The 57,355-nt window shown below is 73.7% G+C and carries 46 protein-coding genes and 3 pseudogenes (1 of these 49 cut by a window edge); 19 read left to right on the forward strand and 30 right to left on the reverse strand.

What is annotated here, in order from left to right; translation table 11 throughout:
• Positions 1-746: 746 nt before the first annotated feature.
• Positions 747-1,466: a TetR/AcrR family transcriptional regulator gene (locus ACFFHU_RS24740; protein WP_377342631.1), complete on the reverse strand. Its 720-nt coding sequence runs from the start codon at positions 1,464-1,466 to the stop codon at positions 747-749.
• Between the two features lie 55 nt (positions 1,467-1,521).
• Between ACFFHU_RS24740 and ACFFHU_RS24745 the strand changes: the two genes are divergently transcribed.
• The 5 genes from ACFFHU_RS24745 to ACFFHU_RS24765 all read left to right on the forward strand — a co-directional run bounded on the left by ACFFHU_RS24745 (position 1,522) and on the right by ACFFHU_RS24765 (position 6,546).
• Positions 1,522-2,346 (forward strand): alpha/beta fold hydrolase, encoded by an 825-nt coding sequence (locus tag ACFFHU_RS24745; protein ID WP_377342632.1) that lies wholly within the window; start codon positions 1,522-1,524, stop codon positions 2,344-2,346.
• A 102-nt stretch (positions 2,347-2,448) separates the two neighbouring features.
• Positions 2,449-3,354: an HAD family hydrolase gene (locus tag ACFFHU_RS24750; protein ID WP_377342633.1), complete on the forward strand. Its 906-nt coding sequence runs from the start codon at positions 2,449-2,451 to the stop codon at positions 3,352-3,354.
• 263 nt (positions 3,355-3,617) lie between these two features.
• Entirely contained in the window at positions 3,618-4,622 is a 1,005-nt protein-coding gene (locus tag ACFFHU_RS24755; protein ID WP_377342634.1) for a CPBP family intramembrane glutamic endopeptidase, read from the forward strand.
• A complete protein-coding gene (locus ACFFHU_RS24760) occupies positions 4,619-5,896 on the forward strand; it encodes a sensor histidine kinase (RefSeq protein WP_377342635.1) in 1,278 nt (425 codons plus the stop codon). The genes ACFFHU_RS24755 and ACFFHU_RS24760 overlap by 4 nt, the downstream gene beginning before the upstream one ends.
• Positions 5,884-6,546: a response regulator transcription factor gene (locus tag ACFFHU_RS24765; RefSeq protein WP_377342636.1), complete on the forward strand. Its 663-nt coding sequence runs from the start codon at positions 5,884-5,886 to the stop codon at positions 6,544-6,546. Before ACFFHU_RS24760 ends, ACFFHU_RS24765 begins: the two co-directional genes overlap by 13 nt.
• Positions 6,547-6,603: 57 nt before the next feature.
• Here the strand turns inward: ACFFHU_RS24765 and ACFFHU_RS24770 are convergent, their stop codons facing one another.
• The 6 genes from ACFFHU_RS24770 to ACFFHU_RS24795 all read right to left on the reverse strand — a co-directional run bounded on the left by ACFFHU_RS24770 (position 6,604) and on the right by ACFFHU_RS24795 (position 13,422).
• Complete coding sequence (locus ACFFHU_RS24770) at positions 6,604-7,410, reverse strand: hypothetical protein (RefSeq protein ID WP_377342637.1); 807 nt, start codon at positions 7,408-7,410, stop codon at positions 6,604-6,606.
• 253 nt (positions 7,411-7,663) lie between these two features.
• Positions 7,664-8,659 (reverse strand): cytochrome d ubiquinol oxidase subunit II, encoded by a 996-nt coding sequence (locus tag ACFFHU_RS24775; RefSeq protein ID WP_377342639.1) that lies wholly within the window; start codon positions 8,657-8,659, stop codon positions 7,664-7,666.
• A complete protein-coding gene (locus ACFFHU_RS24780; protein WP_377342640.1) occupies positions 8,656-10,098 on the reverse strand; it encodes a cytochrome ubiquinol oxidase subunit I in 1,443 nt (480 codons plus the stop codon). The genes ACFFHU_RS24775 and ACFFHU_RS24780 overlap by 4 nt, the downstream gene beginning before the upstream one ends.
• 40 nt (positions 10,099-10,138) lie before the next feature.
• Positions 10,139-11,332 (reverse strand): glycoside hydrolase family 3 N-terminal domain-containing protein, encoded by a 1,194-nt coding sequence (locus tag ACFFHU_RS24785; protein ID WP_377342641.1) that lies wholly within the window; start codon positions 11,330-11,332, stop codon positions 10,139-10,141.
• 78 nt (positions 11,333-11,410) lie between these two features.
• Positions 11,411-12,628 carry an LCP family protein gene (locus tag ACFFHU_RS24790; RefSeq protein ID WP_377342642.1) on the reverse strand — a complete coding sequence of 406 codons (1,218 nt, stop codon included), beginning with the start codon at positions 12,626-12,628 and terminating at the stop codon, positions 11,411-11,413.
• A gap of 203 nt (positions 12,629-12,831) precedes the next feature.
• Positions 12,832-13,422 carry a TetR/AcrR family transcriptional regulator gene (locus tag ACFFHU_RS24795; RefSeq protein WP_377342643.1) on the reverse strand — a complete coding sequence of 197 codons (591 nt, stop codon included), beginning with the start codon at positions 13,420-13,422 and terminating at the stop codon, positions 12,832-12,834.
• Between the two features lie 155 nt (positions 13,423-13,577).
• Between ACFFHU_RS24795 and ACFFHU_RS24800 the strand changes: the two genes are divergently transcribed.
• Complete coding sequence (locus ACFFHU_RS24800; RefSeq protein ID WP_377342644.1) at positions 13,578-14,165, forward strand: class I SAM-dependent methyltransferase; 588 nt, start codon at positions 13,578-13,580, stop codon at positions 14,163-14,165.
• A gap of 42 nt (positions 14,166-14,207) precedes the next feature.
• Here the strand turns inward: ACFFHU_RS24800 and ACFFHU_RS24805 are convergent, their stop codons facing one another.
• The 4 genes from ACFFHU_RS24805 to ACFFHU_RS24820 all read right to left on the reverse strand — a co-directional run bounded on the left by ACFFHU_RS24805 (position 14,208) and on the right by ACFFHU_RS24820 (position 17,861).
• A complete protein-coding gene (locus ACFFHU_RS24805; RefSeq protein WP_377342646.1) occupies positions 14,208-15,278 on the reverse strand; it encodes an NYN domain-containing protein in 1,071 nt (356 codons plus the stop codon).
• Positions 15,279-15,287: 9 nt separating this feature from the next.
• On the reverse strand, positions 15,288-15,824 hold the full coding sequence (locus tag ACFFHU_RS24810) for a GNAT family N-acetyltransferase (RefSeq protein ID WP_377342695.1): 537 nt from the start codon (positions 15,822-15,824) through the stop codon (positions 15,288-15,290).
• A 190-nt stretch (positions 15,825-16,014) separates the two neighbouring features.
• Positions 16,015-16,692 (reverse strand): alpha/beta fold hydrolase, encoded by a 678-nt coding sequence (locus ACFFHU_RS24815; protein WP_377342647.1) that lies wholly within the window; start codon positions 16,690-16,692, stop codon positions 16,015-16,017.
• Positions 16,689-17,861 carry a YbfB/YjiJ family MFS transporter gene (locus tag ACFFHU_RS24820; protein WP_377342648.1) on the reverse strand — a complete coding sequence of 391 codons (1,173 nt, stop codon included), beginning with the start codon at positions 17,859-17,861 and terminating at the stop codon, positions 16,689-16,691. Before ACFFHU_RS24820 ends, ACFFHU_RS24815 begins: the two co-directional genes overlap by 4 nt.
• A 79-nt stretch (positions 17,862-17,940) precedes the next feature.
• On the opposite strand from ACFFHU_RS24820, the gene ACFFHU_RS24825 reads away from it, so the two are divergent.
• From ACFFHU_RS24825 to gabT, 4 genes are all read left to right on the forward strand, one after another.
• On the forward strand, positions 17,941-18,543 hold the full coding sequence (locus ACFFHU_RS24825; protein ID WP_377342649.1) for a TetR/AcrR family transcriptional regulator: 603 nt from the start codon (positions 17,941-17,943) through the stop codon (positions 18,541-18,543).
• A gap of 113 nt (positions 18,544-18,656) precedes the next feature.
• A complete protein-coding gene (locus tag ACFFHU_RS24830; RefSeq protein ID WP_377342650.1) occupies positions 18,657-19,481 on the forward strand; it encodes a hypothetical protein in 825 nt (274 codons plus the stop codon).
• Positions 19,482-19,824: 343 nt separating this feature from the next.
• Complete coding sequence (locus ACFFHU_RS24835) at positions 19,825-21,261, forward strand: gamma-aminobutyraldehyde dehydrogenase (RefSeq protein ID WP_377342696.1); 1,437 nt, start codon at positions 19,825-19,827, stop codon at positions 21,259-21,261.
• A 3-nt stretch (positions 21,262-21,264) separates the two neighbouring features.
• Positions 21,265-22,539: a 4-aminobutyrate--2-oxoglutarate transaminase gene (gene gabT, locus ACFFHU_RS24840; protein WP_377342651.1), complete on the forward strand. Its 1,275-nt coding sequence runs from the start codon at positions 21,265-21,267 to the stop codon at positions 22,537-22,539.
• Between the two features lie 41 nt (positions 22,540-22,580).
• On the opposite strand, the gene ACFFHU_RS24845 is transcribed toward gabT, so the two are convergent.
• From ACFFHU_RS24845 to ACFFHU_RS24865, 5 genes are read right to left on the reverse strand one after another with little or no spacing between them, the layout of a single operon-like run.
• Complete coding sequence (locus ACFFHU_RS24845; protein ID WP_377342652.1) at positions 22,581-23,909, reverse strand: saccharopine dehydrogenase family protein; 1,329 nt, start codon at positions 23,907-23,909, stop codon at positions 22,581-22,583.
• 28 nt (positions 23,910-23,937) lie between these two features.
• On the reverse strand, positions 23,938-24,849 hold the full coding sequence (locus tag ACFFHU_RS24850; RefSeq protein ID WP_377342653.1) for an ABC transporter permease: 912 nt from the start codon (positions 24,847-24,849) through the stop codon (positions 23,938-23,940).
• Positions 24,849-25,760, reverse strand: coding sequence for an ABC transporter permease (locus ACFFHU_RS24855; protein ID WP_377342654.1), 912 nt, complete (start codon positions 25,758-25,760; stop codon positions 24,849-24,851). Before ACFFHU_RS24855 ends, ACFFHU_RS24850 begins: the two co-directional genes overlap by 1 nt.
• Before the next feature lie 13 nt (positions 25,761-25,773).
• Positions 25,774-26,922, reverse strand: a complete 1,149-nt coding sequence (locus tag ACFFHU_RS24860) for an ABC transporter ATP-binding protein (protein WP_377342655.1) — start codon at positions 26,920-26,922, stop codon at positions 25,774-25,776.
• A 2-nt stretch (positions 26,923-26,924) separates the two neighbouring features.
• A complete protein-coding gene (locus tag ACFFHU_RS24865) occupies positions 26,925-28,145 on the reverse strand; it encodes a polyamine ABC transporter substrate-binding protein (protein WP_377342656.1) in 1,221 nt (406 codons plus the stop codon).
• A 192-nt stretch (positions 28,146-28,337) separates the two neighbouring features.
• Between ACFFHU_RS24865 and ACFFHU_RS24870 the strand changes: the two genes are divergently transcribed.
• Both ACFFHU_RS24870 and ACFFHU_RS24875 read left to right on the forward strand, forming a co-directional pair.
• Positions 28,338-28,874, forward strand: a complete 537-nt coding sequence (locus ACFFHU_RS24870) for an Lrp/AsnC family transcriptional regulator (RefSeq protein ID WP_377342657.1) — start codon at positions 28,338-28,340, stop codon at positions 28,872-28,874.
• A 169-nt stretch (positions 28,875-29,043) separates the two neighbouring features.
• Complete coding sequence (locus ACFFHU_RS24875) at positions 29,044-30,390, forward strand: aspartate aminotransferase family protein (RefSeq protein WP_377342658.1); 1,347 nt, start codon at positions 29,044-29,046, stop codon at positions 30,388-30,390.
• A gap of 25 nt (positions 30,391-30,415) precedes the next feature.
• Here ACFFHU_RS24875 and ACFFHU_RS24880 read toward each other — a convergent pair whose 3' ends face one another.
• The 7 genes from ACFFHU_RS24880 to ACFFHU_RS24910 form a co-directional block, all read right to left on the reverse strand.
• Positions 30,416-32,173: a hypothetical protein gene (locus ACFFHU_RS24880; RefSeq protein WP_377342659.1), complete on the reverse strand. Its 1,758-nt coding sequence runs from the start codon at positions 32,171-32,173 to the stop codon at positions 30,416-30,418.
• A complete protein-coding gene (locus ACFFHU_RS24885; protein WP_377342660.1) occupies positions 32,170-37,389 on the reverse strand; it encodes a hypothetical protein in 5,220 nt (1,739 codons plus the stop codon). Before ACFFHU_RS24885 ends, ACFFHU_RS24880 begins: the two co-directional genes overlap by 4 nt.
• Complete coding sequence (locus tag ACFFHU_RS24890) at positions 37,386-40,583, reverse strand: hypothetical protein (RefSeq protein ID WP_377342662.1); 3,198 nt, start codon at positions 40,581-40,583, stop codon at positions 37,386-37,388. Before ACFFHU_RS24890 ends, ACFFHU_RS24885 begins: the two co-directional genes overlap by 4 nt.
• Complete coding sequence (locus tag ACFFHU_RS24895; protein ID WP_377342663.1) at positions 40,580-41,743, reverse strand: Kelch repeat-containing protein; 1,164 nt, start codon at positions 41,741-41,743, stop codon at positions 40,580-40,582. The genes ACFFHU_RS24890 and ACFFHU_RS24895 overlap by 4 nt, the downstream gene beginning before the upstream one ends.
• 97 nt (positions 41,744-41,840) lie before the next feature.
• Positions 41,841-46,361, reverse strand: a complete 4,521-nt coding sequence (locus ACFFHU_RS24900; protein WP_377342664.1) for a DUF6603 domain-containing protein — start codon at positions 46,359-46,361, stop codon at positions 41,841-41,843.
• The gene (locus ACFFHU_RS24905; protein WP_377342665.1) at positions 46,354-48,177 is read right to left on the reverse strand and encodes a trypsin-like peptidase domain-containing protein; all 1,824 of its coding nucleotides are present in this window, start codon (positions 48,175-48,177) and stop codon (positions 46,354-46,356) included. Before ACFFHU_RS24905 ends, ACFFHU_RS24900 begins: the two co-directional genes overlap by 8 nt.
• Complete coding sequence (locus ACFFHU_RS24910) at positions 48,174-49,817, reverse strand: hypothetical protein (RefSeq protein WP_377342666.1); 1,644 nt, start codon at positions 49,815-49,817, stop codon at positions 48,174-48,176. Before ACFFHU_RS24910 ends, ACFFHU_RS24905 begins: the two co-directional genes overlap by 4 nt.
• 325 nt (positions 49,818-50,142) lie before the next feature.
• On the opposite strand from ACFFHU_RS24910, the gene ACFFHU_RS24915 reads away from it, so the two are divergent.
• Together ACFFHU_RS24915 and ACFFHU_RS24920 are read left to right on the forward strand one after the other, a co-directional pair.
• Positions 50,143-50,586: a hypothetical protein gene (locus ACFFHU_RS24915; RefSeq protein ID WP_377342697.1), complete on the forward strand. Its 444-nt coding sequence runs from the start codon at positions 50,143-50,145 to the stop codon at positions 50,584-50,586.
• A 494-nt stretch (positions 50,587-51,080) separates the two neighbouring features.
• Positions 51,081-51,461 (forward strand): hypothetical protein, encoded by a 381-nt coding sequence (locus ACFFHU_RS24920; protein ID WP_377342667.1) that lies wholly within the window; start codon positions 51,081-51,083, stop codon positions 51,459-51,461.
• Positions 51,462-51,610: 149 nt separating this feature from the next.
• Here ACFFHU_RS24920 and ACFFHU_RS24925 read toward each other — a convergent pair whose 3' ends face one another.
• The gene (locus tag ACFFHU_RS24925; protein WP_377342668.1) at positions 51,611-51,943 is read right to left on the reverse strand and encodes a cupin domain-containing protein; all 333 of its coding nucleotides are present in this window, start codon (positions 51,941-51,943) and stop codon (positions 51,611-51,613) included.
• Positions 51,944-51,967: 24 nt separating this feature from the next.
• A pseudogene (locus ACFFHU_RS24930) lies at positions 51,968-52,183 on the reverse strand (response regulator transcription factor); the annotation flags it as partial.
• A 133-nt stretch (positions 52,184-52,316) separates the two neighbouring features.
• Here ACFFHU_RS24930 and ACFFHU_RS24935 point away from each other — a divergent pair.
• The 3 genes and pseudogenes from ACFFHU_RS24935 (at position 52,317) to istB (ending at position 53,535) form a co-directional block, all read left to right on the forward strand.
• A complete protein-coding gene (locus ACFFHU_RS24935) occupies positions 52,317-52,571 on the forward strand; it encodes a helix-turn-helix domain-containing protein (protein ID WP_377342669.1) in 255 nt (84 codons plus the stop codon).
• Positions 52,568-52,768 (forward strand): hypothetical protein, encoded by a 201-nt coding sequence (locus tag ACFFHU_RS24940; protein ID WP_377342670.1) that lies wholly within the window; start codon positions 52,568-52,570, stop codon positions 52,766-52,768. Before ACFFHU_RS24935 ends, ACFFHU_RS24940 begins: the two co-directional genes overlap by 4 nt.
• Positions 52,769-53,535, forward strand: a pseudogene (gene istB, locus ACFFHU_RS24945) (IS21-like element helper ATPase IstB).
• Between the two features lie 30 nt (positions 53,536-53,565).
• Here the strand turns inward: istB and ACFFHU_RS24950 are convergent.
• Positions 53,566-53,901 carry a nucleoside triphosphate pyrophosphohydrolase family protein gene (locus ACFFHU_RS24950; protein WP_377342671.1) on the reverse strand — a complete coding sequence of 112 codons (336 nt, stop codon included), beginning with the start codon at positions 53,899-53,901 and terminating at the stop codon, positions 53,566-53,568.
• A gap of 113 nt (positions 53,902-54,014) precedes the next feature.
• Positions 54,015-54,150, reverse strand: a pseudogene (locus ACFFHU_RS24955) (DNA-binding response regulator); the annotation flags it as partial.
• A 94-nt stretch (positions 54,151-54,244) separates the two neighbouring features.
• On the opposite strand from ACFFHU_RS24955, the gene ACFFHU_RS24960 reads away from it, so the two are divergent.
• Together ACFFHU_RS24960 and ACFFHU_RS24965 are read left to right on the forward strand one after the other, a co-directional pair.
• On the forward strand, positions 54,245-54,649 hold the full coding sequence (locus tag ACFFHU_RS24960) for a DedA family protein (protein WP_377342672.1): 405 nt from the start codon (positions 54,245-54,247) through the stop codon (positions 54,647-54,649).
• A 52-nt stretch (positions 54,650-54,701) separates the two neighbouring features.
• A complete protein-coding gene (locus ACFFHU_RS24965; protein WP_377342673.1) occupies positions 54,702-55,178 on the forward strand; it encodes a GNAT family N-acetyltransferase in 477 nt (158 codons plus the stop codon).
• A gap of 13 nt (positions 55,179-55,191) precedes the next feature.
• Here ACFFHU_RS24965 and ACFFHU_RS24970 read toward each other — a convergent pair whose 3' ends face one another.
• From ACFFHU_RS24970 to ACFFHU_RS24980, 3 genes are all read right to left on the reverse strand, one after another.
• Positions 55,192-56,127 carry a MerR family transcriptional regulator gene (locus tag ACFFHU_RS24970; RefSeq protein WP_377342674.1) on the reverse strand — a complete coding sequence of 312 codons (936 nt, stop codon included), beginning with the start codon at positions 56,125-56,127 and terminating at the stop codon, positions 55,192-55,194.
• Between the two features lie 94 nt (positions 56,128-56,221).
• Positions 56,222-56,848, reverse strand: coding sequence for a response regulator (locus ACFFHU_RS24975; protein ID WP_377342675.1), 627 nt, complete (start codon positions 56,846-56,848; stop codon positions 56,222-56,224).
• Positions 56,845-57,355, reverse strand: partial view of a sensor histidine kinase gene (locus ACFFHU_RS24980; RefSeq protein WP_377342676.1) — the 3' portion only. It continues 785 nt past the right edge of the window; the window shows 511 of its 1,296 coding nt (coding positions 786-1,296); the start codon falls outside the window, past its right edge; the stop codon is at positions 56,845-56,847. Before ACFFHU_RS24980 ends, ACFFHU_RS24975 begins: the two co-directional genes overlap by 4 nt.

Consider the following 57,355-nt stretch of genomic DNA (forward strand, 5'->3'; position numbering starts at 1 on the left):
ACTTGCCCGCGTCGGGCTTGTCGGCCGAGACCGTCTGCACCGCCGCGGCGGCGGGCTTGGCGCTGTGAGTGTCGGCGGCCATCGCGCCCGTGACCGGGCCGGCGACCAGACCACCGGCGAACGCCATACCAGCAACCGACAGGACCGTCTTACGCATCAGCGTCGTCTTCATGTGAGAACTCCTTGGGGGGTTGGGCCGGCACGCACGCATGGGGGGACCGCGCGCGACGACACGAAAAGAACAAGAGGGGGAAGAACCAGCCCGCACACCCGGGGGGTGGGCGCGGGCGGAAAAATCAAGAACAAGATCCGCACGATGACCGGGGCCCAGCGGGGGGCGCTCCTACGGTCATCCGGACCGGGTGTAACCACGACCCGCCCGCCACCATTCCCCGACCCTGGGGGTCTCGGGGGTGGCTCTCGGACCAGGCCCACCGCGCCGGGCGGGCAGGTACTGCGGCCGTGGACCCGGTACAACGTCCGGGCCCCCACACCGATTCCAGCCAACCCGACAAACCGGGCAACCCCCCGAGTGCCGGTCACCACAGGCCACCACCCAACCAACCCCAAACCCGACACCCAGCCCGCCCGCACCCAAACCGGGAACGATCCGAACCCCTTGATCAACACAAGATCGCGTGGCAGAGGGTCCCGACCCGAACCACAACCCCCAGATCCGCCGATCTCGTGTCGATCAAGGCCGGAGCGCCCAACCTCGCCCGTCGTTTCCGGTCGGGGCCGGCGCGTCAGCGTTGACCGGTACCGAGCAGCCCGGAGAGCAGGCCGCGAAGCGTGCGCTCGAAGAGGTCCTGCCGGGGCACGGGACCGGCCGGCTCGGCGAACGCGGCCACCAGGTGCGGGTACGCGGCGAGGTCCAGGCCGGCGAAGGTGACGGACCCGGCGGACGCCCCGGCGCGGGCGAACAGGGACACCACGCCGGTCACCATCGCCATGGCCTCGAACTTGGCCGTCGCCGAGCAGCGCACGGGCCGCAGGATGTCCAGGCAGTGGTCGAGGTAGCCGAGGGTGTTGGGGCCGGGCGACACGCCGCGCCGGACCAGCTCGACCAGCCAGGGATGCGCCTGAAACAGCATGAGCTGCCGGCGGGCGAGCGCCAGCATCCGATCGAGCCAGCCGGCGGCGGCCGCGCCGCCGGCCGGGGACGCGTTCGCGACACCGGGGTCCGGGACGGCCGGAAACGGCATCAGCTCCCCCACCACCCGATCGGCCATCAGATCCAGCAGGTCGTCCCGGCCGGACAGGTACCGGTACAGGGTGCCGGCGCCGGTGCCCAGCTCGGTGGCGACGGCCCGCATCGACACCGCGGCGAGCCCGTGGGAGTCGGCGAGGGCGACGGCCGCCGCCACGATGGCCTCCCGGCTGTGCCCCGGCGCCGGGCCCCGGGCGCCCCGCTCCGGCCGCGCCCAGATCGACTCCCGGCCCGGATTCGTGGCTGCGTCGCTCACCGTTCCACTGTAAACTGCAAACGTCGTTCGCGGTTATTCGGGGAGGAAGGCGCACATGGAACGGATCACCTCATCCGACGGCGCACCGATCGTCGTTCACTCCACCGGGCAGGGGCCCGGCATTGTCCTGGTCCATGGCGGCGGGGTCACCATCGACGCGTACCGGCGGCTCGCCGCGACGCTCGCCGACCGGTTCACGGTGCACCTGTACAACCGGCGCGGGCGGGCGGACGCGGCGCCGAAGCGTGAGCCGTACACCGTCGAGCAGGAGGTCGAGGACCTCGCCGCCGTGCTCGAGCACACCGGGGCCGACAACGTGCTCGGGCACAGCTACGGCGGCATGGTGGTGATGGAGACCGCGCTTCGCCGGCCGGGGCGGCGGATCGCGCTGTACGACGGCGCCGTGCAGGTGGACGGCATCTTCCCGACCGGCTACCTCGATGCGGCCGAGGCCGCCCTGCGGGCCGGGGACACGGCGCGGTCCCTGTGCATCGTGGGCGCCGGCGTCAACGACAACTCCGCGGCGGCGCGGCTCCCGCTGGGCGTACAGCTGGCCATGACGCGCCTGCTGCTGCGCACCCCGATCGGACGGACGATGGGTGAGTTGCTGCCGACGACGCTGCCGGAGAGCCGGCAGGTGGCGGCCCACGACGGACCCGCCGACCGGTACGCCGGGATCGAGGCCGAGGTGCTGCTGGTCTCCGGCGCCGCCGGCCCGCCCGCGTTCGCCGCCCTGAACGAGGCGCTGGCCCGGGCGCTGCCCCGGGCCCGGACCCTGCTGATCCCCCGCTGCCGGCACGATGCCATCAACCGGGCCTTTCCCCGGGTCGTCGAGCCGATCGCCGCGTTCTTCGCGGCCCCGGTGACCCAGCAACGGTGAGTGGGATAGGAAGTGCCGCCCGGCCGTCGGTTACGGTCGGTGCATGACCCGCGCCACGCCCCCTCCCCCGCCGCCCGGCGCGAGCATCGCCGGCGGGTCGTCGTGAGCCGCCCGCGACTGGTGGCGTCCGACCTCGACGGCACGCTGCTGGACACCGCGTCGATGCTCACCGATCGCACCCGGGCGGCGCTGCGGTTGGCGCGCTCGGCCGGCGCCCGAGTGGTGGCGGCCACCGCCCGGCCGCCGCGCATCGTGGCACTGCTGTTCGGCGGCCACGAGGGCGGGGAGGACGGCGACATCCGCGAGGCCGTCGCCGGCAGCCGGGACGCCGACAGCCGGGACGGCCGCCGGGCGGGTGCGGACGGCGGCACCGAACGGTCCGCCGGGCCGCTGATCGACGCCGCGGTCTGCGTCAACGGCGCCGTGCGGTACGACCTGGCCAGCGGCCGGGTCGACATCCGGCACCCGCTCGATCGGGACCTGGCGGCGCGGGTGATCGACGAGGTGCACCGGCGGATCCCGGGTTCCGGAATCGCCGTGGAGACCGGCGAGCGGGTGTTCTTCGACCGGGGCTATCGGTACCGGCCGACGCTGGACCGGAACCGGATCCTGGTCGACTCGACCGCGGAGTTGCTGGCCGAGCCGCTGGTGAAGCTCATGGTGTCGCTGCCGGACCGCAACCCCGAGGCGGCCTGGGCGCTGCTGCGCCCGATCCTGGGCGGCCGCGTGGCCTGCACGTGGGCCGAACTGACCGCGCCGCTGGAGATCGCCGCGCCCGCCGTGTCGAAGGCGGGTGGCCTCGCCGAGCTGTGCGCCGACTGGCACATCGACCCGGCCGAGGTGCTCGCGTTCGGCGACGGGCCCAACGACCTGTCGATGCTCGACTGGGCCGGCACGGCGTACGCGGTGGCCAACGCCCACCCGGCGGTGCTGGCGGCGACGGTCAACCACACCGCCGGCAACGGCGATGACGGGGTGGCCCGGATCCTGGAGAAGCTGTACGGCTGACCGCATGCCCGGTCGGGACGGCGGGGCAGGGATGCCGCGCCCGCTGCGCGAGCATTCCGGGCCCGGCGCCGTCCCGGCCGAGGCCGGCCGGGACGGGGGGCAGCATCCTGACAGCACCCACTCGGGCCCGGACCCCAGCCGACGAAGCCGGCTCCGCCGGGCGGGGGCTGTCCCCCAGCGGTGTCGGAGGACAACCGCGTTCTGCCCGGCCGGTGGCGTTCCTAGCGTGATGTGCGAACGCGGACCGGCGAGAGGGGACGGGCATGGCCTCCACATCGGAGAGCGCACCGACGGGTGACGGGGGGCTGTTCCGGGAACCGTCCGGGCGGCCCCGCAAGGGGTGGCGGCTCGCCTGCTACCTGGTTCTGGTGCTGGGCGCCACCGGGGTCGCGGCCGCGCTGGCCGGGGATCGCCTGCCCGCGAATCTGCTCGCGCACGCCGTCATCGCGGTGACCGCGGTGGGCCTCGCGTACCTGTTCCGCCGGTTCGTCGACCGCCGGCCGTGGGCGGACATCGGCCTGTCCCGGTGGCGCCCGCGCGACGCCCTGGTCGGCTTCGGGGCCGGGACGGCGTCGCTGGCGGCGGTGTTCGTCGCCGCCCGGGCGCTCGGCTGGGTCCGGGTGACCGGCACGGAACTGGGCGAACGGGCTCCGGCCGCCGTGCTCGCGCTGCTTGCCGCCGGCCATTTCATGTACGCCGCCAGCGCCGTCATGCAGGAGGTCGCCTTCCGTGGGTACGCGTTGCAGACGCTGGCCGAGGGTTGGCCGTTGCGGCGGGCCGCGGTGGTGTCCAGCCTGATCTTCGTGCTGCCGCACTTCTCCGGCGTGCCGGCGGCGCCGCTGCTGGCGCCGATCCTGACCGCCGACCTGATGCTGATGGCGGGCTTCTTCGTGCTGACCCGCCTCGGCACCGGCTCGCTGTGGCTGGCCGTTGGCTTCCACACCGCCTGGAACTGGACAATGGACACCGTGCTGTCGATGGACACCGACGCGGCGACCGACTACGGCAACGCGCTGATCCACGTACGCGACCAGGCGCCGGCGCTCGGCCTCGGGCCCGGCCAGGCGACCGAGTGGCTGTACCTGGCCAACAGCGCGGTCCTGTTCACCGGCGCCTGGCTGGTGGTCCGGCGGCGGCGCGCGCCGCACGGGCCAGCGCGTCCGTCGGCGGACGGCCCGGCGTCGCACGGTGCCGCGCCGCACAGCAACTCGCCGGACGGGCCGGGACCGCACGGCTCGGCGTGGGTTGGCGCGGGGAGCGACCGATGACCGTGCTGCTGCGCGTGCTGACCGAGCCGTTCCGGGCCCGCACCTGGCGCGAGACGGCGCACCTGCTGCTCGGAGCCCTGGTCTCGGTGGTTTGCCTGGCCTTCGTGGCCCTGCTCGGCTACGCCCTGATCGCCAGCGTCACCGTCGCGGGGCTGGCCCTGTTGGCCGCCGTGGTCGCGTCCGCCCGGGCGGTGAGCGTCGTCGAGCGTGCCCGCGCCCGCCTGTTGGCCGGCACCGGCCCGCCGCGGCCGGCGCCGCTGGCGCATACCCGGTCCGGGCCGGTCGGCTGGACCCGGGACGCGCTCGGCGACCGCACGGGCTGGCGGTGCCTGCTGTACGCGCTGCTGGCCGCGCCGCTGGGGGTCGCGCAGGCCTACCTGGTGGCGCTCTGCTGGGTGGAGTCGGTGGCCGCACTCAGCTATCCGCTCTGGCGCGGCTGGCTGCCGTCGCCGGGTCAGCAGCCGGCCGGCCGGATCGCGGTGGTCGACTGGCGTTGGCATCCCGGCGACTGGCCACCGCACCCGGTGCTGGTCAGCGCCGCCGGACTGGTCGGTCTGCTGGCCACGCCCTGGCTGGTGCACGGGCTCACCGCGGCGGACCGGCTCCGGTGGCGACTGCTGCCGGGGCAGCCGGCCGACGACCGGCTGCGGGTGATGACCCGTCGCCGCGATCAGGCCGTGGAGCAGTCCCGGGCGCACCTGCGACGGCTGGAGCGCGACCTGCACGACGGCGCCCAGGTGCGCATCGTTGCGCTGGCCATGGAGCTCGGGCGGGCCCGGGAGGAACTCGAGGCCGGCCCGCCACATCCGGCCGCCGCGCGGGTCGCGGCCGCGCACGCCGAGGCCAAACAGGCGCTGGTCGAGCTCCGGGACCTGGCCCGTGGCATCTATCCGGCAGTGCTCACCGACCTGGGGCTGGACGGCGCGGTGCCCATGGTGGCCGCCCGTTGTCCCGTGCCGGTGAGCACCGAGCTCGAGCTGGCGGCCCGGCCCACGCCGGTGGTGGAGGGCACGGCGTACTTCTGTGTCGGGGAGCTGCTGGCCAACCTGGCCAAGCACAGCCGGGCCCGGGACGGCTGGGTGCGTATCCGCCGCCGCGGGGACCATCTCGTCGTGCAGGTCGGTGACGACGGCGCCGGCGGGGCGGTCGTGCGCCCCGGCGGTGGCCTCGCGGGGCTGGTCGAGCGGGTCGACAGCGTCGGCGGAACGCTGACCGTCACCAGCCCGGCCGGTGGGCCTACGGTGGTCACCGTGGAGCTGCCGTGCGTCTCGTGATCGCCGAGGACGCCGTCCTGCTCCGCGACGGGCTCGCCCGGCTGCTGGCGGAGAAGGGCCACGAGGTCGTGGCGACCGTGGCCGATCCCGACTCGCTGCTTCGCGCGGTGGCCGAGCACCGGCCCGGGCTGGCCGTCGTCGACATCCGGATGCCTCCCTCGTTCACCGATGAGGGGCTGCGCGCCGCCCTCGCCATTCGGCGGGACCACCCCGGGACCGCCGTGCTGGTCCTGTCGCAGTACGTCGTGGACCGCTACGCGACGGAGTTGCTCGCCGGCGACATCCGCGGCGTCGGCTATCTGCTCAAGGACCGGGTGGCCGACACTGGGGACTTCCTGGATGCGGTGGCGCAGGTGGGCGGTGGCGGCACGGTCATCGACCCCGAGGTCGTCCGCCAGCTGTTCAGCCGCGGCCGGCGGGACCCGGTGCTGCGTACCCTGACCGACCGCGAGCGGCAGGTGCTCACGAGCATGGCGGAGGGCCGGTCGAACGCCTCCGTCGCCCGCCGTCTGCACATCTCGGAGGGCTCCGTCGAGAAGCACGTGGCCAGCATCTTCGGCAAGCTGGGTCTCGCTGCCGACCGGGACACGCACCGACGGGTCCTCGCCGTGGTGGCGTTCCTGCGGGAATCCGATGAGGACGGGGGCTGAACGCGCCGGCTGAGCGGTCACGCCGGCCCGACACGTGGGCGTCGCACGGATCCGGGCTCAGTGCGCGGGCTCCGGCTGGATCCGGTCGGCCGCGGCCGGGGGCGCCGCGCGCCGCCCGGGCAGCAGTCCGCGCAGCAGGTCCCGGCCGGTGAGCAGCCAGGAGACGCCGAACGCCGCGACCGAGACGACCTCGCCGAGGTACAGCGGCGTCAGCTCCCAGACGTCCGCGTGCAGCAGCCGGCCGAGCCCCACCCAGGCGACCGCCGCGATGATCAGCCAGCCACAGAGCTTCTGTACGCGGGCCATGCCGGGGCTGGCGTTCCGGTTCTGCTCGCGGTAGGCGAACAGGAACGCGAGCACCGCGATGCTGAGCATGAAGACCGCGGCGCAGCAGAAGTGGACGGTGGCCGTCGGTGTCTCCCCCAGGGACTGCTGGATCGGTGAGCAGCCCGCCGGCTCCGGTACGGTGCCGCAGCGGGCCGCGCCGGCGGTCAACTCGGGGCGGGAGGTCGGGAAGAACACGACCCCGATGACCGCGATCCCGGCGAGCAGGCTGAGCCAGAAATCCCAGGTCCTCGGCTGGCCCGCCAGGTAGGTCACCAGCAGGAAGCCGGTCACGGACAGGCTCGCCACGAAGATGTCCCGCATGGGGGTGAAGTAGTACGCGCTGAGCGAGCCGCGCACGTGCACGCCGCCGCGCAGGAAGTACGCCTCACCGACGATGAGCACGACCGGCAGCAGGATCCCGATGAGCCCCACCGAGGTCCGGATCAGCAGGTACGACTTGGCATACAGCACGGCCGGGTCGTCGCGGTCGGCCAGGTCGCGGGGCCGGGGAACGGTGTCCATGGTCGGCACGCGCATGGCGTCCTCCGGAGCGGGAGGCGTTGACGAGGGGCCCGGGCCGCACCGGGAGCGGTGCCAGGGGCCCATCCTTACCTGCGGACAGCGTCGCACCGTGGGGGTCGGGCCGCTGTCACATCGCGGACATATCTGTCGACATTGACCACCGACCGGCGTTGGAGCGGCACGCACTGGCGCCGCCCGAGCCAGCAAGGGCGTAGGTCAAAAGCCCCTGATCGACCGGCGGCTGGCCCAGGCGGCGCACCGGCCCGGCTCACGCACTGTCCAGGTGGCCGCGCTGTTGCAACACGAAGAGCAAGGCCACGGCGGGTACGACGAGCAGCAGCGCGAAGGCCGCCACCACGGTGAGCGCCGCCAACGTGGCGTCCGGCGCGGCCGCCGCCCCGATCCGCAGGTGCGTGCCGAGCAGGTACGGATACTGGGCGACGCCCCACCCGACCACCACGGTGCCGGCGGCGCTGACCGCGAGGGCCTGTAGCAGCCGGGGCGCCGCCCGGTGCAGCAGGAAGAGGCTGGCCAGCCCGCACAGCGCCGAGATCAGCACCAGCGGTAGCGCCCGGGTGGTCAGCCCGGTGAAGAGCCGCCCGGCATCGGCGTGCAGGACCGCGATCCCGGCCAGCGCCACCGCGCCGGTGCCGATCGCGCTGCCCTGGGCGCGGCGGCGGAAGCGGCGCTCGATGCCGTCATCGGACCGGAGCCGCGCCTCCGCTGTGAGGAACACCGCGGCGACGAACGCCGTGACGCCGACCGCGAGCAGCCCGCCGAGCAGTGAGGTCGGGTTGACCCAACCGGTGATCGGGTCGCCGTGACCTCCGGTCGGCACCCGGCCGGAGGCGATGCCGCCGGCCACGGAGCCGAGGAAAAACGGTGTGATCACCGAGGACGCCGCGAACGCGGCGCCTGCGGCCCGCTGCTGGTCGGTACGGACCAGCACCTTGCGGAAGGCGAAGCCGCTGCCGCGCACCACGATGCCGAGCGCGGCCAGCCCCAGCGGGATGTAGAGCGTGGTCATGATGGCGGCGAACGCGGGAGGGAAGGCGGTCCACAGCATCACCAGACAGAAGATCAGCCAGACGTGGTTGGCCTCCCATACCGGGGCGAGGGCCTGGTCGACCAGGTGCCGGGGCTCGGCACCCCGCCGGGCGCCGCCGGCGGTGAGGTCCCAGAAGCCCGCTCCGTAGTCGGCCCCGCCCAGCACGGCGTAGGCGGTGACGCCGACGAACAGCACGACCGCGGCGAGCGTGCTCATGACCGGCCCTCCACGGCAGGGGCCTCGCCGGCCGCCGCCTCGCGGGCCCGGGACGGACCGTAGGGGACCTCCCCCTCCCGGGCGCCGCCCTGATCACGCCACCTGGCCCGGATCAGCCGCAGGACATAGATGGTTGCGGCCCCGACCGCGGCATACAGCAGCAGGGTGGCCGCGAAGAACAGCCACAGGTTGCCGTTGGTGGCCACTGCGTCCCGGGTCAGCAGATGACCGACCACCGTCCAGGGCTGGCGGCCCACCTCGGTGACCACCCAGCCCGCCTCCAGGGCCACCACGGCCAGCGGCCCGCTGACTGCGGTTGCCCGCAGGAACCAGCGGCTGCGCGGCAGGTCGCGCCGGCGCCACCAGGCCAGCGCGTACCATGCGGAGAGCGCCAGCAGGGCTGACCCGATGCCCACCATCACGTCGAAGCCGAGGTGCACGATCGCCACCAGCCGGTCCGGGGGACGGACATCCGCGGGGACGGCGTCCAGGCCGCGGATGCGTGTCGACGGCGAGTACCCGGATAGCAGGGAGGCGCCGTTCGGGATCCGGATCCCGGCGTGCACCTCGCCGTCGGCGTAGTAGCCGCCCAGCACCTCGGGCACGTGCGTGCCGGTACGCGGCACAGCCTCGATGGCGGCGAACTTCGCCGGCTCGTTGCGGTAGACCTCGCGGGCGGCCACGTCGCCCACCACGATCTGCAGTGGGGTCGCCACGGCGGCCACGGTCAGCGGGATGAGCAGGCCGAGCCGGTGGTACCGGTCGCGGCGCCCGCGCAGCATCCCGACCCCGTACACGCCGGCGATGATGAACCCGGCGACCATGTACGCGGCCAACAACATGTGGACGGACTCATACCAGAAGGCGCCGTTGAAGATGACGGCGAGCGGGTCGACCTGGACGATCCGACCCTCCCGGACGGTGAAGCCGCCGGGGCGGTTCATCCAGGAGTTCGCGGCCACCACCGAGGCCGTGCCGCCGATGCCGGAGAGCACCACGGGCACGCCCGTCCAGAAGTGCGGCCAGGGGCGCATCCGGCGCCAGCCGTAGATATAGATGGCGACGAAGATCGCCTCAAGGAAGAAGAACAGCCCCTCCACCGCGAACGGGATGCCGAAGGCTGCGCCGTAGGCGCCCATCAGCCGCGGCCAGAGCAGTCCCAGTTCGAACGACAGAACCGTGCCGGACACCGCGCCCACCGCGAAGAGCACCGCCGCCACCTGCGACCAGCGGCGGGCCAGCAGCAGCGCCGTCTCGTCGTTGCGGCGGATCCCGCGAGCGTTGGCGATCAGCATGAGGAAGGTGAACGCCACCCCGAAGGGCACCAGGATGATGTGGAAGCCGAGCGTGAACGCCATCTGCTCGCGGGCCGGCAACAGTTGGGCTGGGTCATCGGCGGGCAGCAGCAGTGGTCCGAGGGTGGCCATCCAGGCGGGCATGTCGGCCGGGCTACCCGGCTTCGGCCGGGGGAAACACCGATCAGCTCGTCGGCCGCAGGGCGTCCACTCTGGCGACGGCCTGATCGAGCTGGGTCTCGGTGAGGCTGCCCGAGCGGATCTGACCGACGATCGTGTCGATGGTCGAGTCCACCACGCTCTCGTCGTACACCTGCTGGTTGGCAAAGACGAGCAGGTCGACGCCGGCCTGCAGGGCCAGCGTGACCGCCTGGTCGGCCGGGACCTTGCGGGTGATGGCGGCGGCCTGCATGTCGTCGCTGACCACCGGGCCCTTCCAGCCGAGCTTGCCGCGCAGCAGGTCGGTCACCACGGCCCGGGACAGCGAGGCCGGATGGTCCGGGTCGAGCCGGGTGTTCAGGATGTGCGCGGCCATCACCGAGTCGACCACGCCGGCCGCGATCAGCCGCTGGAACGGTTCGAGTTCCCGCTCCTGCCAGCTGCCGCTGACGTCGACCACGTCGAAGTCGGTGTTGCCGGTGGCGCTGCCCAGCCCGGGGAAGTGTTTGATCACCGTCTTGACCTTGGCGTTCCGGTGCGCCTGCAGCTCGATCGTGGCGTTGCCGACCACCACGTCCGGGTCGCCGGAGAAGCTGCGCCCCAGCTTGCCGATGGCCGGGTTGTCCGGATTCACGTCCAGGTCGACGACCGGGGCGTAGTTCAGGTTCGCGCCGATGGTGGTGAGGTCCTTGGCGATGCCCTCGGCCCAGGTCCGGGTGGTGCCGGGATTGTTGGCCGCGCCGATCTCGGCCTCGGACTGGCTGGCCGGGAAGCCGTTTGCGGGGTTGAGCCGGGAGGTCTGGCCGCCCTCCTGGTCGATCGAGACGATCAGCCGCCCGGGTGAGGCCTGCCGCAGGGACTTCACCAGGGCCGCGGCCTGGGTGGGCGAGCTGATGTTGCGGACGGCGTTCGTCTGCAGGTCGCGGTCGAAGAGGATCACGCCGCCGAGCCCGTTGCGGATCGCCCGCACGATCCAGTCGTTGTCGGTGACCGTCTCGCCGCGGAACCCCACCACCAGCAGGCTGGCGATCTTGCGCCGGAGGGCCGCGTCCGGACCCGCGGTCGCGCCGGACACCGACGGGGAGGCGGCCGGCGAGGCGAGGGCGTCGGCCCGCCGCGCCGGGGCCGGCGCCGCCCGGTCACACCCGGTCAGGACCGCCGCCGCGGCCGCGCCGGCGCCGGTGAGCAGCAGCCGGCGGCGTACGCGGGCATCGTTCACCCGGCCCACGTTACGCACCGGTCCACCCGCCCGGACGGCGGTTCGCGCAAACGCCGCCTCGAGCAAACGACGTCGGGCTCAGCCCGTGGTCGGGGCGGCGCTGTCGGCGGTGACCCAGGTCGGGTGCGCGGCCACGAAGGCCTGGACGTCGTCCTCGCGGACCGATTTCAGCAGCTGCAGGCTGGTCGGGCTGAGGATCTCCGCGCTGCCCACGCCGGGCACCGACCGGCTGTTGAAGGTGCCGTTGTTGGTCTTGATGGTGGTGATCGAGTCGGGCTTGATCCCCCGCATGGCGAACGCCCAGTCCTCGAGCTTGATCCCGCCGTCGTCGACCGTCATGGCCTTGCCCACCGCGGACAGCAGGGACGGCAGCTTGGTGGGCGAGTTCAGCCCGTCGCTCACCACCTGCTTCATGACGGCCTTGAGGAACTGCTGCTGGTGGCGCTGCCGGCCGTAGTCGTAGTCCCGGTTGGCCAGCAGGTCACGCTGCCGGACGAAGTCCAGCGCCTCGGCCGGGGAGAAGCAGTGGTTGCCCTTGGTGTAGATGTTCGGGGTGACCCCGGGGATGCGGTGGTTCACCGTACCGTCCGGATTGATCTTGTACGGCCCCGCCGGCCGGCCGTTGGCGTCCTTGCCGACGTGGATCGAGGTGGTCGTCTCGTCCACGTACATGCAGACCCGACCGAGCGTCTGGACCACCTGCTTGAAGCCGGTGAAGTCGATGATCGCGCCGGCGTCCGGGGTGATGCCGGTGATGTGCTTCACGGTCAGCGCCAGCAGCTCGAACCCGTGGGACTCGGCGGCCGCGCCGGTCAGCCCCTGGCTGCCGAAGGCGAACGCGGCGTTGATCTTGTTCTGACCGCCACGGTACGGCCGGACGCCGTTGTCGTACGCCGGGATCTCGACCAGCGTGTCCCGGGGCAGCGAGACCAGGTACGCCTTGCTGTGGTCGGCCGGGATGTGCATCAGGATGATCGAGTCGGACCGGACGAGATCGTTCGGGTTCTGCCCCGGGCGGGCGTCGAGGCCGACGAGCAGGATGTTCTTCGCCCCGGTGATGCTCTGGTGGTGCCGTTCCCCGCCCGCGCTGCCCAGCAGGTTGCGCTGGGTCACCTTGCTGGTGGCGGCGTTCAGCAGCGCCTCGCTGCCGCCCAGCGCGGCACCGCTGAGCAGCATCAACACGACGCCGACCCCGGTGCACCAGGCGGCCCAGCGGGGGATGCGTCGGATGCGCCGTCGCTTGGTGCCGGCGGCGGTCCGCTCGGCGCGGGCGTTGGAGCGGGGGGTCTGCGACACGGCGTCCTTCCTGCGGAGATGGCAGCGCAGGCAAGGCTACGTGTCGATGTGCGGAGCAACCAAGGCCTCGGGCTGTGAGTTGACTGTGCGTGTCGGTCGCCAAACGGGGCGTACCGGAATTTGCGGAACGTTGCCGCTCATCGGGCGAACCACGCGCACAGCCGCGGCCGGTTGATCAGCGCCGCCCACGCCGACCGGCAAGGCTACGACGGCGGGTGGCCGAGCACCGCCATGACACCGGGGTTGGCCATGGCGCCGTACATCCGGGCCAGTTCGGCCGGGCCGTGCGGGAAGCCGGCGCCGACCCACCAGGTCAGGACGCCCAGCAGGCCCGAGGCGTAGAACTCGGCCACGACCTCGACCGGGATCGTCGCCCCGGCGGCGGCGAGGTGCGGCGCCAGGTGCGGGCGGAGCGCGTCGCCGATCAGCGCGTGCAGGTGCCGGGGCACGACCGTGCCGCCGCCGCGGCCGCACAGGGCGCGGTAGATCCGCCGGTGCCGGTACGCGTGCGCGAACACCACGATCGACGGCTGGGCGGGGTCCGGGGGGCCGCCGTGCGGGCTCAGCTCGTCGAGTTCCCGCCGCAGCTCCGCGCGCAGGTCGTCGAAGCAGGACAGCAGGAGGTCCTCCTTGTCCCGGAAGTGGGCGTAAAAGGTGGATCGGCCGATGTCGGCGCGGTCCAGCAGGTCCTGCACGGTGATGGCCTCGTAGCCGCGCTGCAGGATCAGCTCGGTCAGCGCCTCCGCGAGGCTGGCGCGGGTGCGCCGCACCCGCCGGTCGGCCACCTTCGGCATGCCGTGCCCCCTTCCCGGCGAACAATCGCCGCCGCCCTGTCCGGTACCGCACAGAACCGGGAGGTTGTCCGTTGACCCGGCCCACCCCGGCGACTCAATAATCGAACACAGTGTACGGAAACTGACACCGTGTCCGACAGGAGCAGGAGGCATCGATGCGACACGCACACGCCCACATGTACGGGCTCACCGGCCGCCCCGACCGGTACGAGCAGATCGCCCGGCGGCCCGGTCGCGGCCTGTACGGCCGGATCGTCGCGGACGTCGCCGCGGCGGACCTGCCGCCCGGGGCCCGGATCCTCGACGTCGGCACCGGGCCGGGCACGGTGCCGCTCGCGCTCGCCGCGGCGCTGCCGCAGGTCACCCTCGACGGCCTCGACCTGGCGCCGACGATGGTCGAGCACGCCGCCGCGGCGGCCCGGGCGGCCGGACTCACCGAGCGGGTACGGTTCGTCGCGGCCGACGGCGGCGACATGCCGTTCCCGGACGACGCCTTCGACCTGGTGGTGTCCTCGCTCAGCCTGCACCACTGGGCCGACGCGCCCGCCGTGGTCGGCGAGATCGGGCGGGTGCTGCGGCCCGGCGGCGTGGCCTGGATCTACGACGTCCGGCCGATCCTCGGCCGCGCCGAGCGCGCCGCGCGACGGCGCTGGCCGGCCGCGGCCGTGCACCGGGCGCCGGTCCGGACCGGCCGGCTGCCGGTGCGGCTGTTCGGCCGGTGCACGATCCGCCGGCCGGAATGAGGTCTCGCCGGCAACCGGGACGACCCCGGGGTGACGGTCGGGTCAGCGGGCCGGCGGGGTGAGCAGGTAGTCGTCGGCCTCCGGGCTCCACTCCAGCCGGACCGCGCCACCGGTCGCCGCCGCCTTGCAGAACTGCAGGAAGGTGCGGTAACCCAGCTTCTTCTCGCTGAAGTCCGGGCGGGCGCGCCGGAGCTGGTTCTTCAGCCCGGACAGCGCCACCGCGCCGTCCCGCTCGGCGTGGTCGGCCACCACCGACCGCAACAGGCCGAACGCCATCTCCCGGTCGCCGTGCTCCGGCAGCGACACCTCGGGATCGCCCTTTGCGGGACCCTCGGCCAGCTCGACCACCGTGTTGCCGGCGAGGTGGCGCAGCAGCTCGCCGAAGGTGCGGAACCCGTAGTCGGACTCGGTGAAGGTGGGGTCCTTGCGCAGCAGGGTGCGCTTCAGGGTGGAGGCGGTCACCGCGCCACCCGAGCTGCCCTGCAGCCCGGCCACGGTCTGCGCCACCAGCACGGCGAGGCTGTCGACGTCCCGCGCCGGCTCCTCGGGCGCTGGGGCCTCCTCGACCTCGACCCGCTGCGGCTCTCGGGCGGGCGCCCGCTCCGGCCGGCTTCGCTTGGCCCGGGGTGGCGGGACCTCCACGCCCTCCAGCCGGTCGTAGTAGAGGAACTCGTCGCAGGCCGGCGGCAGCAGCGCCGAGGTCGACTTCTCCACGCCGACGCCGATGACCTGCTTGTTGAGCTCCCGCAGCTTGTAGACCAGCGGGGTGAAGTCGCTGTCGCCGGTGCAGATGACGAACGTGGAGATGTAGTCGCGCTCGAACGCCAGCTCGACCGCGTCGACGGCCATCTTGATGTCCGCGGCGTTCTTGCGGGTGGCGCCCATCCGCTGCGGGATCTCGATCAGCTCGATGTGCGAGCGGGTGAGCATCCGGCGGTCCTCGTCGAAGTACGACCAGTCGGCGTACGCCCGGCGGACCACCACCCGGCCGCGCTCGGCCAGGGCGTCGGCGATGGGCCGGAAGTCGAAGGTCATGCCGCCGAGGTTGTCCCGGGCGCCCAGCGCGAGGTTCTCGTAGTCGAGGAACAGGGCGATCCGGTCTTCTTGCTCCATGCGGGCAGCCTACGGCTCGGGCCGGGCGAGTTCCCACACGACATGGAAGCCGGACTCCCCCGGCGCCTCGGGGTCACGCTCCACGAGGCCGACCTCGGTGAAGCCGGCCTTGGCGGCCACCCGACCGGACGCGGAGTTGGCGGCGTCGTGCCGGATGCCCGCCCGATCGATGCCCGGGGTGGCGAGCGCCACCCGGGCCAGCGCGCCCGCCAGCGCGGTGGCGTAGCCCCGGCCGGCGTGGTCGCTGTGGATCCAGTAGCCGATCTCGAGGATCCCGGGGCCCATCCGGGTCATCAGCCCGCAGGATCCGACCAGCTCGCCGACCGCGGTGAAGACGGCGTACTGGAAGGCCGTGCCCTCGTCCCACGCGTCGTCGGACACCTCGATGAACAGCCGGGCGGTGTCGAGGTCGTACGCCTCGTTCGCCCACGGCATCCACGGGGCCAGCTCCGGCAGGGACGCCCGGACGGTGCCGGCCAGCTCCTCGGCCCACGCCAGCTCCCAGCGCTTGAGCACGATGTCACCGGCGTTGATCATTTCGGGCATGTCCACCCGCCGATCTTCGTACCGACCCCGCCCGGCCGGCAAATCGATTCGCGGACCGCGTCCGTGATCCGCCGGTTCGCGGTCGGCCCCGACCGGCGTTCCTGCCGCGGCTGACGGAACCGCTGCCGGAGCGCTGTCGACCGGATGAGCGGCGGGTGGGCAAGGCCGCCGGCGGGCACTCGACGGCTGTTCAGCGGGCGGCGACGTCGACCAGGATCTCCGACAGCTCGGCCGGCGCGTCCCGCATCAGGTTGTGACCGGCGGCCAGTGGGTGCGTCGTCCAGCCGGGGTCCGTGCTCAGCCTCCGGTAGATGGGCGTGAACGGGGACTGGTCGGCCCAACCCGCGGCGTACACGTAGTCCCGGCGGCGGACGTGCCCAAGGTCGCCGGTGAGCCGCAGCGGCTGGAGCACCGAGGCGATCGGGTGCGGCGTCGCCCGGGCGTCGAAGAACGGCAGGGGCCGGGAGGCGCATCCGGTCTCGTCCACGTCGGCGTACCACGCCCGTTCCTGGTCGGACACCAGGGACCAGCAGGAGTCCCCGTCGTCGGGCACCACGGCGTCCAGATAGACCAGGGCGTCGACCCGGTCCGGCGCCCGGTCGGCGGCGCCGGTGATCACCATCCCGCCGTAACTGTGTCCGACCAGCACCGTGTCCCGCAGATCTTCGCCGTCGAGGACGGCAAGGACGTCCTGGATGTGCGTGTCGAGATTCACCGTGCCGTGCAGCAGGTGGCGGCGCTCGCTGACGCCGGTCAACGTCAGCGGGTGGACGGTGTGTCCGAGGCCGCGCAGTCGTCGGGTGAGGTCTGCGAAGCACCATCCGCCGTGGCACATGCCGGGGACGAGGACGAAGGTTGTCATGGTCATGCTCCATTGGTCTGGGGTGCGTGTTGGTGATCCGGCGCGGCGGGCCGCCCGACGAGGGCGATCACGGCGCCGGCGGTACACAGAACCGCGGTCCACGCCAGGGTGGCCGCGGTGGAGGTACGGTCGGCGACCAGGCCGGCGAGCCACGGACCGGCGGTCTGACCGGCGGCGAACACCGTGGTGAGGGCCGCGAGGGTGGCGCTCCAGTCGGCGGCCGGGACATGCGCCCTCATCACGGCGGTGACGGCCGCCGGCACGCCCATGAACGTCGCTCCGTACGCCAGGGCGGAGAGCAGGACGACCGGCCAGGCGGACGAGACCAGGACCAGGGCCGAGCCCCCGCCGAGCGCGGCGAGCAGGGCGCCCAGGGCCCGGCCGCCGGGCCAGGTGGCGATCGGGCGGCTCCATACGGCGGGCGCCACCGCGACGGCGACGCCGAGCACCGTCCAGGTGAGCACCACCTGCCCGACGGGGGCGTGCCGGTCGGTCAGGTAGGCGGACAGGAAGGTGATGTAGGTGATGTAGCCGGTGGCGAACAGCAGATAGGCCAGGGCGGTGGTCCAGAGCGGCCGGAGCCGGGCGTGCCCCGCCGCCACCGGCCGGCCGCCGTCGGCGCCGGCCGCGCTCCAACTCAGCACGGTCGCCAGCGCGGCGGCGCCGCCAAGGCCGAGCCAGGCCAGCCGCCAGTGGGCGCCGAGCAGGGGGACCGTCACGCCACCGACCACAATGCCCAGCCCGGCGCCGGCGAAGTACACCGTGATGGGCACGGCCGAGGCGGCGCGCGCGGCGCCGTGGCTCGCGAGCACCCCGCCGGCGATGAACACCAGCGCCCCGGTCGCCCCGGACAGCGCCCGGATCCCCAGCAGCAGTGGGTACTCGCCGCTGACGGCGGTCGCGGCCAGCGACCCGGCCGTCAGCGCCATGCCGACCCGAAACGCGGCGGCCGCGCCGAGCCGGCGGATCAGCCCGGTGGCCAGCAGCGCGCCGAGCAGGTAGCCGACGCCGTTGCCGGCGCTCATCGCGCCCGCGTCGGCCAACGTCCAGTGCAGGTCGTCGCGCATAGCCGGCAGCAGAAGCCCGTACGCGAAGCGGGCGAAGCCGAGCGCCGACGCGGTGCCGAGGGCCAACCGCACGGCCTGCCCCACTCCGGCGCGTCGGGTCGACGTCATCAGCCCTCCTTGAACGAACCGATCGGTACGAACTCGGAGATGTTAGCAGGAGAACGAACCGGCCGGTACCATCCATCTCATGCCAGTTCCGAAGGGCTCCACGATCGACCCGGAACGGACCCGCGCCGGCATCGTCGAGGCGGCAACCCCGCTGTTGTACGAGCGGGGCCTGGACGGCATCGGCGTCGCCGAACTGTGCACCCGGCTCGGCATCTCCAAGGAGACCCTCTACCGCTACTTCGGCAGCAAGGAGGGCCTCATCGAGGCGGTGCTGACGGCCCGCAGCGAGCGGGTGACGAGCTGGATCGCCGAGGCCGCGGCGGCCGCCGGCGACGACCCGCGCGCCCAGCTCACCGCCGTCTTCGACGTACTCCAACGGTGGTACGAGGAGCCGGACTTCCGCGGCTGCGCGCTGCAGAACGCGGCCGCGCAGCACCATGTCGAGGCGGTACGCACGATCACCGCCCGGCACCTGGATCGCCGGCTCGACCTGCTGACCGGCATCGCCGGCCGCGCCGGAGCGGACCATCCGGAGACCCTCGGACGGCAACTTCTCCTGCTGGTGGAGGGCGCGACCCTGGTCGCTGCCCACCACGACCGGGCAGGCGCCGGCGGGCATGCCAAGCTCGCCGCCCTGGCGCTGCTGCCCGCCGCCCGGCCCGGGGGTCGCGCCAGGCGCTGACCGAGAGCCCTTCTCGTGGACCCCGCTCGAAGGGTGCCGGGACGACCGCTGGACCGGTGCGGTCGGGGCTGCGACAATGGATTCACCAGCGGGAATGCGTGGGCGGTGACCCGATGGACGCGTACACCTGGATGACCGGCCTCCTGGACGCGGTTGGCAGCCGGCCCACCGGCGGCCGGGTCCGGCAGTGCCCGGCGCATCCCGACCGGGTCCCGTCGCTGTCGGTGCGGCCCGGCCCGGACGGCGGGGTGTGGCTCAAGTGCTTCGCCGGCTGCGGCACGGCCGAGATCCTCGCGGCGCTGCGCTGCTCGCGGACCCGGCTGGCCGCGCCGCCGCCGGTCCGACCCGACGTGTACGTGCGGATGGTCGGCCTGCGCCTGACGTTCCCACCCGCGGTGGTCCGCCGGGGCCATCCGGCCGGCCGCGGTTTCCACCTGGCGGCCGTGCACGACTACGGGCCGGCCGTGCTGGAGCGCTGGCGGTCCGGCGCGGATCGGGAGTTGCGCTGGGAGACGGTCACCCCGAGCGGGGCAAGAATCCCCGGCCTGATCGGGGTGACGCTGGCCGACCTGCCGCTCTACCGGGAGGCCGAGGTGCGGATGGCGGTGGCCGCCGGGGAGCCGGTGCTGCTGGTCGAGTCGGAGTCCAGCGTGGACGCGCTGGCCGGCTGGTACGCCACCACCTGGGCCGGCGGCGCACCGGCGGTGAACCTCGATCGGCTCGCCCGGGTGTTGGGGCGGTACCCGTACACGGTGGTGATCCCGGACCACGACGCGGCCGGGCTGGCCTGCCTGCGTCGGCTGGCCGCGGCCGGGCTCGCCCCGCACGTGCTGCTGCCCGCGGCCGGCGAGGACGCCCGCGACCTGTACGGGCGGCTCGGTCCGCACCGGTTCGCCGACGCCGTCCACGCCGCGGTGCGGCACCGCGCGGCGGCGTGACGTCGATCCCCGAGCGGGTCGCGACGGCGTGTGTAGCGCCGGCGAGGATCGGGAACAAGCCCGGCACGGTTTGACGGGCTTGAATCGGGGGTCGAGATGCTCTGGCTGCTGCTTGTGTTGTCTTTGCTGGTGATTGGTCTGCTCTTCTGGTTGCCGCAGCGCGCCTTCCGAGCCGGCAGGTCGCTGCGGCGCCGGCTCGACGACCGGGACTGACCGCGCGTCGGAGGCGTCGGCACGGAAATAGTGGCTCTGGGCCTTGTCTGCCGCGAATTCGGTAGCAAGGATGGCGGAAGGCATGCGATCACCCCCGCAGATCCCTGCGCCGGCCACCCTCGGAGACGCCATGACCGACCAGCAGCTGCTGCGCAACTTCGTCAACGGCGAGTACGTCGACCCGGTCGACGGCGGGCACGCCGACCTGATCGATCCGTGCACCGGCGAGGTGTTCGCCCGGTCTCCGGTCTCCGGCGCGGCCGACGTGGACGCGGCGCTGACCGCGGCCGCGGCGGCGTTCGAGGGGTGGGGCGCCAGCACACCGGCCGACCGGCAGCGCGCGCTGTTGAAGCTGGCCGACGCCGTGGAGGCCCGGGCCGCCGAGCTGGTCGACGCCGAGGTCCGCAACACCGGCAAGCCGCGGGGGCTGACCGCCGACGAGGAGCTGCCGCCGTGCGTGGACCAGCTGCGGTTCTTCGCCGGCGCGGCACGGCTGCTGGAGGGCAGGTCGGCCGGCGAGTACCTGGCCGGCCACACCTCGTACGTCCGGCGCGAGCCGATCGGGGTGTGCGCCCAGGTGACCCCGTGGAACTACCCGCTGATGATGGCGGTCTGGAAGATCGCGCCGGCGCTGGCCGCCGGGAACACGGTGGTGCTCAAGCCGTCGGACACCACTCCCCTGTCGACGCTGCTGCTTGCCGAGATCGCCGCCGAGTTCCTGCCGCCCGGGGTGTTCAACGTGGTCTGCGGGGACCGGGACACCGGCCGGGCGCTGGTGGCGCACCCCACCCCGCGGCTCGTCTCGATCACCGGCTCGGCCCGGGCCGGGATGGAGGTCGCCGCGGCGGCGGCCGTCGACCTCAAGCGGGCGCACCTGGAGCTGGGCGGCAAGGCGCCGGTGCTGCTGTTCGACGATGCGGACGTGGCGGCGGCCGCCGAGGCCATCGCGGTGGGCGGATACTTCAACGCCGGTCAGGACTGCACGGCCGCCACCCGGGTGCTGGCCGGGCCGCGGGTGCACGACGACTTTGTGGCGGCGCTGGCCGAGCAGGCCCGGGGCACCCGGACCGGGCCGCCGGACGACCCGGACGTGCTCTACGGCCCGCTCAACAACGCCAACCAGCTGGCCCGGGTCGCCGGGTTCCTGGACCGGTTGCCCGACCATGCCGACGTGCGGGCCGGCGGGGGCCGGCTCGGCGAGCGCGGCTACTTCCACTCCCCCACCGTGGTGTCCGGGGTACGCCAGCAGGACGAGATCAGCCAGGACGAGGTGTTCGGGCCGGTGATCACCGTGCAGCGGTTCACCGACGAGGACGAGGCGGTCAGGTGGGCCAACGGCGTCCGGTACGGCCTGGCCTCGTCGGTGTGGACCCGGGACCACGGCCGCGCGATGCGGATGACCCGCCGGCTCGATTTCGGCTGCGTCTGGGTGAACACCCACATCCCGCTGGTCGCCGAGATGCCGCACGGCGGGTTCAAGCATTCCGGGTACGGCAAGGACCTCTCGGTCTACAGCCTGGAGGACTACACCCGGGTCAAGCACGTCATGCACGCGATCGAGGTGTGAGGCGTGTCCGGGTCCTCGGCGGAATTGCACCGCCGGCGTACCACCGCGGTCGCCCGCGGGGTGGGCAGCGTCGTCCCGGCGTATGTGGCGCGCGCCGGCGGCGGCACCCTGGTCGACGTGGACGGCCGGGAGTGGCTCGACTTCGCGGCCGGCATCGCCGTGACCAGCGTCGGCAACTCCGCGCCCCGGGTGGTGGCCGCCGTCCGCGACCAGGTGGAGCGGTTCACGCACACCTGCTTCATGGTGGCGCCGTACGAGTCGTACGTGGCGGTCTGCGAGCGGCTCAACGCGCTGGTCCCGGGCGCCGGGGAGCGGCGCTCGGCGCTGTTCAACTCCGGCGCCGAGGCGGTGGAGAACGCCGTCAAGATCGCTCGGCACGCCACCGGCCGGCCCGCCGTGGTGGTCTTCGAGCACGCCTACCACGGCCGGACCAACCTCACGATGGCGTTGACCGCCAAGAACATGCCGTACAAGCACCGGTTCGGGCCGTTCGCCGGCGAGATCTACCGGGCGCCCATGTCGTACCCGCTGCGCGACGGCGGTTTGTCCGGGGCGGCGGCCGCGGCGCGGGCCATCGACGTGATCGACAAGCAGGTGGGCGCCGAGAACGTGGCCGCGCTGCTGATCGAGCCGATCCAGGGCGAGGGCGGGTTCGTCGTACCGGCGGAGGGTTTCCTGCCGGCGTTGCGCGAGTGGACCGCGGCGGCCGGGGCGGTGTTCGTGGCCGACGAGATCCAGACCGGCTTCTGCCGCACCGGCGACTGGTTTGCCGTGCAGCGCGAGGGCGTCGTGCCGGACCTGGTCACGCTGGCCAAGGGGATGGCCGGCGGGCTGCCGCTGGCGGCCGTGACCGGGCGGGCCGACCTGATGGACGCGGTCCACCCGGGCGGCCTGGGCGGCACGTACGGCGGCAACCCGATCGCCTGCGCCGCGTCGCTCGCGGCGATCGAGACCATGCGCGAGCTGGACCTCTGCGCGGCCGCCCGGCGCATCGAGGCCACCATGCTGCCCCGGCTGCGCGGGCTGGCCGAGCGGGACGCGCGGATCGCCGAGGTGCGCGGTCGGGGCGCCATGCTGGCGGTGGAGCTGGTCCGGCCGGGGACGCTCGAGCCGGATCCGGTGGCCACCGCCACGGTGGCGGCCGCCTGCCACCGGGCCGGCCTGCTCGTGCTGACCTGCGGCACGTACGGCAACGTGCTGCGCTTCCTACCCCCGCTGGTGATCAGCGACGACGAGCTCGCCCGCGCCCTCGACATCCTCGACTCCGCCTTCGCCTGACAGTGCCTCCTGCCCGGCGGCACCCGGCGGCGTCCGGCAGGTCAGCGCTCCTGGATGTGCCAGGGGGTGCCGTAGGCGGTGAGCAGGTCGAGGAAGGGGCGGGGCGGGAAGGCCTCCGGGCCGAGCACGCCGGCGCCGGACCAGGCGCCGGTGGCCAGCAGCTCCAGCGCCACGACCGGGTTGACGGCGGTCTGCCAGACCACGGCCTGGTGGCCGTACTCGGTCATCGACCACTCGTTGTCGACCACGTGGTAGAGGTAGACCGACCGCGGCCGACCGTCCATGCCGGTGCCGGTGACCCAGGTGCCGGCGCAGGTCTTGCCGCGCATCCGCTCGCCCAGGGTGGCCGGGTCGGGCAGGCAGGCGGCCACCACGTCCCGCGGCGACACGGCCACCGCGCCGACCCGGACCGGCTCGGTGCGGTCCAGGCCCAGCTTGTGCAGGGTGCGCAGCACCTCGATGAACTCGCCACCCAGACCGTACTTGAAGCTGACCCGGCGGGCCGGCACCCAGCGCGGGATGAGCAGCACCTCTTCGTGCTCGACGTGCACGCACTCCACCGGCCCGATGCCGGCGGGAAAGTCGAACACCTCCGGCTCGGCGAACGGCTCGGTGGTGTGCCAGCCCCGCTCCGCGGTCCAGATGACCGGCGGGTTCAGGCACTCCTCGATGGTGGTCCAGATGGAGAACGACGGCGCGAAGTCGTAGCCGTCGACGGTGAGGTTGGCGCCGTCGCGTACCCCGATCTCGTCGATGGTGGCGAACAGCTCGTCGGCGGCGTACCGGGCGAAGACGTCGGAGAGGCCGGGCTCCACGCCCATGCCGACCAGCGCCAGCCGGCCGGCCGCCGACCAGGCGTCGGCGGCGGCGAACTGCTCGTCGCCGAGCTTCACCCCGCAGTCGGTGTACGGCCGCTCCGGGTGCGGCCGGGACAGCGACATGGCCATGTCGAGGTAGTCGGCGCCGGCCGCGAACGCGCCGTCGAAGATCGGCATCACGAAGCGCGGGTCGACCGCGTTCAGCACGTGGCTGATCCGGTGCGCGCGGCACAGCTCGGTGACGGCCCGGGCGGACGACGCGTCCACGGTGGCCGCGATGAAGCGGCCGGCATCCGTCGGGCCGGCGGGCCGGCCGGCATCCGCGGTCCCGGCGGACCGGCCGGCGTCCCCGGCGGACCGGCCGGCGTCCCCGGCGGGCCGGCCGGCATCCGCGGTCCCGGCGGGCCGGCCGGCGTTCGCCGCGGCCACGGCCCGGGCTGCCCGGGCCGGGTCGTGGTCGGCCACCACGCAGGCCTCGAAGAAGTCGCGCCGGGCCGCGATGGCCACGGCCGCCGAGCCGACGCCACCGGCGCCGAGGATCAGGATGCGCATGCGGGGCGCCCTTCGCAGAGAAGGCGGATCAGGGGGTACGACCGGGCCGCCCGGCGGGTGCCACACGGCCTGGCTGAGGGGCCGAGCCGGCCCGGGGCCGAGGGGCCGAGCCGGCCCGGGGCCGAGGGGCCGAACCGGCCCGGCGGCGGGCGGCCGAGCCGGCGCGGCGCCGCTGAGCGCCCGAGCCGGCCAGCACGGCCAGCACGGCGACCGCGAACATCGCGGTGCCGATCACGTTGACCTGTGGCGGGATGCCGCGCTGCGCGGCGCCCCAGACGAACATCGGGAACGTGACGGTGGTGCCGGAGTTGAAGTTGGTGATGATGAAGTCGTCGAACGACAGCGAGAAGGCCAGCAGGGCCGCGGCCACGATCCCGGGCAGCACCAGGGGCAGGGTGATGCGCCGGAACGTCTGCCACGGCGTGGCGTACAGGTCCATGGCCGCCTCCTCGAGCCGGCGGTCCATCCCGGCGAGCCGGGCCTTGACGGTGACCACCACGAACGACAGGCAGAACATGACGTGCGCGATGAACACCGTCCAGAACCCCAGCGGCACGCCGGCGGCCACGAAGAGGGTGAGCAGGGAGGAGCCCATCACCAGCTCGGGGGTGGCCATCGGCAGGAAGATCAGCAGATTGATCCCGGACCGGCCGCGGAACCGGTGGCGGGCCAGGGCGAACGCCATCAGCGTGCCGAGCACCGTTGCCACCACGGTGGCCAGCACGGCGATCTGCACGCTGCGCAGCAGCGCGTCGCACATCCCCGGGCTGCCGCACGGGTTGCGCCAGTTGTCCAGGGTGAACTCGTGGAAGTCGTACGACAGCCGGCTGGAGGGCCGGTTGAGCGACAGCGCAGCCACCACAGCGATCGGCAGGAAGAGGTAGCCGAGCACCAGCGCGGCCAGGGCCAGCACCCAGTGCGCGGCCAGCCACCGGCGCATCACAGCACCTCCTCGGTGCCGGACCGGCGCAGGTAACCGAAGACGATCACCAGGATGACCGCCATCAGCAGGAACGACAGCGCCGCGGCCCGCGGGTAGTCCAGCCGGACCAGGAACGCCGAGTCGATGACGTTGCCGATCATGTACTGGTTCGGCGTGCCCAGCAGCTTGGCGTTGATGTAGTCGCCGGCCGCCGGGATGAACGTGAGCAGCGTGCCGGCCACCACGCCGGGCATGGACAGCGGCAGGGTCACCGACACGAAGGTCCGGGTGGGGCCGGCGTACAGGTCGCGGGCCGCCTCCAGCAGCCGCCGGTCCAGCCGTTCCAGGCTCGCGTACAGCGGCAACACCATGAACGGCAGGAAGTTGTAGGTGAGGCCGAGGACCACGGCCGTGGCCGTGGCCATCAGCCGGCCGTGCGGGCCCAGCAGGTGTACGTCGCGCAGCACGGCCACCAGCCAGCCGTTGTCGGACAGGATGGTCTGCCAGGCCAGCGTCCGGACCAGGAAGCTGGTGAACATGGGCGCGATCACGCAGACCAGCAGCAGGTTCTTCCACCGGCCGGCGCGCTGGGCGATCGCGTACGCGAGCGGGTAGCCGAGCAGCAGCGCCAGCACGGTGGCGATGCCGGCGTAGCCGAACGAGCGGAGGAACTGCGGCCAGTACGCCCCGAGCGCGTCCGGGTAGTTGCCGAAGGCCCAGCTCAGCGCGTATCCGGTGGCCAGCGAGCCGGCCGGGTCGTACAGGCTGGTGGCGCCGAGCTGCACGGCCGGCACGGCGAAGAACAGCAGCAGCCACGCCGCGCCGGGCAGGAGCAGCAGGTACGGCAGCGGCCGGCGCCGGGTCCGCCGGCTGCCCGGCGCGGCGGGCGGGTCCGCCGGCCGGGTCGACGGCCCGGCCAGCAGGGTCATGGCCGGACCCCGCTCACGACGCCACCGCGGCCTCGTCGAGCAGCGGGCCGGTCCGGTCCCCGTCGCCCGGCTCGCGGGCCAGCAGAAACGCGTGCTCCGGTCGCCATCCGACGGTCACTGCCGCGCCCACCGGCAGCCGCGCGGCGGTGCCGCTGTTGGCCGCGAACGCCGCCAGCTCGGTGCCCCAGCCGGTGCGGACCAGGTACTGGGTGCTCACGCCGACGTAGGAGACGTCGGAGATCACCCCGGCCACGCCCTGCGTGCCGGCCGGTGACTGCTCCCCCTCGGCGATGAGGTGCAGCTTCTCCGGCCGCACACCGAGGTGCACGGCGCCGCCGGTGGCGCGGGAGCGCGCGGCCGGCACCGAGAACCGCGACCCGTACGCCTCGACGAGCAGGTCGGCGCCGTGCCGGCCGGTGACCTCGCCGGCCAGCAGGTTCGACTGGCCCAGGAAGCTGGCCACGAACGCGGTGGCCGGAAACTCGTACAGCTCGGCCGGGGTGCCGGACTGCTCGATCCGGCCGCCGTTCATCACGGCCACCGTGTCGGCCATCGTCATGGCCTCCTCCTGGTCGTGGGTGACGTGCACGAACGTGAGGCCCACCTCGGTCTGGATGCGCTTGAGCTCGAGCTGCATCTGCCGGCGCAGCTTCAAATCGAGGGCGCCGAGCGGCTCGTCCAGCAGCAGCACCTGCGGGTGGTTGACCAGGGCCCGGGCCAGGGCCACCCGCTGCTGCTGGCCGCCGGACAGCTCCGCCGGGCGGCGCCGGTCGTACCCGTCGAGCTGGACCAGCGCGAGCATCCGGCGGACCTGCTCGGCCACCTCGCGGACCTTGCGGCGGCGCAGGCCGAACGCCACGTTCTCGAAGACGTCCAGGTGCGGGAAGAGCGCGTAGCTCTGGAAGACGGTGTTCACCGGCCGGCGGTACGGCCGCAGCCCGCTGATGTCGCGGTCGCCGAGCAGCACCCGGCCCGCGGTGGGTTCCTCCAGCCCGGCGATCATCCGCAGGGTGGTGGTCTTGCCGCAGCCCGAGGGCCCGAGAAGGGCGAAGAAGCCGCCCTGGCCGACGGTGAGGTCCAGCCGGTCGACCACGGTGGCCGGGCCGAACCGCTTGCTGAGCTCGGCCAGGCGCAGATCGCCGGCGGGCTGGTCGTTCGTCATGGCTAGGCCCCGATCACCTGCTGGAACTTCGACTCGTACTCCCGCTCCTGCTGGTCGGTCAGCGCCATGAAGACCTTCGCCTTCCCGAGCAGGGCGTCGTCCGGGAAGATCAGCGGATTTTTCGCCAGCTCCGGGTCGAGCTTCTCCATCTCGGCCTGCGCGCCCTGAACCGGGCAGATGTAGTTGACGAAGGCGGCCACCTTGGCCGCCACCGCCGGGTCGTAGTAGTAGTTCATCAGCGTCTCGGCGTTGGCCCGGTGGGTGGCCTTGTTGGGCACCAGCATGTTGTCGGAGAAGAGCATGACGCCCGAGTCGGGGGCCACGAACTTCACCTTCGCGTTGTCGTTGGCCAGCTGGATGACGTCGCCGGACCAGGCGATGCAGGCGGCGATGTTGCCCTTGGCCAGGTCCGGGGCGTACTCGTTGCCGGTGAACTTGCGGATCTGTCCACTGTCGACGGCTCGCTTGAGCTTGGCCAGCGCGTCGTCGAACTGGGCGGTGGTGAAGTTGCTCGGGTCGTGCCCGCCGGCCTGCAGCAGCAGACCCATGGTGTCCACCATCTCGGTCAGCCCGGTCACTCGGCCCTTGAGGTCCGGCCGGGTGAGCAGCTCGTCGACGGTGCGGATCTCCTTGGTGACCGCGCCGTTGTAGGCCAGGCCGGCGAGCCCGGACTGCCACGGGACGGCGTACTCGTTCTTTGGGTCGAAGGAACGGCCGCGGAGGCCGGCGAGGACGTGCTGCGCGACGTTGGGCAGCTTCCCCGGGTCCAGTTTCTGGATCCAGCCGAGCCGGATCATCCGGGCGGCCATCCAGTCGGTGAGCACGAAGATGTCCCGCCCGGTGGACTGGCAGGCGGAGAGCTGGTTCTGCACCTTGCCGAAGAACTCGTTGTTGTCGTTGACGTCCTCGGTGTAGGTGACGGTGATCCCGGTCTGCTTCTGGAAGGCGTCCAGGGTGGGGTGCTTCTTGCCGGCGTCGTCGGTGTCCAGGTACTGGATCCAGTTGGAGAAGGTGAGCTTCTTCTCGGTGTCGGAGACGTCCTGGCTGACGCAGCCGGCGGTGGTCTGCTTGGCGGCCTTGGTGCCGCAGCCGGCCAGCGCGCCGCCGCCGGCGGCCAGCGCGGTCGAGGCGAGCGCGCCGTGCAGCAGGGCGCGCCGGGTCAGCGGTCGCCGGGAGGGCGTCAACCGGGTCGTCGGGAGCGCGGAACGGGGGGTGCTGCGCATAACGACGGCTCCTCGGGGAGTTCGAGCCGCTGGGGGGGGCGCCCAGTTGGCCGCGAGTGAGCGGAAACGAACGTGACGCGAATACTGGCATGCGCGAGATCCACCTGACAAGGGATTCCGTTGCCGATCTAGCTCTTCGCCACGAAATACGCGACACTGGGCCCGTCACATCGGGCGAATCCGGGGAGCAGCATGGCGCGGCGGCGACAGGACGAGCAGGGCGAGGCCGCGGCGCCGGCCGGCGGCGCCGTCCGGCGGATCACCGTACGCGAGGGCGCCAACCACGCCCTGCTGGACGACGTGGCCAAGCAGATCATCGAGCAGTTGCAGCAGGACGGCCGGCGACCGTACGCGAGCATCGGCAAGGCGGTCGGACTCTCCGAGGCGGCGGTCCGGCAGCGGGTGCAGCGGCTGCTCGACGCGGGCGTGATGCAGATCGTGGCGGTCACCGATCCGCTGCAGCTCGGCTTCCCCCGGCAGGCGATGATCGGCCTGCGCACCACCGGGGACCTGGAGACGGTCGCCGACAAGTTGGCCGGGCTCGACGAGGTCGACTACGTGGTGATCACGGCCGGCTCGTTCGACCTGCTCACCGAGGTGGTCTGCCGCAACGACGACCACCTGCTGGAGATCCTGCAACGGCTGCGGGCGGTGGAGGGGGTCGCCTCCACCGAGGCGTTCGTCTACCTGAAGCTGCGCAAGCAGACGTACACCTGGGGCACGGCCTGAGCGCAACCGATTTCGTTGCGTGCGTCGCCTTCGGACGCTGAATCGGTCGCACATCGCGGTATCGACCGCCGGTAACCCTTGCGTCGTCGATGCCCGTGTGCGATAACCGTAGGCACAGCGGCCGGGACCCACCCCTGACGACCGGCCCGACGACCCGATGGGGTTCGACATGGCCAACGCCACCGACCACCTCTGGATGCACTTCACCCGGATGGCCAGCTACCGGGACGGGAACGTGCCGACCATCGTGCGGGGCGAGGGCGCGTACGTCTGGGACTCGCGCGGCCGCCGCTACCTGGACGGGCTGGCCGGGTTGTTCGTGGTCAACGCCGGGCACGGCCGGACCGAGCTGGCCGAGGCCGCCGCCAAGCAGGCGGCCGAGCTGGCCTACTTCCCGCTCTGGTCGTACGCCCACCCGACCGCCGTCGAGCTGGCCGAGCGGATCGTGGCGCTGACCCCCGCCGGCCTGAACCGGGTCTTCTTCACCACCGGCGGGTCGGAGGCGGTGGAGTCGGCCTGGAAGCTGGCCCGGGCGTACTTCAAGCGGGTCGGCAAGCCCACCAAGTACAAGGTGGTCAGCCGCTACATCGCCTACCACGGCACCTCGATGGGCGCGCTGGCCATCACCGGCCTGCCGGCCATCAAGACCGACTTCGAGCCGCTGGTGCCGGGCGGGGTCAAGGTGCCGAACACCAACTTCTACCGGGCCCCGGAGCACGGCGACGACCCGGCAGCGTTCGGCCGGTGGGCCGCCGACGAGATCCGCCGAGCCATCGAGCGGGAGGGCCCGGAGACCGTTGCGGCCGTCGTGCTGGAACCGGTGCAGAACTCGGGCGGCTGCTTCCCGCCGCCGCCCGGCTACTTCGAGCGGGTCCGGCAGATCTGCGACGAGTACGACGTCCTGCTGGTCTCGGACGAGGTGATCTGCTCCTGGGGCCGGCTCGGCACGTACTTCGGCGCCGACCGCTACGGCTACCGGCCGGACATCATCACCACGGCCAAGGGCATCACCTCCGGCTACGCGCCGCTCGGCGCCATGATCGCGGACGACCGGCTGATCGAGCCGTTCCTCGGCGGCACCGAGATGTTCGCCCACGGCATCACCTTCGGCGGGCATCCGGTGTCCTGCGCCGTGGCGCTGGCCAACCTCGACCTCTTCGCCCGGGAGGACCTCGTCGGGCACGTCCGGGAGCACGAGGCGGCGTTCCGGTCCACCCTGGAGCGGCTCACCGACCTGCCGATCGTCGGCGACGTGCGGGGCGACGGCTACTTCTACGGCATCGAGCTGGTCAAGGACAAGACGACCCGGCTGACCTTCGACGACGCCGAGTCCGAACGGCTGTTGCGGGGCTTCCTGTCCGGCGCGCTGTTCGACGCGGGCCTGTACTGCCGCGCCGACGACCGCGGCGACCCGGTGGTGCAGCTCGCCCCGCCGCTGGTCGCCGACCAGCGGCAGTTCGACGAGATCGAGCAGATCCTGCGGGCCGTCCTCACCGAGGCGTGGCAGCAGGTCTGACGGCTGCGCGGCGGCGACGGCGTCGTCACCGGTCGGCGGGGGCGGTGGGCACGGTGATGTCGAAGGCCAGGCCGCTGGAGCCCTCGCCCCGGCCGGTTCCGCGCCGGGCCCCGAGCCACACCGACACCCGGCCGTCCGGTCCCCGGGTACGGCGGAAGGCCAGGCTCAACACGGTGCCGGTCGCTGGCACCTCCTCCTCGTTGATGAAGTACGGCCTGGCCGGGGCGGTGTCCAGCCCCTCGCGCAGCAGGGCGGTGTGTGGCCGGATCGGGCGGCCGTCCACCGAGCTGGGCAGCGCGGCACGTTGCAACTGGACCGAGCGGGTGTCGCCGGGCACGTGGACCGGCAGGAACGGGATCCAGTGCTCGGGGATCGTGTTCATGGCCTCGTACGCGATCGGCGCGTGCGGCGCGTCCGGCGGGGGCGGCGGGTGCAGGCGGTTCTGCTGGGCCAGCGTCTCGGTCACCACCTCGCTGCCGCGCCGGCCCTCGCCGGTGGCCAGCCGGATGGTCCGCTCGATCCCCCAGACCAGGTTGGCGTTCTCGTCGCGGATCAGGGACACGTCCTCCAGCGCCGGTCCGGTGGCGATCTGCGGGGCGGTGGCCGGCAGCAGCAGGCGCCGGTCGAGCGTGTCGGTGGTCTCGGCGCCGAGGGCGTACATGGCCCACCGCTGCCACCCCTGCTGCTCGCCGGTCCCGGCCGCGGTGATCCACCGTCGTTCCCCGAACACGTCGGTCACGGCGAGGCCCTGCACCTCGGCGAGGGCGACGGCCGGCAGGTCGCAGGGCAGCAGGTACCAGTCGTTGCTGAACACCAGGGCGAATTCCAGGAACACCAGCCGGGTGACGTCGGTGCTGTCGGGCTGCACGGCGGCGAAGTTGGTCCGGCCGTCCTCCACCGCCCACCAGCGCGGCAGCGGCATGCCGGAGAAGCGCACCGGCGCGGGGAACACCGTCCGGTTGAGCACGGTCGGCGCGGTCGGCGCGGCGGTTCCGGTCACCGAGAACGAGTGCCAGTCGACCGTGCCGCCGGGGTGTTCGGGCGCGGTCAGGGTGGTGCCGCCGGCGGTCACCGAGAAGCGGTGTTCCAGCCGGCGCGGGTCCCAGGTGGGCGCCCCGGTGGGCTGGTCGATGAGGCCGGTGAACCAGGCGACGAGCCGGCCGCCGAGGGTGTCGAGTTGACCGCGGAACGGGCCGTTGACATTGGCGATTCCGTCGTAGGCGTGGCCGCCGTCGACGATGTGCCGGTAGAGCGCGTACCCGTCCATCCGGCGTCCGGCGACCGCCTGCAGCTGGGCCCACACCTCCGGATGCGCGACCCGGGCGGTGTCCGCGTCGGCGGCGGGGTCGGGGGCCGCGATCGGGTAGTGGTCCACGTAGTCCTGCCGGAACCGGCGCAGCGGGGGCGCGGCGTCGAGGAGCTTGAGCCAGCGCCGGCCGATGGCCAGGCGCAGGTCGTACGAGAGGGGGTCGGCGCCGAAGGCGAACGGCACCTGCCGGCGTTCGGCGGCGGCCTCGATGGGCCGGTCCGCCGTCCCGCTCAGCGGGGCGGCGGCGACGGAGTAGGTGGCGGTGACCGGCGAGCCGGCGTCCTCGCCGCGGAACTCGCCGAGCTGCCACTGCCGGGTGAGCATCCACAGCGGGTCGCGGATCTCCGCGCGCAGAGCCCGGTCGAAGTCGGTGGATCGGGGCCGGCCCTCGAGCCGGTTCCACCTGGTCACCGTGGGGAAGGTGCGGGCCGCGAGGGCGGCGGGCAGGTCGGCGATGCGTACGGGCTCAGTCACTGGGTCTTCCACCTCAGGTTGCCGAGGGCGAGGTCGGTGCCGATGGTGATCGGCTGCGCCGGCGCGGCCAGGATGGTGGCCGGCAGCAGGTGGGCGTAGGCGGAGTCGTCGAGGTGCTGGGGCTCGACGGCGCGCAGCTGCGCCAGGTCGTAGGTGTCGTTCACCGCCGCGACGATGTCCTCGACCAGCCAGCTCCCGGTGCGGACCGGCGGAACGACCAGCAGCATCGCCTGCGGCGGCTCGGAGTCGGGCCGGTCGACGTCCAGCGCGATGCCGGTGGTTTCGCGCTTGTTGGGGATGACCTCGGTCCACTCGTCCAGCAGCAGGCCGCACCGCTGCTTGACCGGCGGCGGCGGGTCCTTGTCGGCGTAGTGCGCGGTGAACAGCAGCCGGTCCTCGGTGATCTCGGCGCCGGCCGCGAACTCCAGGCCGAGCCAGTGGTCGTTGGCCTTGACCGGCAGTTGGATCGGTTCCAGGGTGAGGTCCACCAGCGTGAACGGGGGTCCGCCCCGGCCGCGCAGGGCGTCGCTGAGCAGCGTCACCCGTTCCCAGAGCCGGGGGGCCTCGCGGACCCGGGCCACGCCGTGCAGCCAGTCGTCCACCGGGAAGTCCCGGCCGTTGGTCTGGGACAGGTGCTTGAGCAGGTCGTCGCTGTTGGCGCGGGCCGTGCGCAGGTCGGCGGCGAGCTGGTCGCCGGCGGTGAACTCGGGCACCGCCAGCGCGTCCTCACCGAGCAGCGCCCGCAGCGCGTCCAGCGCCGCGGTGACCCGGTCCGGACCGGTCAGCGCCTGGTCGTATTCGGCCAGGGCCGCGTCGGCGGCGGCCAGTCGCGCGGTGGCGTCCGCAACGAGGGCCCCGGCCCGGGTGAGCAGGTCGGCGGCGAAGGTCAGGACCCGGTCGCGGAACGGGCCCAGGTCGAGGCCGACCGGGTCGAACGCGGTCAGCGGCAGCAGGGCGGCGACGTCGTCGAGCAGGCCGGCCAGGGTGTCGCGGTGGGTGCCGGCGAGGTCGCGCAGGTCGCCGAGGCGGTGGCTGAACGCGGTACGGGCGTTCTTCACGATCGCCCGCAGCTGGGCCGGCTGGGCCGGTCGGGGGCTGGTGGGCGCGGTGCGCAGCAGCCGTTCGGCCGTCTGGAGCAGGGCGAACCGCTGCTCGTCCGGGGTCCCGGGTGGCAGGGCGGCCTCCTGCGCGATCAGCGCGTCGGCGTCGGCCAGGTTTCCGGCCATCCGGTCGGCGGTCGCGGCGACGGCGGCGAGCAGGTCGGTGAACACGGCGCGTCGCCAGGTCACCAGCTCGCCCCAGCCGCTGCGGACCATGCCGAAGCCGCCGGCGGCGATGGCCAGGTCGGCGTAGCGGCGCAGGAACACGTCGATGGCCTCGACGCGGGCGTCCGGCACGGCCTGGGTCAGGTCGTGGACGTAGTCGGCGACCTGGTCGCGCAGCGCGGCGAGGCTGGCCCGGACCGCGGCGGGCCGTTCCCGCCGTACCGTCACCGCGTCGTCGGCGGACCGGTCGACGTCGGCGGTCCCGGCGGCCGGCACCAGGTCGGTCGGCCGCAGCGGCCGGGCGGTGGTCAGCAGCGTCCGCAGGGCCGCCACCAGCGGTGACAGCTGGAAGAACGTCACCTTCTGATCCACGGGGCGGGTGTATTCGATGGTCAGCACGCTGTCCGGGCGCGGCGGGTCGTGCGCGAGGACCGCGCCGACGATGCGGTCGTCGAGGTCGCTTCGGTCCGCCTCGCCGGTGGGGCGCAGCGCCCAGAGCAGGTCGATGGGGGCCAGCCCGAGGTCGCGCTGGGCGACCTGCCGGCTGCGGGCGGCGCCGGTGACCGGGTCGGTCCAGGTGACCAGCGCGACCACGTCGCCGTCGTCCGGGAGAATGCCGCGCAGCCAGTCGTCGACGGCCGGTTCGGCGCGGCTGCGCGGCGGGCCGCCGCCGGGGTTGAGGCCGGGCTTGAGCTGCAGGCCGAACCGGTGGGTGAGGGTGACGCCGGTACGGGGGGTGTGGATGATCGCCGGGTCGGGCGGGAAGCCCTCCTTCGCGAAGGCGTCCAGCGTGGTGGTGGCCCGTTCCGGGTTGCCGGAGACGGCCTGGTGGGTGCTCTCGGCCACGGCGAGGTCGGCGACCGCGTCGTGGATCTGCAGGAGTCGCTGGACCTCGGCGTCGATGGCGTCCAGCTGGGCCGGGGTGGCCGGCGGCAGTCCGGGGGCGCCGAACGGGTAGCGGGTGTCGTCGGTCCGGGTGACCCGCCGGACCAGTTCCAGGCCGTCGATGACGGTGCGCGCCTCGATCAGCTCGGCCGGGGTGCCCGGCTCGGGCGTGGAGAGGCGACCGGCGCGCAGCGGGAACGCGCCGCGCAGGGCCCCGATGATGGCGTCGAGTTCGGCCTGGGCGAACCGGTCGTGCAGGCCGCGTTCGAAGCGGTAGCCGAGCATCGCGCCCAGCGACTGGCCCTGGCGGATGCCGTCGAGGATGGTGAGCGCGACCCGTACCCGGTCCGAGCTGAGGTCCACGGCGAACGAGCCGGGGTTGTCCGGGGTGGCGTTGGCCAGGTATCCGGCCCGCAGCACGGCCGCGGTGGTGGCCTGACCCGGTGAGGGCGCGTGGACGAAGCCGCCGTTGTCCGGGTCGTGCAGCAGGGGCGTGGAGCCGGGCGGGGTGAACAGTTGGGCCAGCGCACCGCTCAGCTGCACCGGGGTCAGCGTCGAGGTGCGGGGTCGGACGTCCTCCAGCCAGCCGTACGCGCCGAGGTGCAGGCCGCGCGGCTTGCCGGCGCCGCCGTTCACGCCGTATCGCAGCTCGGCGAGGCGTTCGTGTGCCAGGCCGAGCCGCCAGGCGTCGAGCCGGTATGTGGCGCAGTCGAGGTGTTCGACCAGGACCCGTTCGAGTTTCCCGGTGGCCAGGTCGGCGAGGGCGTCGAGGCCCTGGACCTGCTCGGCGAGGGCGGCGACGCCGGGCCGGCCCTGCGCGAGGGCGGCCGGGATGGCGTCGACCACGAGCCGGTGCGGGTCGCCGGTGACGGCCGGGTCCGGCGAGTAGAGCTTGCCGAACCGGCTCTCGGTGCCGGTGGCGGTGGCCACGTGCACGAATGGCGGGTCGGCCGGGCTGGGCACGTCGGGGCTGCCGGCGGCCACGGCGAGCCGGCGGGCCGTGTCCGCCCAGCCGAGCAGCACCGCGTGCCGCAGCAGCAGGTAGAGCAGGGCCGCCGGTGGCCGGTCGTCGGCGAAGCCGGTCTCCAGCCGGACCGCGTCGAGGTCGGTGTCGGCGAGGTCGGCGAGCCAGCGCAGGTAGTTGCGCCCGTCGGTGGTGTAGGGGCGGACGGCGGCGCTCTCCGACAGCGGCCGGTCGTCCACGAGCGGGCCGAGCAGCGGGTGCTGGGTTTCGGCGAAGAGCCGGCGGATCAGGTCGGGGTCGTCCCCGGACGGGTGGCCGAGCCGGGCGAGCAGGGCGCGGATCGGTTGCGGCAGGTGCAGCTGGTCGAGCGCGGGCAGCACGGTCGGGCCGAGGCCGGCGAGATTCTCCCGGTTGTAGACCTCCTCGACGCTGCGCGCGTACCGCTGGTAGAACTCCACCGAGGTGGGGTGCAGGGCGAGGATGTCGAGCAGGATCTGGTGCGGGTCGCCCGGGGCGGGGTCGCCGGGCCGGGGCAGCCGGGCCACCGAGGTGGCCGCGGCGTGCCGCCAGTCCGCGACCGCGGCGTCCAGCAGCTGCCGCAACCGGCGCCGGTGCGCCTGCTGGTCGGGCCAGGCCAGCCTGCCGAACGCGGTGGTCGGCAGGAGACCGTACGGTTGCCGGCCGATCTGGACGGCGGGCAGCGCGCCCCGGCCTGAGACGTACCGGGTGAAGAACTGGCGGGTCTGCTCGACGTCGGCCTCGTCGAGCAGCGGGTGCAGCGCCGTCTCCAGGTAGGACCCCCAGGTCGCGGGCCACAGGGCGAGGTTGGCGGCTCGGGCGTCGCGCTGGTCGGTCTGCCCGGCATTGGGCATCCCGGTCAGGATGGCCGGGTCGACGCCGAGCAGGTCGGCCAGCCAATGACCGTCGGTCCTGGTCAGCCAGTCGGCCGGGGCGGCGGGCGTACCGCTGCCGGCCCCGGCGGCGCCGGCGGGCGTGGCAGAGGCGCCGGCGGGCGTGGCGGAGGCGCCGCCGGCGGCGGGCCCGACCGTGGTGTCGGCGCCGGCCGGCGCCTGTTCGGTGTTGTTGGTCGGGGTGACCTGCGGCAGCAGGCGGTACCCGGCCGGGCTGCGGACCTGCCGGGTGATCAGGTCGGCCAGGTCGGCGGCGCTCTGCGCGGGGGTGGACTGCTGGCGCAGGCCGAGGACGACGAGCCGGTCGAGCCCGCCGCGGAGCTGGTCGGTGAGCGGGATCCGCAGGCCCATCCCGACCTGCACGGCCCGGGTGAAGTCGGTGAGCCAGCGCAGGTCGTCCGGCACGTGCAGCGCGCCGGTCTGCTCGTTGACCGAGAGCTGGTCGGCGGCGGCCGGGTCCGGGCTGACCGTCAGGGTCTGCGGCACCGGCGCGCCGGTCGCGCTCAGCACCTGCTGGCCGCCGACGTACCCGAGCACGGTGAACCGGTCGGGCAGCAGCCGGGCCCGGGCGGCCTGGGTCCAGGACTGCCCGGCGACGGCGCCGGCCGGCGGGGCCGGCAGCACGAGGAACGCCACGAGCACGCTGTCGCTCGGGTCGACGGCAGCGGCGTCGAGCCCGGCAGGGCGGCGGCCGCGGATGGTGGCGGCGCGGGCGCCGCCGACCGACGCCTGCAGGGCGGTGTCCGCGGCGCGGATCCGGCGCCGGTCGCCGTGGGCGCGCCAGACGGCCGTCCAGTACGTGACCGTGGGGGCGCGGTCGGCGGCCGGCACCGGTTGCGCGGTGACCACGACCAGCACGGTGGCGCCGGCGGGCACGGTGGTCGGTTGGTCGGCCGGGTTGGCCGGCACCCGGGTCCGCACCAGCCAGGCCGCCCGGCCGGCGGGGACGCGGGCGGTCAGCTCGTCGAACGCGGCCTGCCGGGCCGCCGGGTCCGCGCCGGCCCGCCAGGTCGCGATCCAGTACGCGTCGACCGCGCTCACCTCGGCAGGACTCGGTTTGGGCTCGAAGGTGTCGATCGCCCAGTCGTCCGGGAACACCCGGACCAGCAGCTCGGTCGGGGTGAACCGGGTCTCGACCCGCACCGGCCCGAGCAGGACCGGGAAGTCGTCGCTGAGCGCGGTGCTGGTCACGGGAGCATCTCCTCGGCGTGCACGGCCATCAGGACCGGCGCTTGGAACAGGATGTAGGCGATGTCGGCGGAGCTGAGCCCGGCGTGCCACAGCGGCAGGGACAGGTCCTCGGCGTGCTGGTCGGCCTTCTCCGCGTCGTCGACCGGGTCGTCGAACTCCTGCAGCGGGACGGGGGTGGTGGCGCCGTCGAGCGTGATGAACCCGCTGCCGTGCGGGTCCACGTCGGGCCAGGACAGGTCGTTCCACACCTCGACCCGGTCCGCGCGGTCGAGGTCGAGGCCGAAGCGCGGGTCGCCGGGCCGTTCCTTGATGACGAAGAACCAGCCGGCGTCGCCGCCGTCGGCCCCCCGGGCCTCGTCGGCGGTCAGGTCGAACCCCAGGAGGTAGACGTCGGGTTCGATCTTCGCCTCGTACAGCGGCAGGCGGATCTCGGCGGCGCTCGGGTGCGCCGGGTCGAGCAGGTCGACCGGTACGCGTTCCTGCTGCGGATCCGGGTGCGCGTCGTCGGGCTGCCAGCGGGCCTTGTGCGCGTAGATGGCCGCGGTGGGGTACTTCTTCAGCAGCTCGCCGCGGATCACCAGCACCAGGTCGTCCTGCTGCGCGCCGCCGGCTTCCCGGTTGTCGTTGCCGCCGAGCGGGTTGGCCAGCGGCCAGCGGTCGATCGGCGCGATGTCGTAGAGCCGTTCGCGGCGCTGCGCCGGGTCTTCGCCGGGCCGGGCCGGCGCGGTGCGCGGGTCCCAGAACTGGCGGAACGGGGTGCCGCGCTGGTCGGTCGGGTACTCCCGCCACAGCAGCTCGCGGCCCATCTCGTAGTTGAGGCCGACCAGGAACGCCTCGATGAACTCCTGGTTGGTCTCCAGCAGCGTGACAGTGTCCGGCGGCAGCAGGTTGAGGTTGGGCACGAACGTGTCGACCGACTGGTCCAGCAGGCTGCGATACATCGGCAGGTCGATCACCGGGTAGGCCATGGCCTCGATGAACCGCTCGGCGAACGGTTGCAGCCGCTCCGGCAGGCTGACGGCGGTGAGCAGCGCCTTCGGCACGGTGTGGTCGGCCCGCAGCCCGTCGAGCACGGCGACGGTCGAGCCGGCCACGTCCAGCGCGACCCGCTCGTCGGTGCGGCCGGCCAGCTCGGCGGCGGCGTTCGCGGCCGCGGCGTCGGCCAGCGCGGCCTTGAACCGCGCCGCGTCGGGGCTGTCCGGGCCGCCGGGGGTGGGCACCCGGGGATCGCCGGGCAGGGTGATGACGAAGTCGGCGCTGGTGGGCAGCGCCGGCAGGCCGGCGGGGTGCAGGGTGCGGTCCAGCTCCTCGCCGGTCACCACGGCCCCGGGGGTCCGCTTCGGCGGGGCGGCGGTGAGGCTGTCCGCGGGGTCGTCCAGCCGGGGCAGCAGCGCGTCGGCCGGCCGATCCGGGTCGAACGGCAGCGCGGTCATGAGCCGGGAGCCGGGTCGGGTGATCCGGCGCATCGCCGGGGACACCGGCGCGGTGCCGACGCGGCTGGTGGCCACCTTGAAGCCGACGGCGATCTCCTCGGTCCGCTGCGCGACGAGGCCGCTGGCGCCCGGCAGGACGGTGGTGGTGGTGACCCGGGAGTGGGCGGGCGCGGTGAGGGTGAGCGCCCGGCCCGACAACGGGGCGTTGGCGGCCGGCCCGGCGCCGGCCGCCGGGACGGGCCCGGGCCGGGACCGGTCCGCGGGGTCGAGCCCGGCGCGGGCCACGGAATCCCGCCCGGCCCGCAACCGGTACGCGCCGGCGGGCCCGGTCCCGCGGCGGGCGGTGGCGATCGGCGGCGCGGCCAGGTGGCGCGTCTGCAGCACGTGGCCGACCTCGCGGGCGAGCTGGGCCGCCCGGATCCGGTTGTTGGCGGCCAGCACGTCGCCGACCTGCGCCCAGGCCGCCGCCATGAACTCCTCCTGGCGGTCCTGCACGACCCGGGTGCCGTAGCTGGCCGCGACGCGGAACCGCGGGTCGAGGTTGAGCCGGTGCACCCAGTTGTGGACGTTGTCCGCCGGGCTGCCGTCGCGGGCGGTGAGCAGCCGGGCGGTCTGCGCGTGCCAGCGGCCATACAGCGGCGGGGTCAGGACCGGGTCGGTGGGCGCCTGGCCGAGGTAGTCGTCGGAGAGGTTGATCAGCGTGGCCAGCGCGCGTTGGAACGGGTGCGGGTACGGCTCGTCCCACCGGTCGAAGATGTCGGGCGCGCGTCCGGGCACCCGCAGCGCGCCGCCGAGGCGCAGCACGCCGTCGATCGCCGCCGGGGTGGTGATGCCGGGCAGGCCGAGTCCGGGGGAACGGTGCACGTCGAGGTCGCGCCGGCCGACCCGCTCGTCGGGCACGCGCGGTCGCAGCAGCCGGACCAGCGATTCGAAGTCCCCGCCGCTGCCGGTGGTGAAGAACCAGCGGTGGTAGTACGGCAGGGTGCCCGGCAGCGGCTGGCCCGGGTAGTCCACGCCCCAGCCGGGGTGCAGCGCCGCGGGCGCGCCGGCCGGGTCGAGCCCGAGGCCGGCGAGCCGGCCGGTTTCGAAGGCCGGGACGAGAAAGGCGTGGTAGTTGGTGTCCGGGGCGAGCCGGCGCGGGCACAGCAGCCGGGCGTTGGCGTTGTCGGCGTTGCCGGCCAGCACCGCGGCCAGGGCGGGCAGCGCGACGCTCATGTCGTCGGAGGTGACCTGCCCGGCGAGGTCGGCGTCGACGTGGACGTGGGCCCAGGCGCCGAGCTGGTCGGGCGCCGGCAGGGTGTGCCGCGGGTCGTGGACGGTGATGAACGGCAGCGGCCGGTCGGCGCTCACGCCCTCGTCGAACTCGCCGTTCCCGTCCTGCGGGTCGCGGCCGGCGGCCAGCACGACCAGCGCCAGCCACGGCGCGACCCGGCCGGCCGCGGGCCCGCCGGGCGCGGGGCTGTAGCGCCACGGGAAGTCCTCGTCGTAGAACTCGATGTGGGCCAGGAAGTTCGCCTCGACGTTGGTGATCCAGGGGCGGGGCTCGGTGCGGGAGATGGCCCGGGGGTCGACGCCGATGACGTCACCCGGCCCGTACAGCTGGACGGCGCGGCTGACGTCGGTGGTCACCACCCCGCCGGGGGTTTCGGCGGCGAGCCGCAGCGGCACGTCGACACTGGCCCGCGCCGCCGTGCCGGGCGCGCCGGTGAGGTGGGTGGCCAGGCCGGTCCGCAGCCACGGCAGGAACGAGTAGACGGTCACGGGACGACCGCCAGGGTGAAGATCTCCGTCGTCCCGGTCAGCTCGACGCCGGCGCCGCCGGCGGTGGCCTGCCCGCTGCGGGTCACCCCGCCGGTGGCCAGGACCCGGCCGTCGGCCAGGGCGGTGGCGGCGCAGCCCCACCGGCCGACGCCGAGCCCCCCGGCCGGCGCCCAGTGATCGCCGTCGTAGAGCAGGGCGCCGGCGAACCCGACGCCGTCGCGGATGCCGTCGGCGCCGCCGATCACCAGGGCCCGGCCGCCGCCCAGCGGGACGGCCCGGTGCCGGTTGCGGCCGGACGGCATCGGGGCGGCGGCCGACCAGACCCCGGTGGCCTGGTCGTACAGCTCGGCCGTGGCGCGGCTGAACGGGTCGAACGAGGCGTCGTCGGCGGGGCCCGGCGGGCTGCCCCCGGTCACCAGGACCGAGGTCGGGGACAGCAGCACGGCCTGGTGCCGGCTGCGCGGCACGAGCAGGCTGCCGGTCGGGGTCCACCGGTCGGCGGCCGGGTCGTACAGCTCGCAGAAGGCCAGGGCGGCCTCGTCGCCGTGCCCGGTCGGCACGCTGCCGCCGACCACGAGCACCTGACCGTTGCCGAGGACCAGGCTGAGGTGGCCGGTGCGCGCGTCGGTCATCGGCGCGGTCTCGGTCCAGGCGCCGGTGGCCGGGTCGAACCGTTCGGCCGAGCGCAGCGCGCCGAGCGACTGCGCCGACCGGACGGCGGTGCCGCCGGCCACCAGGACGGTGCCGTCGGGCAGCCGGGCGGCGCTGTGGCCCCAGCGGGCGGTGTGCATCGCGGCCGCGGCGGTCCAGGCCTTGCTCGCCGGGTCGTAGATCTCCGCGCCGGCCAGCGCCGGGGCGGGGAACTGGGCGCCGGCGCTGGTGCCACCGGCCGCGAGGACGCGGCCGTCGGCGAGCGCCGTCACCGTGTGCAGCCGGCGCGGGGTGTGCAGCGCGCCGGTCACGGTCCACTGGCCGGTGGCGGGGTCGAACACGGCGGCCCGGGCCAGCGGCGCCGAGGTGGCGTCGGCGCCCCCGGCGACCAGGACGGCGCCGGTGGCCAGCAGCACGGCGCCGTCGTGCTGCCCGTCCCAGGTGGCGGTGGGCGCCAGGTCACCGGCCGGCGTCCAGGCGCCGGTGGCGGTCGGGGTGGCGGTGGTCATCGGGTCTCCCTGGGCTCAGCGCGGCTGCCGGGTCGTCGGCGGGCGGTCGTGGACTGGGGGTCAGCGGGCGGGCGGGGCCGTGCGGATCGGCGGGTGGTCACGGGGTGAAGATCTCGGTGCCGGCGGTGGGCTGGCCCGGGGCGACGAGGCCACCGGCCACCACGATCCGGCCGTCGGCCAGGTCGGCCACGGCTGCGGACCAGCGGCCGGTGGTCAGGCCGCCCGTTGCGGACCACCGGTCGCGGACCGGGTCGTAGCTGGTCACGCTCCGGTAGCCGGCGGTGAAGCCGGGTCCGGAGGTGCCGCCGACGAGCAGCACCGCGCCGGTCGGCAGCGCGACGGCGCGGTGCCGGGTCCGCGGCCCGGGCAGCGACGCGGCCGGCGTCCAGGCGCCGGTCGCCGGGTCGAACCGTTCGGCGCTGTCGAGGCTGCCGGCGCGGTAGCTGCCGTCGGCCCGTACGCCCACCCGGTCTCCCCCGGTGACCAGCACCGTTCCGTCGGGCAGCGCGGTGGCTGTGTGCGCGGCCCGGGCGGCGCCGAGGTCGCCGGTGGGCGTCCACCGTCCGGTCGCCGGATCGAAGATCTCGCAGTCCGCGATCGCCCGGCGGGGTCCGCCGGTCAGCAGCTCCCCGCCGATCACCAGGACCCGGCCGTGGTCCTGCCGGACGGCCTGGTGGCCGCTGCGGTCCACGGTCAGCGGGGCGGTCACGGTCCAGGCGCCGGTGGCCGGATCGAACCGTTCGACCGGGTGGACCGGTCGGCCGTCGTGCTCCCCGCCGGCGACCAGGACGGTGCCGTCGGGCAGCAGCGTCGCCGAGTGCCCGGCCCGGGGGCTTGCCGCGCCGGTGGCCGTCCAGGTGCCGGCGAGCGGGTCGTAGATCTCGGGGCCGACGCCGGCCAGCAGGACCCGGCCGTCGGCGAGCAGGGTGAGGGTGTGGCCGTCGTGCGGCGCGTGCGGCGCGGGGCCGGTCAACCACACCCCGCCGACCGGGTCGAACAGCGCGGCCGCGCCGCCGGAGACGGTCAGCAGCCGCCCGTCGCGCAGGCGTACGGCCGGCGGGCCCGGCGTGGTCCAGGCGGCCGGGGTCGGCAACGGTCCGGCCACCGACCAGGTGTTCGGGACGGCGAGCGGCGCGGCCGCGTCCGCGGCCGGGATGACGTGCACGGTGCCGGCGAGGCCGGGCGCGGCCCGTACCCAGTCGGCGAGCGCGTCCTGCGCGGCGGCCCGGCTGCGGAACGTCGCGGCCGCCGCGCCGCCGGGCAGGGTGGCCGGGCCGGAGCGGGGCGGGAAGGCCTGCTGGTTGTTCCGGACGTAGGCCACGACGAACCGCTGGTTGCCCAGCGTGACGGTGTCCTCGGCGGCGAACGGCTGGCGTCGCCGGGCGTCCTGCTGGGACAGCGGTGACCGGCTGGTGCTGCTGCCGGCCAGCAGCTGCCCGAAGACGGCCGGGCTGACGCTGGTGAGGGTGCGCCGGGCCGGGGTGGCCACGACGGTGGGCTCGGCGCGCAGCCCGGTCCGGCGCCGACTGTCCACGACGATCGCCTCGAACCGGGCGCTGCGCCGGACCACCCGGGCCGAGGCGAGCGCGCCCTGCTGGCCGGCCAGCTCGACGCCGGCGTCCTGGTCGGCGTACGCGGGCAGGGACAGCTTCTCGGCGTCGCTGAGGTCCTGGTACTGGGCCATCGCGAACTTGTCCCCGGTCACCGACACCAGGGCGAAGCCGCTGCCGGCGACGGGGGTGACGGAGAACCGGTTGCCGTCGCGCGCCCGGCGGGCGCCGATCCGGTCGACCCGGATGTCCAGCGGCAGCGCGCGCTGGCGGACCACCAGGGTGCCCAGCGGGTGCAGGACCAGTTCGTCGGTCGCCGGCAGGGTCCGCAGGTTCACCAGGGCGCCCCGCCCGGACGGCAGCCGGGTGAGCCAGCCCTCGACCTTGGTGATCTCGGCGGCCAGCAGGGGCAGCACGTCCACCGGCGGCAGCGTGGTGTCCCGGGACTCGCCCCAGGTGATGTCGAAGTCGGCGGAGATCTCGAAGAACAGGAAGCCGATCGAGCCGCGGCCGTGGGCTCGCCACGGCGCCGGTCCTTCGAGCTGGAAGTGCAGGGTGATGTGGAACAGCCCGACGCCGAACGCCTTGAGCGAGACGCCGCCGTCGACGCTCACGACGAAGTGGAAGGGGGAGAACTGGAAGAGGGCGTCGAAGCCGAGGTGCCCCTCGATGCCGAACCCGCCGAAGCCGAGTTTCAGCTCGGCGCGGCCGCCGAACTGCACGGTGTTGCTCGTGATGGCGAAGTAGCCGGAGACCCGGATGAGCTGGCCGGCGCGGTTGAGGACGTCCACCGCGAGCCGATCCGGCACCGGGAACGGCAGGGGCGGCGGCCGGAACGCCGGGTGGAACCCGCCCACGGTGATCACCAGGTCGGGGTTGTCGCCCCAGGCCACCACCAGGCCCATGCCGCCGGTGAGCGGCATGGTGAGGATGCGCGAGTCGAAGATCTGCGCGAAGAACCACAGCCGCTGCTTGTCGAACTCCAGCGCGCCGACGAACGCGACCTGCAGTTGCAGCAGCGGGAGCTCGGCGGTGGGCAGCACGGCCCGCAGCACGCCGAGCACGGCCAGGTTGCCGGGGATCTCGATGACCACGCCGAGGGAGACGCTGATCAGCGTGGGCGTGCCCCAGCCGATCTTGGCCATCGGTCCGATGAGGAACGTGCCCGCCTCGGCCGGGAAGAACGACCGCAGGTCGCTGAGGATCCGGGGCGCGTTGGCCACCACGTCGCGGGGGAACATCACCGCGTCGACCGCGCCGGTGCGCACCCCCTCGACGAGCGCGGACAGGTTCATCCCCCGGTTGAGGCCGAGGATGCCGCCGACGGCCAGCAGGGTGAAGCCGTAGCCGAGCTGGATGCCGGTGCCGCCGAACTCGGCGGTGAGCACGACCAGCAGGGAGAAGCCGGGTGAGCCGTCGGGCATCCGGGTGCTGATCAGTCCGATGGCCTTCAGGGCGAGGAAGTCGGCGAACTCCAGCTCCAGCGCGCCGGCGTACTCGCCCCGGTCGGGGTCGGCGAACAGGTAGCCGCCGCCGACGACGAGGCCGGCGTCGACGGACAGGCCGACGCCGTTGGGCGGTTTGAAGGCGAACCCGATGTTGGCCGGTCCGAGGTTGCCGCCGCCGCTGGGGAAGCCCAGGTCGGCCACCACGCCGATCCGGTCGACCGCGGCCGAGACGGGTCCGAGCCGCGCCGACATCCCGGCCGACAGCTCCACCGGCACGGCGCCGCCGGTCGGCCGGGCCGCCAGGTACAGCGTGGTGATCTCGGCCGGTCCCACCTCGACGTGGACCGGCACGGCGATCTCCAGCCCGCCGCTGCCGTGGAACCGCAGCCCGGTTTCGGGGGTGAAGGCGAATCCGACGCCGAACTCGGATTCGATCCGGCCGCCGCCGGTGACCGTGGCGATGAACCCGTCGCCGCCGGACAGGTCGATGACCAGCCGGCCGCCGGTGATCTCGCCGCTGGCTTCCGGGGCGGCGCGGAACTGCCCGGAGGTCGGGTCGAGGGCCAGCCGCAGCGCGCCGTCCAGGCGCAGCCCGGCGAACTCCAGCCGGCTGCCGCCGGCCTGGCCGAGCAGCACGAACGGCTCCGCGGCGGCGCGGGTCAGCGCCACGGTGACCTCGCCGGTCAGCGTCCCGGACGGCGGGGACAGCGCGATGTCCAGCGGCGGCCGCAGCGTGCCGTGGGTCTCGGCGGCCAGCCCGCCGGCGAGCCCGACGTGCGCCGTCCAGTTGGGCGGGGACACGGGCACGTCGAACCCGGCGCTTGCCGTGGCGGTGAGGGCGAGCGAGACGTCCAGCCCGGCGCCGTCGGCGGTGGGCCGCACGGTGACGGCGAACGCCTGCAGCTCCGGCGCCGCCCCGGGGACCAGCAGCACCGGCAGGCCGAGCCGGGCGAGCGCGGTCTCCAGCGCCGTGAGCAGCCGCGCCGCGTCGAACGTGCCGGCGCCCCACCCGTACAGGGCGCGCAGGTGGCCGACCGGGTCGGTGAGGGCCGGCACCAGCCGGTCGAGGTGGACGGACACCTTCTCGTGCGGGGGCAGGGCCGGGTTGCCCGGGTCACCCGCCACGAACGTGCGCTCGAGCACGCCGAGCAGGGTGAGGATCGCGGCGCCACCGGGGGTCAGCTGCAGCAGGTCGGCCAGGAGCAGGTCGGTGAGCTTGCGCGGCAGGTCGGTGACGAGATCGTTGACCATCGCCGCGGTGATGCCGGGCAGCGTCGGTCCGCGGCTCTGCAGCGCGGCGGCCAGTTCCGGGATCGCCGCGGTGATCCGGCCGAGCTGGGTGACCAGGGCCAGCGAGGCGCCGACCACCGACGCGGTGTCGCCGCCGTCGATGGCGGTGGTGAGGTTCTTGACCAGCTCGTCGAGCTGCCCGGTGACGGTGGTGATGGTGGTGCGGGCCGCCGTGATCGCCGGGTCGGTGAGCAGCTGGTCGGGGAAGCGGACGCCGAGTTCCTCGAGGGTGTCCAGGACCTCGTCGTCGGTGAGCTTGCCGGCGAGCCGGCCGAGCAGCTGGGCCAGTTCCAGCGCCACCAGCTCGATGGTGCCCGCCTGTTCAGCCACGGTCCACCTCCGCCCCATCGCCGCTGGCCCGCGCCCCGACGCCGCCTGCGGTCTGTGCGCCGGGGCTCCGGCCCGGCTGCGCGCCGCCGCCGCTGCGCGCTCCGACGGCGGCCAGCTCGACCGGCTCGGCGCCGAAGGCCACCAGCAGCTCCGGCACGGTCCGGCCGCCGATGTCGGGCATGATGGCTTGCAGCCCGCGGAGGTCCTCGGCCAGGGCGGGGCTGCCGCGCTGCGCCAGCGTGGCGGCCAGCCGGTCGACGCAGACCGCGACCGGCGTGCCGGAGATCGTCTCCGGCAGCGCCAGGTCGGGCTGGCTCATCATCCGGACCAGCGCCTGGAAGATCGCCGCCCCGCCGCCACGATGCCAGGCCAGCGTGACCCGCCGGTCGTTGTTGATCAGCGCCATCAGCTCCCGCTGGTGCCGGTCCCAGAAGGCGGTGAGCCGGCCGCCGACCACGGTCGGTTCGAGGGCCCGGCGCACGGCGGCCAACCGGTCCGGGGTGGGGCCGTCGGCGGTGAACCAGGCCCGGCCCACCGGCGCCCGCACGGCGCCGTCCGGGTCGCGGCCGCCGAGGAACGTGGCGGTGTCGACCAGCGGGGCCAGTTCGGCCGGTACGGCGACGGTCGAGCCGCCGCCCGGGACGGTGAACACCTCGGCGTCCGAGTTGGACATGGCGACCTCGAGCCGCAGCGTGAGCGGCGGCGTACGGTGGTCGAAAATGGTGTGCAGATTCTGCAGGACCCGGTTGATCGGCAGCGCCCGACCGGAGATGCGTTCGATGCCGTCGCCCTCGGGCAGGGAATCACCGCCCTCGCCGCCGCTTTTGAAGCGGGCGGTCACGATACCGAGGACCCGGTTGTCGTCGTCGACGAGCGCCGCGCCGGAGTCACCCTTGTCGGCGAAGACGAGCCGGTCGCCCGAGCGCGCCGCCGGGTTGTTGTTCGGCCGGATCCGGATGGCGAAGAACGCCGTCCCGTCGGTGCCGTTGATCTCGGCGATGATGCCGCCGGTCAGGCCGGTGCGCGCGCCGCGCTTGCGGACCTGACCCTTGCCGGTCATCAGGGTGACCAGGTCCGCCCGCTGCACCGGGGTGTGCACGGGGATCCGACCGACCTCCAGGACGCGCGGCTGCCAGCGCATCCCGGCCCGGAGGGTGACGACCGCCTGGTCGCTCTGCCCGCCGGGATGCGCGCCGTCCAGGTAGACCCCGATGATGTTGTCGGTGCCGCAGCAGGTCGACTTGGTCTGGGTGTCCGGCGAGCCCACCTTCGTGTCGCCGCGGTCGACGAACGCCTGGCCGTCGGAGTCGATGACGTGCTGGCAGGTGAGCACGTAGCCGCGTTCGTGGTGGTCGCGGTCCCACAGCAGGCAGCCGAGCGTGCCGCCGGCGGCGTGCGCGCCCTTGTTCGGGAACTCGGGCCGGATGAACGCCGCCGACATGAGTTGGACGCCGCCGATGACCGGCCGCTGCACCTCGCTGCGCAGGCTGGAGTCGCTGAACATGCCGGAGGTCATGACGGCGCCGGGCACCGGGGCGAGCGCGGAGACCGGCTCCACCCGGGCCTCCCGGGCCGGGTCGATGACGTCCACCGGGATGCCGTCGATGGTGGCCGGGATGAGCTCCTCCGCCGCAACGGAAGCCGCCGCCCGCTTGCGGGTCACGTGCACCCGGATGGCGAGCCGGTCGGTCGAGACGCCGTCGACCTCCTTGCAGCCCAGCGCCACCCGGCGCACACCGGGCAGGCCGAGCAGCCGGGCATTGTTGGCGTTCTGCACCTCGATCGCGCGCTCGACGTACGCCTCGTCGTAGGTCACCGTCGCTCCCCTCCCCCGGCGGCCGCCACGACGGACGCCGGGGCCGCGGCCGTCGCGACCGGCGCCGGGCCGTCGAGCGCGGCGACGATCTCCGGGTACGTGCGGCCGGCCAGGTCGGGCAGCGCGTCCCGGGCGGCCCGCAGCGCGGCGCGCAACGGGGGTGATCCCTGGGCCGCGAACGCGTCGTGGATCCGGCCCAGGCAGTCGGACAACGGCTGGCCGTTGACCGTGAGCGGCAGCCGCAGATCGGGCCGCCCGGCCATCCGGATGAGCGTCTGCACCAGCGCGGGGCCGCCGCAGCGGTGCCACACGACCGCGACCCGGCGGTGCTCGTTGACCAGCCGCACCAACTCGGCCTGGTGCTCCACCCACAGCCGGACCAGCGCCCGCCCCCGCGGGGTCGTGTCGAGCCGGGCGCGCACCGCGGCCAGCAGGTCTTCGCTGGGTCCCACCACACCGGGCAGGAGGTGAGTGCCGGGTGGTGCGAGGACCCGCACCCCCGGCTCCGGGGTCGACAGCGCGGGCGCCAGTTCCTCCGGCACCCGCAGGGTGGCGCCGGGAACGGTCTGCACGACGCCGGTGTCGTCGGCGGTCGCCAGGGCCAGCGGCAGCCCGTCGTCGCTGGCGAAGGCGCCGAGAATGACGTCGATCGGCAGCTCGATGCCCTTACGGATGCCCAGGTCCTCGTCGACGGACCCGGCGAAGTGCAGGCCGACCACCTCGTTGTCGTCGTTGAGCACGACGGCGCCGGAGTCGCCGTGGTCGGCGAAGTAGGTGATCTGGTCGTCGGGCACCGCCGGGTTGAACCGGGGCCGGACGATGATGACGTTGTGCCGGGTGATCTCGCCGGACGTGTGGTCGGCGTTGATCGCCTCGACCACTCCCCCGGTGAGTCGCGTCTTGGCCCCGCGCTTGCGGACCGAGTAGGTCAGCGTCGCGGCCTCGGCCACGGTGATGGTGTGGGTGCCGGCGACCACCCCGACGTCCACGATCTCGGCCATCCACTGGGTGCCCGGATCCAGCCGGACGGCGGCGGCGTCTCGCACCGCGTCCCGGGCGCCGGCCCGGAACGTGCCGAACTGGTGCGAGCAGCACCGGGTGGAGCTGGCGAAGTTGGTCGGCTGGCCGACCCGGGTGACGCCGGCCTCGGCGTCCTCGCTGCCGCTGTCCACGACGTGGAAGTTGGTCAGCGCGAAGACCTGGGCGGGGTCGGTCTGGTGCACGAGGATCGCGCCGAGGGTGCCGGTGCCGGCGTTCCGGTGCGCGGTCTGCACCTGGACGCCGCCGATCAGCGGGCGGTACTTGTCGTCGTCGCCGGCGCCGCGCGGCACCCGCGCCGACCCGACCGGCTGTTCCGGCCCGTCGTCCACCTCACCGTCGGGGTCGGTGTCCGGCTCGGAGGGAGCGAGCTGCGACACGTCCACCCCGACGCCCTCGAACTCGCTGGGCAACGCCTCGCCGGCGGCCAACTCGGCCAGCGGGCGCTTGCGCACGACGAACACCTTGAGGACTATCTCGCCGGTCGGCCGACCGTTCCGTTCCCGTCCGCCGAGCCCCACGGCCGTCACGTCCGGCCGGGTCAGGAACTCGGCGGCGGCGCGTGCCTTTATCGCGATGAGGCGCTCATCATCGACCGTCATGAGGTAACGCCACTGCTGTCAGCCACCCGATGACGACACCACGTGCCGTCGGGCGCCGCGGTTAGGAATCCGACAGCCGAGCGCGCCGGGCCCGCCGCCGGCGCCGTGGCCGGAAGACACCCGCAGGTGGCGGTGCCGGTGTCGGATCTCGGACCCGACCGCTGCGCAGGATCTCCCGCACCACGGGCGGGGTGTCACCGCGGCCGAGGATCAGGTACCGCATCACGGGCCCGCGATCGGACGCCGGTTGGTCCCGCACCGGCTGAGAAACCTGGGTACGCTCCCACGGCCCGATTCCCGCGCCCGGAGGGAGACTGTCGTGATCATGGCGCTGCTGCTCGATCTCGCCAACATCGTCGGCGGGTTCCTGCTCGCCGCCGTGCTGCTGCGGCTGGTGCCCCGGGTCGGCGACGACCTGGGCCGGCTGGCCGACCGCGCCGCCCCGTACGCCTGGATCGTCGGCCTCGTGGCGCTGGCGGCCGGCGGCTATTACCTCATCGTCCACCTGGTCTCCGGCCCGCGGGTGTTCCACTTCGAGGTGGTCGGCGTCGGCGTCGGCCTGGCCCTGTTGTGGCGCCGGCTCACTGGGCGGGCGGAGCCGCACGCCGGCCGATCGGAGAGGCGCGCCGGGCTACCGGAGCACGTTGGGCTACCGGGGGCGCGCGCCGAGCGGCCCGGCGGGCCCACCGGCGTCGGCCTGCTGCTCGCGGTCTTCGGCCTCATCGCGATCGTGGTCGGCATCCAGGGCCTGTTCACCCCGGACGGATGACCGGCAAGCCGGCGGGTCGCGCTCTCGATCGTTTCCCACCGAGTCTGCTGCACCTAGGCTCATAGATGCGCAGGCCTGACCATGTCGTGTCTGAGGCAGGGAGCTGGACATGGGGGGCAGCACGACGGACCAGGTTATGTCTATGGTTGTGACAACGCTGGTGGCTTCGGTGGGCACGGTTGTCGGGTTCGCGGGACCGCGTCGGCCTACGGCAAGGCCGGCTCGAATCTCGACTCCAGCAGTTACCGCAGACAGACGGATGGAGTCAGCGCGACATGCGGCCCGGCACCTTCCCGGGAGCGCGACCTGGACGTGCCTCAGGAACGTTCATGACGGAGCGTACGGATGGGTCAGTGACTCACTGCTCCCCGGCAACGGCTCCAATGTGTTCTCCGGATTCTGAACCGAGCCTGGTTCCTCGGCCTACCACCGCGACCGGTGGCGGCGCGGACGGCGCCAGGATCGCGCGGTAGAAGGTCCGACGGTACCGCGCGGTGCGGAAGAACGAGACGGCAAGGACCGGATCGGGGTCGCCGGCCATCGAGCCGGCACCCGTGCCGCCGCTCGAGCCACCGGCCCGTCGTCCGCTGCAGGGTTGGCAGATGGCCGGCGGCGCCGCCATCCCGCTCGTCGGGCAGGCGCTCGCGGGTGGCGGCTGGCTCTACTCGATGTACACCTTCATTCACTACGCGACGCCGGACTCGCTGTTCATGGTGAATCTGTTGACCATCGCGCTGGAGCTTGTCCTGTTCCTGGGCTGTGCTGTCACCGGCGGGGTGCTCGTGCTACAGGGCAACCGCGGCGTCGGGCTCGGCCTGCTCCTCGGATGGCCGGCCGGCATCGCCGCGCTCTGCCTGGCCGGTGCGCTCATCTGACCAGAGTGGGGAGGATTGTTGTCGCCCCAGCGACGACAATCCTCCCCAGTTCGGCTTCGGCTCGTGGCGCCGAGGCGCCCGCCTCGGCGTCGGCCCGCGCCGCCGGCAGGTCGTCGGCGTCAGTCGACCGTGCTCGCGGCGGCGCGCGCTTAGATCATCCGGGAGTGGTAGCGGGCCCAGACCGCCGGCCGCTCCTCGTCGGGCACCCGGTGCAACTCGCGGACGAGGGCGTCGATCTGCGGGGTCATCGTCACGATGACCGAGGCCGGGATGTCGTCGACGGTGGCGAACGTGTGCACGGTGCCGGCCGGAACGATCAGGAACTCTCCGCTGCCGAGGCGGCGTACCTCGGTGCCGAGCGTGACGTCGAGTAGGCCGTCCAGGACCGCGAAGCCCTCGTCGCCCCGGTCGTGGATGTGCGGCGGGGCCTGCGGATAGGGCACCGGCCGTAGGTCCCAGCGCCGCATCACGAAGTCCGCCACGGACGCAGGCTACCGCCGATCGGGTCAGCCGCCGCTGCCGGGTTTGACGAGGCCGGACTCGTAGCCCAGGACCACGGCCTGCACGCGATCGCGCAGGCCCAGTTTCTGCAGGATCCGGCTCACGTGGGTCTTGGTGGTCTGCTCGGCGATGAACAGCGCCGCGGCGATCTCGGCGTTCGACATGCCGAGGGCCATCAGTCGCAGCACCTCCCGCTCCCGGTCGGTGAGCCCGTTCAGGGCGGTGGTGTCGGCGTACGGGTTCGTGGGTCCAGGTAGGTACGAATGAACGGGACCCAGGTGCGGCGTGTCGGCGGGGCTGTTGGCTGTCCGGTGAGTGAGACTTCGCCCGGTATGAGCTGGTGCGGAGGCGGCGATGGTCCTGCGGTCGGAGCGGTGGCTGGAGTTACGTCGGTTTCGTGCGCTGCATGAGGCGGAGCTGAGCATTTCTCAGATCGCCCGGGAGACCGGGATGGGCCGCAGGACGGTGCGCAAGTATCTGGCGAAGGACGCGCCGCCGGCGCCGCCGCAACGGCGGCCGCGGGCAGGCGGACGTGCGTCGGTGTTGACTCCGTTCGCGCATGTGATCGACGGGTGGTTGCGGGCGGAGCTGCTGCTCAAGGGCACGTGATCCATGAGCGGCTGGTCGAGCAGTATGGGTTCACTGGCAACTACCAGCGGGTGAAGCTGTATCTGCAGGCGCTACTGAACCGGGCCGCGGCGGCCCAGGTCACCGTCGACCGCCGGCCGCTATCGGTCTATGACCAGATCGCCGGCACCGCTCCGTTCACCACCGCACGCAGCTATCCGAAGGGCACGACCTCGTGAGTGACCTCGTACGCCGACCGCATCCGGGCCACCGCCACCAGGCTCGGCCTGCCGCACCTGGCCCGCACCCTGGCGGACCTCACGGCCCGCGCCGACACCGAGGCCATGGGCTACCTGGACTTTTTCGACCTGGTCCTCGAAGAAGAGCAGGCCGTCCGCGACGAGCGTCGCTTCCGCTCGGCGTTGCGCCTGTCGAAGCTGCCGCATCACAAGACCCTTGACGAATACGACTTCGCATTCCAGCCTGAGTTGGACCCGCGCATGATCCGGGATCTGGCCACCCTCGCGTTCGTGCAGGCCAAAGCCAACGTTGCTCTGCTCGGCCCGCCCGGAGTCGGGAAGACCCACATCGCCGTCGCCCTGGCGGTTGCCGCCTGCCGAGCCGGGTTCACCGTCTACTTCACCAGCCTCGACGACATGGTCCGCCACCTCACCGCCGCCGACGACATCGGGCGGCTGGCCCGCAAGCTGCACACCTACCTACGCCCCAACGTCCTGGTCATCGACGAGGTCGGCTACCAGCCACTGGAACGTGCCCAGGCCAACCTCGTCTTCCAGGTCATCTCCAAGCGATATGAGAAGGGCTCCACCTGCTCACCTCGAACAAGAGCTTCGGCGAATGGGGCCAGGTCTTCGGCGACGAAGTCCTCGCCACCGCCATCCTCGACCGCCTCCTGCACCACTGCGACGTCGTCGCGATCAACGGACCCAGCTACCGGCTCATGAACCGCCTCACCGCCATCGACGGCCAAGCCAACGTCGCCTGACGTCGATCCAGGGGTTCGCCATTCCAGCAGCTACCCGGCCCCGCGCAGGCCACGCGCTTCGAGGTGCTCCTCAATCCCTGCCGTCATTCGCGCGAATTCCGCAGCCAGGTCGACGCCGTATCGGTCAGCAAGAACCAACACCGACCAGAGACAGTCGGCCAGCTCATGACCGAGCCGCTCACGAGCGTCAGTGATCTCACGGCGCCCGTCGACAGCCATCACGAGCTTCGCGAGATCCCCAACGTCACCAACGAACCCCAACGCCAGATCGCCCGTGCTCCAAGCTCCGCGACCCGCCGCAACGTTGTGACGGTCATACAGCTCAGCGATCGCAACCGCTCTCAACCTCAATCTCTCAAGATCCATAACCGCAACCTACAACGGCAGCAGCACCTGGTCCCGTTCATTCGTACCTACCTGGACCCCTGAACTCGTACGCCGACAGGTGGCGGCGGACGCCCGCGGCCTCGTCTCGACGAAGTTTTCGATGAGCCGGCGGGTGATGCTCGGCGCGAGCAGCGCCTCGCCGGCGGCGACCACCCGGACGGCCCGGAGCAGGTCCTCGGGCTCGCTGTCCTTGAGCAGGAACCCGCTGGCCCCGGCCCGCAACGCCGCTCGCAGCGTCTTGGGCCCGCGGCTGATCAACCGCTGGGCGCGGCTGGGTCGGGCGGTCGCCACGGCCGCTGGGCCACTCGACCGGCGCGGTCTGTTGATCCTGGCCTCCCGCTTCCTGCCGGGCGGCCGGGTGACGATGAACGCGGCCTGCGGCACGACCCGGCTGCCGCTGTCGCGGTTCAGCCCGGCGTCGGCGGTCGCGGCCCTGGCCTGGTCGGCGTACATCACCGGGCTCGGCTACCTGGGCGGCGCGGCGTTCGTCCGGAACCCCCTACCCGGCCTGGTCGTCGCCCTGGGTCTCAGTTCCGCCTGCGGCGGCCTCGCCCGACTGATCCGGCGGCGGCCCAGCCGGCGCGGCCGCCCGTACCGGGCGCTGGTCGGCGCGACCACGGCGCTGGCCGCGCTGACGGTGCTCGCGGCGCCGGCCACCGCGGCCGCGACCCCGCGGTGCCCGGACCGCGCCGCGACGACCCCGACGGCGCCCTCGACGCGTTCCTGAACGCGGCCCTCCACGCTGACGCCGCGCCTGCCGCGGCTGGGATGATCTCGTGATGACCGTGACGATTCGCAGGGCGGGCCCGGACGACATCGAGTCGATCATCGCTGTCGGCCGGCGAACGTGGCCGACGACGTACGGGTTCGCCGGCCCTGGGTACATCACCCATGGGCTGGAGACGTGGTGGTCGGCCGAGGCGATCAGGCGAAGCCTTGCGAACACCACCGTGCTCGTCGCGGAGGATGACGGAGCTGTGGTCGGCACCGGGAACATCGATGTTCGCGGTGAGTGTCCGGTCATCTGGAAGCTCTACGTGGTCCCCGAGGCTCAGGGCGCAGGAATCGGCTCGGCGCTGATCAGGGAATTGTTCGATCACGCCGGCGGACGTCCGGTGCGGCTGGAGTACATCGACGGGAACACGTCCGCGGCCAGCTTCTACGCCGCGCACGGATTCGTCGAAATTCGCCGCGAGGCCAACGAACGCGCCGGTTGGCCCGACGCGGTGTGGGTCGAGCGGCCGTTCAGTAAGTGACGGCGGAGGCCGGTCACGCCGCCGTACGAGCGCCAAGAGCGCGGCGCAACCACCGCACCGCCGGGGTGACGTCGTCCCCGACCGGCCAGCCGTTGACCACGCAGAGCAGGCGCAGGTAGCGCTCCCGCCGCGGGTCCGCCACGGACTCCAGCCGATCCCGCAGCCGGCGCCGCAGCGCGGGATCCACCGGGCGGCCCAGGTCGTGGCCGTAGCGGGCCAGGACCGCCGTCACGACCCGCTCCGCCGCCGGCGACGTCGGCTCGACACCCGAGGCCAACGCCGGAGCGACCTGGTCCCGGGCCGTGGCGACGGCGTCCCGGCGGACCACGCCGTCGGTACCCGCCCGATCGGCTGCGTGCAACCGGGCGAGCCGGCGCAGGCCGGCCCGGAATTCTGGATCCTGCGCCAGCGCGATCAGCTCGGCCCACGCCTCGAGCTGCTCGGCTGTGGGCTCCGCGGGCAGGTACGGGGTCATCGACTGTCTGATCCCGGCGAACTCGGCTGCCGGGGTCAGCCCGTCGAAGACGGCGTCGAGGAAGCCGTCGACCAGCCGTCGACGTTCCTCCGCGGCGAATCCGGCCAGGTCGCGCATGAGTTCCAGCTCCTCGGTCGTGGCCCGGCGGTTCGCCAGGACGGTGAGCGCGGCGTGCCGCACGCGCAGGACCCGGATCTGTGCGGCCAGCGCATCGGCGTGGGTGGCGGCCACCTCGGCGAGCGGGGCCTCGCGGTCCACCACCGCGCGGACGCCTGCCAGGTCCAGGCCCAGCTCGCGCAGCGTCCGTACCAGGTCCAGCCGGGCCGCGGCGGCGCCGTCGTACCGCCGGTGGCCGTTGCGGTCGCGGCCGGTCGGCGGCACGATGCCGCGGTCGGCGTAGAACCGGATGGCCTTGACCGTCAGACCGGTCCGCCGGGCCAGCTCACCGATCGAGTACCACGGCTCGTGATCCATGCTGCCAGCCTGCCGCCTCCCCTCGGGGGAGACGCAAGTCCGCCGCGCCCCGGGTCCGAGGCGGAGGCCCGCCGGGCGCCAGGTCCGCCGGCCGTCAGGCGCCGCGGGCGTACAGGGCCAGGCGTACCCGGTTGGGGCTGTCGGTCTTGGTCATCAGGCTGGTGATGTGGGTCTTCACGGTGGTGACGCCGATGTGCAACCGGTCGGCGATCTCGGTGTTGGACAGGCCCTCGGCCACCAGGTCGAGCACGTCCCGTTCCCGGCTGGTCAGCCCGGCCACCGGGCGGGGGGCCTCGGTGCGGGCGTGCACCGCGCGCTGCACGAGGCGGCGCAGCACGTCCTGGCTGAACGGGCTGTCGCCGGCGGCGGCCCGGCGGATCCCGTCGAGCAGGTCGGCGGGCGGCGCGTCCTTCAGCAGGAACCCGCACGCGCCGGCGGTGAGCGCCGGATAGAGGTGGTCGTCGTCACCGAACGTGGTGAGCACCAGCACCCGGGTGGCCGGGCGGTCGGCGAGGATCCGGCTGGTCGCGGTGATCCCGTCCACGCCGGGCATCCGCAGGTCCATCACCACCACGTCGGGTACGAGCCGGGCGGCGAGCGTGACCGCGTCGCGGCCGTTGTCGGCCTCGCCCACCACCTCGATGTCGGGCTGGGCGTCGCAGAGCATCCGCAGCCCGGCCCGGATGAGGTGCTGGTCGTCGACCAGCAGGACCCGGATCACGCCATCTCCTCGGTGCGAGAGCCGGCGGCGGGCCGGCCTGCGGGCTGGCCGGCGGCGGCCCGGTCGGCGGACTGGCCGGCGGCGGGCTGGTCGGGGGCGGGCTGGTCGGGGGCGGGCTGGTCGGGGGCAGGCGCGGGCAGCACGGTCTGGACCCGCCAGCCGGCGCCGGCCGGACCGGCCGCCAACCGGCCGCCGAGCACCTCGACGCGTTCCCGCATGCCGGTGATGCCGTGGCCGCCGCCGGGCGGGACCGCGGTCGGCGCGGATCGGCCGCCGGTGTCGGTGACCTCCCAGTGCACGGCGCCGTCGAGCACGGCGACCGAGAGGTGGGCCAGCGCGGACGGGCCGGCGTGCTTGGCCACGTTGGTCAGCGCCTCCTGGGTCAGCCGCAATACCGCGAGGCCGCGGACCGCGTCGAGCGAGCCGACCGCGGGGTCGAGGTCGGCCTCCACGGTGACGCCCGCCTGGCGGGCCCGGTCGACCGCCGCGCCGAGCGCCGCGGGCAGC

Origin of the sequence: Plantactinospora siamensis, assembly GCF_042434095.1 — a bacterium.
Taxonomy (GTDB): Bacteria; Actinomycetota; Actinomycetes; order Mycobacteriales; family Micromonosporaceae; genus KBS50.

Coding starts and splice junctions, on each gene's coding strand:
- ACFFHU_RS24745 (WP_377342632.1), top strand. CDS start 1,522: ATGGAACGGATCACCTCATCCGACGGCGCACCGATCGTCGTTCACTCC.
- ACFFHU_RS24755 (WP_377342634.1), top strand. CDS start 3,618: ATGGCCTCCACATCGGAGAGCGCACCGACGGGTGACGGGGGGCTGTTC.
- ACFFHU_RS24760 (WP_377342635.1), top strand. CDS start 4,619: ATGACCGTGCTGCTGCGCGTGCTGACCGAGCCGTTCCGGGCCCGCACC.
- ACFFHU_RS24770 (WP_377342637.1), bottom strand. CDS start 7,410: ATGCGCGTGCCGACCATGGACACCGTTCCCCGGCCCCGCGACCTGGCC.
- ACFFHU_RS24775 (WP_377342639.1), bottom strand. CDS start 8,659: ATGAGCACGCTCGCCGCGGTCGTGCTGTTCGTCGGCGTCACCGCCTAC.
- ACFFHU_RS24780 (WP_377342640.1), bottom strand. CDS start 10,098: ATGCCCGCCTGGATGGCCACCCTCGGACCACTGCTGCTGCCCGCCGAT.
- ACFFHU_RS24795 (WP_377342643.1), bottom strand. CDS start 13,422: ATGCCGAAGGTGGCCGACCGGCGGGTGCGGCGCACCCGCGCCAGCCTC.
- ACFFHU_RS24800 (WP_377342644.1), top strand. CDS start 13,578: ATGCGACACGCACACGCCCACATGTACGGGCTCACCGGCCGCCCCGAC.
- ACFFHU_RS24805 (WP_377342646.1), bottom strand. CDS start 15,278: ATGGAGCAAGAAGACCGGATCGCCCTGTTCCTCGACTACGAGAACCTC.
- ACFFHU_RS24810 (WP_377342695.1), bottom strand. CDS start 15,824: ATGCCCGAAATGATCAACGCCGGTGACATCGTGCTCAAGCGCTGGGAG.
- ACFFHU_RS24815 (WP_377342647.1), bottom strand. CDS start 16,692: ATGACCATGACAACCTTCGTCCTCGTCCCCGGCATGTGCCACGGCGGA.
- ACFFHU_RS24820 (WP_377342648.1), bottom strand. CDS start 17,861: ATGACGTCGACCCGACGCGCCGGAGTGGGGCAGGCCGTGCGGTTGGCC.
- ACFFHU_RS24825 (WP_377342649.1), top strand. CDS start 17,941: ATGCCAGTTCCGAAGGGCTCCACGATCGACCCGGAACGGACCCGCGCC.
- ACFFHU_RS24830 (WP_377342650.1), top strand. CDS start 18,657: ATGGACGCGTACACCTGGATGACCGGCCTCCTGGACGCGGTTGGCAGC.
- ACFFHU_RS24835 (WP_377342696.1), top strand. CDS start 19,825: ATGACCGACCAGCAGCTGCTGCGCAACTTCGTCAACGGCGAGTACGTC.
- ACFFHU_RS24845 (WP_377342652.1), bottom strand. CDS start 23,909: ATGCGCATCCTGATCCTCGGCGCCGGTGGCGTCGGCTCGGCGGCCGTG.
- ACFFHU_RS24850 (WP_377342653.1), bottom strand. CDS start 24,849: ATGCGCCGGTGGCTGGCCGCGCACTGGGTGCTGGCCCTGGCCGCGCTG.
- ACFFHU_RS24855 (WP_377342654.1), bottom strand. CDS start 25,760: ATGACCCTGCTGGCCGGGCCGTCGACCCGGCCGGCGGACCCGCCCGCC.
- ACFFHU_RS24860 (WP_377342655.1), bottom strand. CDS start 26,922: ATGACGAACGACCAGCCCGCCGGCGATCTGCGCCTGGCCGAGCTCAGC.
- ACFFHU_RS24865 (WP_377342656.1), bottom strand. CDS start 28,145: ATGCGCAGCACCCCCCGTTCCGCGCTCCCGACGACCCGGTTGACGCCC.
- ACFFHU_RS24870 (WP_377342657.1), top strand. CDS start 28,338: ATGGCGCGGCGGCGACAGGACGAGCAGGGCGAGGCCGCGGCGCCGGCC.
- ACFFHU_RS24875 (WP_377342658.1), top strand. CDS start 29,044: ATGGCCAACGCCACCGACCACCTCTGGATGCACTTCACCCGGATGGCC.
- ACFFHU_RS24895 (WP_377342663.1), bottom strand. CDS start 41,743: ATGACCACCGCCACCCCGACCGCCACCGGCGCCTGGACGCCGGCCGGT.
- ACFFHU_RS24910 (WP_377342666.1), bottom strand. CDS start 49,817: ATGACGGTCGATGATGAGCGCCTCATCGCGATAAAGGCACGCGCCGCC.
- ACFFHU_RS24915 (WP_377342697.1), top strand. CDS start 50,143: ATGGCGCTGCTGCTCGATCTCGCCAACATCGTCGGCGGGTTCCTGCTC.
- ACFFHU_RS24935 (WP_377342669.1), top strand. CDS start 52,317: ATGGTCCTGCGGTCGGAGCGGTGGCTGGAGTTACGTCGGTTTCGTGCG.
- ACFFHU_RS24950 (WP_377342671.1), bottom strand. CDS start 53,901: ATGGATCTTGAGAGATTGAGGTTGAGAGCGGTTGCGATCGCTGAGCTG.
- ACFFHU_RS24965 (WP_377342673.1), top strand. CDS start 54,702: ATGACCGTGACGATTCGCAGGGCGGGCCCGGACGACATCGAGTCGATC.
- ACFFHU_RS24970 (WP_377342674.1), bottom strand. CDS start 56,127: ATGGATCACGAGCCGTGGTACTCGATCGGTGAGCTGGCCCGGCGGACC.